The sequence below is a fragment of the Cryptosporangium sp. NPDC048952 genome (assembly GCF_043197895.1).
Classification (GTDB): Bacteria; Actinomycetota; Actinomycetes; order Mycobacteriales; family Cryptosporangiaceae; genus Cryptosporangium.
Window position 1 is genome coordinate 394153 of record NZ_JBICTY010000005.1, and the last position, 57235, is coordinate 451387.

Annotated in this window: 50 protein-coding genes (1 of these 50 cut by a window edge); 23 read left to right on the forward strand and 27 right to left on the reverse strand. The window is 70.1% G+C overall.

Annotated features, from left to right (window positions below):
- Nucleotides 1–70 precede the first annotated feature (70 nt).
- Both ACGFY5_RS28515 and ACGFY5_RS28520 read right to left on the reverse strand, forming a co-directional pair.
- Nucleotides 71–1387, reverse strand: coding sequence for a DUF1996 domain-containing protein (locus ACGFY5_RS28515; protein ID WP_392724514.1), 1317 nt, complete (start codon nt 1385–1387; stop codon nt 71–73).
- Between the two features lie 627 nt (nt 1388–2014).
- Nucleotides 2015–2893: a DUF4142 domain-containing protein gene (locus tag ACGFY5_RS28520; RefSeq protein ID WP_392724516.1), complete on the reverse strand. Its 879-nt coding sequence runs from the start codon at nt 2891–2893 to the stop codon at nt 2015–2017.
- A gap of 368 nt (nt 2894–3261) precedes the next feature.
- On the opposite strand from ACGFY5_RS28520, the gene ACGFY5_RS28525 reads away from it, so the two are divergent.
- From ACGFY5_RS28525 to ACGFY5_RS28545, 5 genes are all read left to right on the forward strand, one after another.
- Complete coding sequence (locus tag ACGFY5_RS28525) at nt 3262–3975, forward strand: hypothetical protein (RefSeq protein ID WP_392724518.1); 714 nt, start codon at nt 3262–3264, stop codon at nt 3973–3975.
- 190 nt (nt 3976–4165) lie between these two features.
- Nucleotides 4166–5527: a CAP domain-containing protein gene (locus tag ACGFY5_RS28530; RefSeq protein WP_392724520.1), complete on the forward strand. Its 1362-nt coding sequence runs from the start codon at nt 4166–4168 to the stop codon at nt 5525–5527.
- 399 nt (nt 5528–5926) lie between these two features.
- Nucleotides 5927–6418, forward strand: a complete 492-nt coding sequence (locus ACGFY5_RS28535; protein WP_392725056.1) for a sigma-70 family RNA polymerase sigma factor — start codon at nt 5927–5929, stop codon at nt 6416–6418.
- Nucleotides 6415–7299: an anti-sigma factor family protein gene (locus tag ACGFY5_RS28540; protein ID WP_392724522.1), complete on the forward strand. Its 885-nt coding sequence runs from the start codon at nt 6415–6417 to the stop codon at nt 7297–7299. Before ACGFY5_RS28535 ends, ACGFY5_RS28540 begins: the two co-directional genes overlap by 4 nt.
- Nucleotides 7300–7455: 156 nt before the next feature.
- Entirely contained in the window at nt 7456–8004 is a 549-nt protein-coding gene (locus ACGFY5_RS28545) for a hypothetical protein (RefSeq protein WP_392724524.1), read from the forward strand.
- Nucleotides 8005–8171: 167 nt separating this feature from the next.
- On the opposite strand, the gene ACGFY5_RS28550 is transcribed toward ACGFY5_RS28545, so the two are convergent.
- Complete coding sequence (locus ACGFY5_RS28550) at nt 8172–9128, reverse strand: cation-transporting P-type ATPase (RefSeq protein WP_392724526.1); 957 nt, start codon at nt 9126–9128, stop codon at nt 8172–8174.
- Nucleotides 9129–9369: 241 nt separating this feature from the next.
- Between ACGFY5_RS28550 and ACGFY5_RS28555 the strand changes: the two genes are divergently transcribed.
- Nucleotides 9370–11886: a DEAD/DEAH box helicase gene (locus ACGFY5_RS28555; protein ID WP_392724527.1), complete on the forward strand. Its 2517-nt coding sequence runs from the start codon at nt 9370–9372 to the stop codon at nt 11884–11886.
- Here the strand turns inward: ACGFY5_RS28555 and ACGFY5_RS28560 are convergent.
- On the reverse strand, nt 11873–12790 hold the full coding sequence (locus tag ACGFY5_RS28560; protein WP_392724529.1) for a hypothetical protein: 918 nt from the start codon (nt 12788–12790) through the stop codon (nt 11873–11875). The two genes, ACGFY5_RS28555 and ACGFY5_RS28560, sit on opposite strands and share 14 nt — an antisense overlap.
- A 283-nt stretch (nt 12791–13073) precedes the next feature.
- Between ACGFY5_RS28560 and ACGFY5_RS28565 the strand changes: the two genes are divergently transcribed.
- Nucleotides 13074–15794, forward strand: coding sequence for a protein kinase (locus ACGFY5_RS28565; protein WP_392724531.1), 2721 nt, complete (start codon nt 13074–13076; stop codon nt 15792–15794).
- On the forward strand, nt 15794–15925 hold the full coding sequence (locus ACGFY5_RS28570) for a hypothetical protein (RefSeq protein ID WP_392724533.1): 132 nt from the start codon (nt 15794–15796) through the stop codon (nt 15923–15925). The genes ACGFY5_RS28565 and ACGFY5_RS28570 overlap by 1 nt, the downstream gene beginning before the upstream one ends.
- Nucleotides 15926–15968: 43 nt before the next feature.
- Here ACGFY5_RS28570 and ACGFY5_RS28575 read toward each other — a convergent pair whose 3' ends face one another.
- Nucleotides 15969–17951, reverse strand: coding sequence for a hypothetical protein (locus ACGFY5_RS28575; protein ID WP_392724534.1), 1983 nt, complete (start codon nt 17949–17951; stop codon nt 15969–15971).
- Nucleotides 17952–18148: 197 nt separating this feature from the next.
- Here ACGFY5_RS28575 and ACGFY5_RS28580 point away from each other — a divergent pair, with 197 nt between their 5' ends.
- From ACGFY5_RS28580 to ACGFY5_RS28590, 3 genes are read left to right on the forward strand one after another with little or no spacing between them, the layout of a single operon-like run.
- Nucleotides 18149–18943: an SAM-dependent methyltransferase gene (locus tag ACGFY5_RS28580; protein WP_392724536.1), complete on the forward strand. Its 795-nt coding sequence runs from the start codon at nt 18149–18151 to the stop codon at nt 18941–18943.
- 21 nt (nt 18944–18964) lie between these two features.
- The gene (locus ACGFY5_RS28585; protein WP_392724538.1) at nt 18965–19207 is read left to right on the forward strand and encodes a DUF397 domain-containing protein; all 243 of its coding nucleotides are present in this window, start codon (nt 18965–18967) and stop codon (nt 19205–19207) included.
- Nucleotides 19207–20049 carry a helix-turn-helix domain-containing protein gene (locus tag ACGFY5_RS28590; RefSeq protein ID WP_392724539.1) on the forward strand — a complete coding sequence of 281 codons (843 nt, stop codon included), beginning with the start codon at nt 19207–19209 and terminating at the stop codon, nt 20047–20049. Before ACGFY5_RS28585 ends, ACGFY5_RS28590 begins: the two co-directional genes overlap by 1 nt.
- 1 nt (nt 20050) lies before the next feature.
- Here ACGFY5_RS28590 and ACGFY5_RS28595 read toward each other — a convergent pair whose 3' ends face one another.
- Complete coding sequence (locus tag ACGFY5_RS28595; RefSeq protein WP_392724541.1) at nt 20051–20863, reverse strand: SAM-dependent methyltransferase; 813 nt, start codon at nt 20861–20863, stop codon at nt 20051–20053.
- 204 nt (nt 20864–21067) lie between these two features.
- A complete protein-coding gene (locus tag ACGFY5_RS28600; protein WP_392725058.1) occupies nt 21068–21283 on the reverse strand; it encodes a DUF397 domain-containing protein in 216 nt (71 codons plus the stop codon).
- 171 nt (nt 21284–21454) lie between these two features.
- Between ACGFY5_RS28600 and ACGFY5_RS28605 the strand changes: the two genes are divergently transcribed.
- Together ACGFY5_RS28605 and ACGFY5_RS28610 are read left to right on the forward strand one after the other, a co-directional pair.
- Nucleotides 21455–22696: an erythromycin esterase family protein gene (locus ACGFY5_RS28605; RefSeq protein ID WP_392724542.1), complete on the forward strand. Its 1242-nt coding sequence runs from the start codon at nt 21455–21457 to the stop codon at nt 22694–22696.
- Nucleotides 22697–22878: 182 nt separating this feature from the next.
- Nucleotides 22879–24516: an ABC-F family ATP-binding cassette domain-containing protein gene (locus ACGFY5_RS28610; protein ID WP_392724544.1), complete on the forward strand. Its 1638-nt coding sequence runs from the start codon at nt 22879–22881 to the stop codon at nt 24514–24516.
- On the opposite strand, the gene ACGFY5_RS28615 is transcribed toward ACGFY5_RS28610, so the two are convergent.
- From ACGFY5_RS28615 to ACGFY5_RS28675, 13 genes are read right to left on the reverse strand one after another with little or no spacing between them, the layout of a single operon-like run.
- On the reverse strand, nt 24513–26042 hold the full coding sequence (locus tag ACGFY5_RS28615; RefSeq protein WP_392724546.1) for a ricin-type beta-trefoil lectin domain protein: 1530 nt from the start codon (nt 26040–26042) through the stop codon (nt 24513–24515). The two genes, ACGFY5_RS28610 and ACGFY5_RS28615, sit on opposite strands and share 4 nt — an antisense overlap.
- Nucleotides 26039–26632, reverse strand: a complete 594-nt coding sequence (locus ACGFY5_RS28620; protein WP_392724547.1) for a type II secretion system protein J — start codon at nt 26630–26632, stop codon at nt 26039–26041. Before ACGFY5_RS28620 ends, ACGFY5_RS28615 begins: the two co-directional genes overlap by 4 nt.
- Nucleotides 26629–28563, reverse strand: coding sequence for a putative Ig domain-containing protein (locus ACGFY5_RS28625; protein ID WP_392724549.1), 1935 nt, complete (start codon nt 28561–28563; stop codon nt 26629–26631). Before ACGFY5_RS28625 ends, ACGFY5_RS28620 begins: the two co-directional genes overlap by 4 nt.
- Entirely contained in the window at nt 28560–29225 is a 666-nt protein-coding gene (gene pilO, locus ACGFY5_RS28630; RefSeq protein ID WP_392724551.1) for a type 4a pilus biogenesis protein PilO, read from the reverse strand. The genes ACGFY5_RS28625 and pilO overlap by 4 nt, the downstream gene beginning before the upstream one ends.
- Before the next feature lie 14 nt (nt 29226–29239).
- Nucleotides 29240–29941 (reverse strand): hypothetical protein, encoded by a 702-nt coding sequence (locus ACGFY5_RS28635; RefSeq protein WP_392724553.1) that lies wholly within the window; start codon nt 29939–29941, stop codon nt 29240–29242.
- Nucleotides 29941–30963, reverse strand: coding sequence for a type IV pilus assembly protein PilM (gene pilM, locus ACGFY5_RS28640; protein WP_392724555.1), 1023 nt, complete (start codon nt 30961–30963; stop codon nt 29941–29943). Before pilM ends, ACGFY5_RS28635 begins: the two co-directional genes overlap by 1 nt.
- Before the next feature lie 10 nt (nt 30964–30973).
- Nucleotides 30974–31747, reverse strand: a complete 774-nt coding sequence (locus ACGFY5_RS28645) for a prepilin peptidase (protein WP_392724556.1) — start codon at nt 31745–31747, stop codon at nt 30974–30976.
- A 7-nt stretch (nt 31748–31754) separates the two neighbouring features.
- Complete coding sequence (locus ACGFY5_RS28650) at nt 31755–32231, reverse strand: prepilin-type N-terminal cleavage/methylation domain-containing protein (protein WP_392724557.1); 477 nt, start codon at nt 32229–32231, stop codon at nt 31755–31757.
- Between the two features lie 10 nt (nt 32232–32241).
- Nucleotides 32242–33522, reverse strand: a complete 1281-nt coding sequence (locus ACGFY5_RS28655) for a type II secretion system F family protein (protein ID WP_392724558.1) — start codon at nt 33520–33522, stop codon at nt 32242–32244.
- A complete protein-coding gene (locus tag ACGFY5_RS28660) occupies nt 33519–34631 on the reverse strand; it encodes a type IV pilus twitching motility protein PilT (RefSeq protein ID WP_392724559.1) in 1113 nt (370 codons plus the stop codon). Before ACGFY5_RS28660 ends, ACGFY5_RS28655 begins: the two co-directional genes overlap by 4 nt.
- Before the next feature lie 42 nt (nt 34632–34673).
- On the reverse strand, nt 34674–36353 hold the full coding sequence (locus tag ACGFY5_RS28665; RefSeq protein WP_392724560.1) for a GspE/PulE family protein: 1680 nt from the start codon (nt 36351–36353) through the stop codon (nt 34674–34676).
- Between the two features lie 6 nt (nt 36354–36359).
- Complete coding sequence (locus tag ACGFY5_RS28670) at nt 36360–36809, reverse strand: tetratricopeptide repeat protein (RefSeq protein ID WP_392724562.1); 450 nt, start codon at nt 36807–36809, stop codon at nt 36360–36362.
- 51 nt (nt 36810–36860) lie between these two features.
- Nucleotides 36861–37622, reverse strand: a complete 762-nt coding sequence (locus ACGFY5_RS28675) for an META domain-containing protein (protein ID WP_392724564.1) — start codon at nt 37620–37622, stop codon at nt 36861–36863.
- 66 nt (nt 37623–37688) lie between these two features.
- Here ACGFY5_RS28675 and ACGFY5_RS28680 point away from each other — a divergent pair, with 66 nt between their 5' ends.
- A complete protein-coding gene (locus tag ACGFY5_RS28680) occupies nt 37689–38885 on the forward strand; it encodes a cytochrome P450 (protein ID WP_392724565.1) in 1197 nt (398 codons plus the stop codon).
- Between the two features lie 3 nt (nt 38886–38888).
- Here ACGFY5_RS28680 and ACGFY5_RS28685 read toward each other — a convergent pair whose 3' ends face one another.
- Nucleotides 38889–39758 (reverse strand): IclR family transcriptional regulator, encoded by an 870-nt coding sequence (locus ACGFY5_RS28685; protein ID WP_392724567.1) that lies wholly within the window; start codon nt 39756–39758, stop codon nt 38889–38891.
- Nucleotides 39759–39848: 90 nt separating this feature from the next.
- On the opposite strand from ACGFY5_RS28685, the gene hutH reads away from it, so the two are divergent.
- The 6 genes from hutH (at nt 39849) to ACGFY5_RS28715 (ending at nt 49374) form a co-directional block, all read left to right on the forward strand.
- On the forward strand, nt 39849–41408 hold the full coding sequence (gene hutH, locus ACGFY5_RS28690; protein WP_392724568.1) for a histidine ammonia-lyase: 1560 nt from the start codon (nt 39849–39851) through the stop codon (nt 41406–41408).
- 79 nt (nt 41409–41487) lie between these two features.
- Nucleotides 41488–43146 (forward strand): urocanate hydratase, encoded by a 1659-nt coding sequence (hutU, locus tag ACGFY5_RS28695; RefSeq protein ID WP_392724570.1) that lies wholly within the window; start codon nt 41488–41490, stop codon nt 43144–43146.
- Nucleotides 43143–44345 (forward strand): allantoate amidohydrolase, encoded by a 1203-nt coding sequence (locus ACGFY5_RS28700; RefSeq protein WP_392724572.1) that lies wholly within the window; start codon nt 43143–43145, stop codon nt 44343–44345. The genes hutU and ACGFY5_RS28700 overlap by 4 nt, the downstream gene beginning before the upstream one ends.
- Complete coding sequence (locus ACGFY5_RS28705; protein WP_392724573.1) at nt 44342–45772, forward strand: formimidoylglutamate deiminase; 1431 nt, start codon at nt 44342–44344, stop codon at nt 45770–45772. The genes ACGFY5_RS28700 and ACGFY5_RS28705 overlap by 4 nt, the downstream gene beginning before the upstream one ends.
- Nucleotides 45769–46917 carry an imidazolonepropionase gene (gene hutI, locus ACGFY5_RS28710; RefSeq protein WP_392724575.1) on the forward strand — a complete coding sequence of 383 codons (1149 nt, stop codon included), beginning with the start codon at nt 45769–45771 and terminating at the stop codon, nt 46915–46917. Before ACGFY5_RS28705 ends, hutI begins: the two co-directional genes overlap by 4 nt.
- Nucleotides 46918–46956: 39 nt before the next feature.
- Nucleotides 46957–49374 (forward strand): penicillin-binding protein, encoded by a 2418-nt coding sequence (locus ACGFY5_RS28715; RefSeq protein ID WP_392724577.1) that lies wholly within the window; start codon nt 46957–46959, stop codon nt 49372–49374.
- Between the two features lie 175 nt (nt 49375–49549).
- On the opposite strand, the gene ACGFY5_RS28720 is transcribed toward ACGFY5_RS28715, so the two are convergent.
- The 4 genes from ACGFY5_RS28720 to ACGFY5_RS28735 form a co-directional block, all read right to left on the reverse strand.
- Nucleotides 49550–50458, reverse strand: a complete 909-nt coding sequence (locus ACGFY5_RS28720) for an ABC transporter substrate-binding protein (protein ID WP_392724579.1) — start codon at nt 50456–50458, stop codon at nt 49550–49552.
- Between the two features lie 73 nt (nt 50459–50531).
- Nucleotides 50532–51209 (reverse strand): ABC transporter permease, encoded by a 678-nt coding sequence (locus tag ACGFY5_RS28725; protein WP_392724581.1) that lies wholly within the window; start codon nt 51207–51209, stop codon nt 50532–50534.
- On the reverse strand, nt 51206–51895 hold the full coding sequence (locus ACGFY5_RS28730; RefSeq protein WP_392724583.1) for an ABC transporter permease: 690 nt from the start codon (nt 51893–51895) through the stop codon (nt 51206–51208). Before ACGFY5_RS28730 ends, ACGFY5_RS28725 begins: the two co-directional genes overlap by 4 nt.
- The gene (locus tag ACGFY5_RS28735; RefSeq protein WP_392724585.1) at nt 51892–52980 is read right to left on the reverse strand and encodes an ABC transporter ATP-binding protein; all 1089 of its coding nucleotides are present in this window, start codon (nt 52978–52980) and stop codon (nt 51892–51894) included. Before ACGFY5_RS28735 ends, ACGFY5_RS28730 begins: the two co-directional genes overlap by 4 nt.
- Nucleotides 52981–53105: 125 nt before the next feature.
- On the opposite strand from ACGFY5_RS28735, the gene ACGFY5_RS28740 reads away from it, so the two are divergent.
- Nucleotides 53106–54623 carry an aromatic amino acid ammonia-lyase gene (locus ACGFY5_RS28740; RefSeq protein WP_392724587.1) on the forward strand — a complete coding sequence of 506 codons (1518 nt, stop codon included), beginning with the start codon at nt 53106–53108 and terminating at the stop codon, nt 54621–54623.
- A 205-nt stretch (nt 54624–54828) separates the two neighbouring features.
- Here the strand turns inward: ACGFY5_RS28740 and ACGFY5_RS28745 are convergent, their stop codons facing one another.
- Both ACGFY5_RS28745 and ACGFY5_RS28750 read right to left on the reverse strand, forming a co-directional pair.
- Nucleotides 54829–55683: a MurR/RpiR family transcriptional regulator gene (locus tag ACGFY5_RS28745; protein ID WP_392724588.1), complete on the reverse strand. Its 855-nt coding sequence runs from the start codon at nt 55681–55683 to the stop codon at nt 54829–54831.
- Nucleotides 55684–55692: 9 nt separating this feature from the next.
- Nucleotides 55693–56643, reverse strand: coding sequence for a LacI family DNA-binding transcriptional regulator (locus ACGFY5_RS28750; RefSeq protein ID WP_392724590.1), 951 nt, complete (start codon nt 56641–56643; stop codon nt 55693–55695).
- 112 nt (nt 56644–56755) lie between these two features.
- Here ACGFY5_RS28750 and ACGFY5_RS28755 point away from each other — a divergent pair, with 112 nt between their 5' ends.
- Entirely contained in the window at nt 56756–57040 is a 285-nt protein-coding gene (locus tag ACGFY5_RS28755; RefSeq protein WP_392724591.1) for a hypothetical protein, read from the forward strand.
- A gap of 97 nt (nt 57041–57137) precedes the next feature.
- A protein-coding gene (locus ACGFY5_RS28760) for an amidohydrolase family protein (protein ID WP_392724593.1) crosses the window boundary here: on the forward strand, nt 57138–57235 show its 5' portion. Its footprint extends 799 nt past the window's final position; the window shows 98 of its 897 coding nt (coding positions 1–98); the start codon lies at nt 57138–57140; its stop codon lies off the right edge, out of view.

The following is a 57235-nucleotide window of genomic DNA, read 5'->3' on the forward strand; positions in this document are numbered from 1 at the left end:
ATCCCCTCGGGATGCGCACCGTCCTATCCGTGTGACGGGTGAGGCGGCGCGCCGGTTCAGAGGTTTTTTCTCAGCAGCGGCGACCCGTGTTGAGGCACTGCACGAGCTGGTTCATGACGTTCTGCGGCATGACGTTCTCGAAGTCGTTGTGGTCCGAGATCGGCTCGTGCGTGGACTCCGGGAAACTGTCCAGTCGGAACGTCGGACCCGGCTTCACGTTGTAGATCATCGTGATGACGAGCTTCGGAACCACGACCGGGTTGCTGGCCGGGCAGTTGCCCTGAGCGTCCGGGTACTTCATGTGGTCACGGTGGTTGGCCGTGTCGGTGTTCTGGCCGTCCCAGCAGCTCGGGAACTCACCGATGCGGGTGAAGCCACGGCCGTTCGGGCAGAGCGTGTACTTGTCCGTCGAGATGCGGTTGGTGAAGCCCTGGCAGGTGAACTGCGCGCGCTGGTTGGCGCCACCGTTGACCGAGGACTTCGCGTCGCCGGCCAGCACCCGCAGGAACTCCGGCATCGCGGTGACCTTGGACTTCGGGTTGCCCTGGAACTGGATGGTGAAGCGCGGCTTCAGCAGAGCACCGGTGTTCAGGTCCTCTTCGAGCTCGCCCGGGAAGCGGGTGGTGGTGTCGGCCGTGACGTCACGGATGACCGGCCAGAAGTACGGCGACTTGTCGCCCTTGTTGCAGGTGGTGCCGGCGGCCGCGAGGCTCTCGTCGGTCGAGTTCGCGTCGGTCGTCGTGTTACCGGTGTAGTCGTGCACGTGGTGCGCGCCGTTACCGATACCCGGAGCCGCGATGTAGTTGTCGGAGTTGTGCCGGTTCTGGAGCGAGCACCGAACGCTGAAGGTTCCGCTCGAACCCGCGCGGCCGATGCGCTGCTGCTGCTTCGGCTGGACCTGTCGGATGTCGATGTAGTCGTTCTCGTCGATTCCGTTGTCCGGGGCTTCGGTCTCCTCGCCGCCGCCCTCGGCGGGGTCCTCGCCCTGGTTGCCGTCGCCCTGGCCGTCGCCCTGGTTACCGTCACCCTGGCCGTTGTCGTCGCCCTGGCCGTCGCCCTGATTGCCGTCGCCCTGGCCCTCGGTGGCGCTGGCGTCGGGGCTGGCAGTGTCGTCCGGGTTCGCCGGGTCGTCGCCCTCTTCGCCCTCGTTGGCCGGGTCAGCGGTCGACGATGCCTCCGGTGCGCCGCTCTGCGTCGGCCGGCCGTGTCCGTGGCCGTACTTCTGTCCGGCCTGCTTCCAGCCTTGGTTCTGTCGGTCGCCGCGGAGGCCCGCCGACGCGGTTCCGACCCCGAGGGCCACCACCATCGTCGTCACGACCGCCATGATGATCAGCGATCGGCGACGGAACTGGTTGGGGGGCCGCTTGTGCCTCTTGGGTCCAGTCATGCGGGTGTTGTCTCCTCGGTTGGGGCGGGCAGGGTCGCTCCGGACTGCCCACTGGGTCGGTTCACAGGCCCCTCATACGTCTCGCCCTCACTACGCTGCGCGGGCGAGTCCGGTTCAACGCGATCGGCGCTGTAGACCAGCCGGAGCGCGCGAGGCGCCCGGTGCCGTCCACTGTCTCCGCTGCTGAGCGGCGTACGGCGGGCGGAATATTCACGTCCGGCAACGGCCGGAGATTCTGGGCTGTCAAAAAAATCATCGGAGAAATCAGCACCGTCCGACCACGCAGCGTCACTTTCTGCCGCGGTTCGGGGCGCCGGGATCACCGCGCCGCGCTCGAGGCGCGCGCTCGGTGGCGGAACGTCTGTTCCGCGGTACGTGGAGGCCTCGGCCTCCACGCGCCGGGACTCGACGGCGAGCATGCTCGCCGCCCAGGCCCGGGCGTCCACGTGGGCCGGAACCGGCCCGTCTTCCAGGCAGGCTTCCTCGACCCAGTCGTCGTGCATCCACGAGTCGTCGGGATGGGCCGCCGCCGTTTGAACGCGGGCGACGCCTACCCAGGCGCCGGATTCGCGGGGAATCCGCGACCGCGTCCGCCAGGCTTCGGGATCTCTGAACTCGTTCAACGGATCACGCTCCTCGCCGGATCCGACGGACGCTGACCAGGCCGATGAGAGCGGCAGCGGCCAGCATCGCGACGATTGCCATGGTTCGCATGCCCGGGGCCGTGCTCTCGGAGGAGCCACCCGAGCCGCTGGTGGACGACGCCTGCGACAGGACCGGCGCCGGAAGTTCGTCGAACTTCACCAGCCCGGTGCTCTCCAGCAGCGTCATGTGTCGCATGACGACGGTGTTCGCGATCTGCGCGTACGCCCGGATGATCGGGTTGCGGGTACCGGTTCGCACCTGCGCGATGATGTTGAAGACCGTGCCGTGCGCCGCCCGGAGACGGTCGGCGAACAGCCGGTCGTACTCCGCGCCGTTCGCCTTGGACAGCTCGGCCATCCAGCCCTGCTGCAGCTCCGAGGGAGTGCTCGGCAGGACGACGTCGAGGTCGGCGGCGAGCTTGCGCACCGAGTCGTCGAGCTTGCGGTGGTCGGCGGCCAGCTGGCGGCCGACGGCTTTCACGATCGGGCTCTCGGCCTTCTGCTGGGCCTGCTCACCCGACGGGATCTCCCACAGACCGGCCTGCCGCACCTTGATCAGCAGCTGCTTGTCGGCCTCGCTGAGCGGGACCGAGCGTGCCGTGGTCAGGTCGGGGTTCGGCGGCGCCGGCTCCGGGCTCGCCGTGGTGACGACCGGGTCGGTCGCCTGGTCCTGGGTCGTGTCGCGCACGCCTGCGGCCGGGCTCTCCTCCGCGACCGGAACGGCGGCGTAGTTGCCTTGGCCGGTCCGCAGCGCGGGATCGTTGATGCCGAGTTCGGCGGCGTGCGCGGGAGAGGCTGAACCGGGCCACCAACCGAGGGAGGTGGCACCCAGCGCGATCGCGCCCGCAGCGATCAGAGCCATGAAAACGGTTAGTGATCGACCGGGCAGGGCATCGGCAACGGTGCGCTGCACCTGCCGGTTACCCGGTGCATTGTCTTTCCGACCGGTCATCGACCGCTCCCGAACGTCGCGAAGTAACAGGGGTCCCAGGGCGCCTCGGGCTTCCCCGAGGACTCGTTCTGCGCGACGAGGGCCGGAGCGTGCCAGTTCAGCCCGGATCGATCGTTAAGCAGGAGATAAAGTTCGGCTGACCTGTGGTTAATGGGACGCTTGTGGTCTGTAACTTTCTCCGTTGTTTATGAACCGCCTGTGGGTGTCGTCCGTGGTTTCGGTCGCGCGACTCAGCCGGTCGCGTTCTCGCCCCCGACGCCATACGGGAGACCAGGACGATGAACTCGAGCATCCGCTCGGTCACCACCCGCTCCGCCCTCGCGGCCGCCGGGCTGCTCACGGCCCTGGCGTTGACCGCGTGCGGCTCGACGTACGACGGCGCCGCGCAGAACACCGCAGCTACCGCGGGCGCTGCACCCGCGACCGCCGATGCCGTTCCGCCGGCGGACGACGTCATCCCGAAGACCACGGAGCCGGAGGCCAGCGAATCCGCGGCCGGCGGCGACGCCGGTGCTTCCTCCGACGACGTCGGGAAGAAGCCGACGACGCTCAAGCGCACGAAGACCAAGAAGATGGGTGAGGTCGTCACCGACGAACGCGGCTGGATCGTCTACCGCTTCGACAACGACAAGGCCAAGCCGCCGACGTCCAACTGCGACGACGACTGCGCAAAGGTGTGGCCGCCGGTCGTCGCCGGGGACCAGAAGCTCGTCGGGCTGGACGCGGCCAAGGTGGGCCAAGTCACCCGCAAGGACGGCGCGAAGCAGGTCACGCTCGGCGGATGGCCGCTCTACTACTACCTCGGCGACAAGAAGCCGGGTGACTGGACCGGTCAGAACGTCGGCAAGGTCTGGTTCGCCGTGTCGCCCGACGGCACGAAGAACATCACGTGCCTCCCGGAGAACCCGCCGGCGCCGCCGAAACCGCCGAAGGACGACGCCGCTGGGACCAATGACGATGCCGATGCGGGAGACGGTGGATATACCTACTGAGGGAAGGGTGGAAAACCACCCCACCACTGTCGGAGTTCGCGCTGGCGGCTCGCACCCGGTGCTAGTGCGGACTCCGGCCTAGCCCACCCGATCGCCGACTCGGATCGCGGTCGGGTGGGCCACTGGCCCGGTGCCGCCACCACCGGACCGGAAGCGATACGGCGGGGGCCGGAAGGGGACAGAGCTTCAAATGGCGCGGAAGAACATGTGGTCGGCCTCCGCTGCGGTGGGCGACGCCGAACTCCGGGGTGGTCCGGAGGGGTACGCGCCGGAGCGTGACGGCACGATCGAGCTCCCGCGCGCGATGCCGGGCCCGTCGTCGGGCGTGTACACGGTCGGACGGCTGGGCGGCGCGCACCGCAAGAGCGACAAGCAGGGCCGGCAGGTCGACCCGACCGCCGGGCGTTCCGGCCGCACCAACAGGGACACGCAGGACACCGGCGAGTGGACGAGCATCTGGCCGGAGGACGACCAGCCGACCGTCCCGCGCCAGGCGCCGCAGCCGAGGCCGCAGGTCGACGACGGCTGGACGACCACGACCCCCATGGGTCGGGCCGGTCACGACACCGGCACGCACGCCTACGACCAGGGGCCCAGCCACGACCGCGGCCCCTCGGGGTACGACCGGGGACCGTCCGGTTACGACGCCGGTCCGTCCGGCTACGACCGGGGCCCGTCGGGGTACGACCGCGGCCCCTCGGGCTACGACCGGGGACCGGCCGGCTACGACGCCGGATACGACCGCGGTCCGGCTGCGCGCGGAGTTCCGACCAGTCCCGCGGGGCGTCCCGCGCCCAGCAGCCGACCCGTTTCCAGCAGCCGTCCGACGTCCGGCTCGCGCGCGGGCCAGCGACGCGCTGGCGGCGAACGGCGTGCCGGTGGCGAGCGCCGTGCGAAGGCCGGCTCGCGCCGGAGACCCTCGCGCCCGATGCGCTACACCGGCGCCCGCCGGAAGTTCTCCAGCTGGGCGCCGCTGGCCGGTGGTGTGCTGATGCTCGTCCTCGTGCTGGGCGCGACGATGCTCGCCGAGCGGGACCGCTACACCGGTAACTCGAGCTCCGCGCTGGGCAGCAGCGCCCCGGCGAGCCAACCGGCAGCCGGGGCGAACCCGTCGGACCAGAAACCGGACGACGCCACCGCGCAGGCCGCTGAGGCCGTCGCCACCGCGATCAACAAGGAACTCGACAACCTCGGCTGCGGCCGGGTCGAGGTCGACCAGACGCTGGTGGCCTACGCCGGCGACCACGTCGACGACATGCTGACCCGCAACTACTTCAACACCAAGACACCCGACGGCGACAGCTCGCTCGATCGCGCGAAGGGTGTCGGCTACGACGGCACGAAAGTCGTCGACTCGGTGGTTGCGGGAGCGGGTAGCCCGGCGGAAGCGGCGCAGGCCGCGTTCCCGGCTCCGGACGCCACCGCGGACCTCCCGGCCACCGTCAAGGTGGTCTCCGGAGGAAAGCTGAGCTGCGGCTGGACCAAGGTGGGGGCGCAGGCACGGATGAACACCAAGAGCGTCGCGTACTGGTCGATCGTGCTCGGGCAATAGTGAGGGGGATGGGTTTGATGCCGGTTCCGGTCCGCACTACGTTGTGGCTCCGGTTGACTGGCTTCTGCCGTTGACCGTCCGCGTCGCCGAGAAAGTCTTCGGTTCGCCCTGAACCGGCTCTCGACGACGCACGTGTGAGAGTTGGGGTTCGTGCGACCCGATAAAGGATCACGGTCGGAGGCGTCAGTGCACATCGCTGTTCCCGCTCCGCGGTTACCCGGAGCGGCAGTACCGCCAAGTGGCCGGATGTTCGGTGGACCCGACGTCCGGCAACGCACTGCGTCAGGACCCAGGGACGGAGTGGCCAGCGTGCCAGGACACGCCCAACCGGTGAACGGCGCCGCGCGCGCCGACCGCGGGCCGTCCGGTCGTCAGCTACCACCTGCTCAGGGTGAGGAGCTGATCCGGCAGATCTACGTGGAGCACGGCCGTGCGCTGTTGGCGTACGCGACCCGGCTCACCGGCGATGCCGCGGCGGCCGAGGACGTCGTCCAGGAGACGCTCGTCCGTGCGTGGAAGCACGGTGAAGCGCTTTCTGACGGATCCCGGTCAGTTCGTGGCTGGTTGCTCACGGTCGCGAGGAACATCGTGACCGACCGGGCACGTGCTCGCCGGGCCCGGCCGACAGAGGTCGCGGAGAACCCCGCGACCCCGCCGATGGAACGGGACCACTCCGACGGAGTGGTCGACACGATGGTGGTTCTCGATGGTCTGGGAACCCTCTCCGCCGAGCATCGGCGGGTACTGATCGAGGTCTATTACCGTGGACGGACGACCGCAGAGGCTGCCGAGGTGCTCGGCGTGCCCGCCGGCACCGTCAAGTCCCGGACGTACTACGCGCTGCGAGCTCTACGCTCCGCGCTCGGGGATGTAGTGGGGGTGACACGATGACCGAGATGCAGTGCCGCGAATTGGTCGGGGCGTACGCGGTAGGGGCTCTCGATCCGCCTGAGGCGGCGCGACTGGCCGACCATCTTCTGTCGTGCACCCGGTGCCGGCACGAGCTCAACGAGGCGGAGGAGACCGCCGCGTTCATGGCGGCGGTGCCGCCCGAGGCGTTCATCGACGAACCCGCCGACCCGAACGACGCCGTGTTCCTGCGGGCGTTGCACGACATCCGCCTGGAGGCGTTCGAGCAGGCCGGGCCGCCCCGTCAGGAAGCGCCGCGGCAGGAGGCCGGACCGCAGCTGCGCTCGGTGCCCGGCGGCCGTCAGGACGAGGGCTTCCCCGGGTACTCCGGGCAGAAGGCCCGCTCGCACCGGCGTCGGCCGCGGGCGGGTAGCGCCAGCCAGCAGCGTCGGCACCTCGCGTTCGCCGGTGCGGCGGCCGCGGCGGTGCTGGTGCTCGGCGGCGGAGTCCTGATCGGATCGGGCCTGGGCGACTCCGACGAGGGAGGCACCCGGACCGCGCCGGTCGCGAAGCAGACCGCGGCGACCGCGAGCCAGACCCCCGCCGAGGGGCTCGGCCCGGCGAACTTCGGTCTCGAGGGCGAAGACGCCACCACGAAGGCGACGCTGGACGTCGAGGTCAACTCGGCCGACAGTGGTTACCTGAGCCTCCGCCTGGACGGCAGCAACCTGCCCGCTGGTCAGGACGTGGAGATCGTCGCGCGGGACGCGGTGGGCAACGACAAGGTCGTCGACACGGTGAAGGTCAACGCGGCCGGCGTGCTGGACGAGACCAAGCCGGTGCAGATGTCGCCGAGCGACCTGGTCACGGTTTCGCTGCGCTCGACGTCGGGTCAGACCCTGGTGACGGCCAAGCGGCCCTGACCTCATGGCCGGGTAGCGGCAACCCTCGGGTTGTGGGGATCGGTGGGCTGTCGCGACCCTTTTCCGGGCCCCGCACCGTTTGAAAAAACGGTGCGGGGCCCGTTTATTTTGTCGAACCAGGTCGAACCACATCGCGCCGGAAACCGTATGGGAAGTATGAGCCGACCGCAGTCGACGTACCCCCACCAACAGGCGTACCCCGCCGACGGCTACCCGGGCTACGGGGCCGATGACCAGGACCCTCCGGGTCGCTACCCGGGCAACGGCGGCGCCTCCCCCAGGGCCCCGAAGTCCTCGAAGCGCACAGCCATCATCGCGACCGTCGCTGCGGCCGTCGTCGGAGGCTCCGTGCTCGGGCTGGGTGGCGCCGAGTGGTGGAGCAGCCGCGACTCCGAGCCGAAGACCGCCCCGGTCCTGTCGATGGACCAGATCGCCGACAAGGTCGGCTGCGAGCCGACCAGCGTCCGCAAGAGCAGCGACTTCTCGCAGGGCGTCTGCATGATCGGGGAGACCCGGACGACGATCCTGACGTTCACGTCGAACCAGAAGATGCTTGGCTGGATCGAGGCGGCCGAGGGCTACGGCGGTGCCTACCTGGTCGGAACGCAGTGGCTGGTGACCTCGACCAAGGCCGAAACGCTGGATCCGCTGGTGAAGAAGCTCGGCGGCGGGCAGATCATGCTCGACTCGCACTACGTGAAGTGAGAGACCCGGTCGGACCACCCGCGTCGCCTTCCCGGCGACGCGGGTCTTTTCTCATGTGCCGGGAACGACCCCGTGAAGCCCGGGAACGACCCCGTAAAACCGAACGCGCGAGCCCCCGATGGGTGCTCGCGTAGCGTCCAGAGTGTGCAGTTGGGTTCGTGCGGACGTCAGCGGCCGCAGGAGCGGGTCCACCGCCGGGCACTGCGGGCGGCACGCGCGGGGCGTGAGCCGAGCACCAACGGGCGGGGACCGATCACCGGGACAGCCGGCAACGTCGGTTCAGGCGCGGTCGTTTCGATCAGCAGCGGCTTCGGCAGCGCTCGGGACGGCGGGGCCGCGGACGGGAGCCAGGGTAAGCCGGCGGGTGCGGCCGACTCGGTGGCTCTGGCAGCGCGGCGGTCTGCCCCCGCGCCCAGGCCACCGCGGCGGCCGAGGCCACCCGGGCGGCGTGCGGTGCGGGCGCGTCCCAGCGCGTTGCGCTGCGAGGACGAGATCCGGTTGAGCGTCGCCCGGCCGATGACCGTGAGCGGGCCGGTGGCCACGACCACGGCGGTTCCCGCGCCGTAGACGATGCGGCTGCCGGCGTGCACCATCGAGCGACGGTCGGCGACCGGGGTCCAGCCGCTGCCCACGGGAGCGACGCAGCGCGAGGAGGCGAGTTCCCCGCCGGTCAGCGGCTCCTCGTCGACCCGCAGTTCGACGACGTCGAGCAGACGCGCGTCGGCGGGGATGAGGTCGCCCTGGGCGAGCAGGACGATGTCGCCGGGCACCAGGTCGACCGCGTGGACGGTCAGCACCCGGTCGGAGCGCAGGACGCGGGCCATGAACTGCTCACGGACCTCGGCGCTCGCCGTCTCGGCCTCGGGCCGACGGCTCAGCAGCGTGTCGACGAAGGCGCGCAGCCGGGGCCAGCGCTCCTGGCTCAGTGCCGGGGCCTCCTCCGTGCCGGGCTCGACGACGTTGGGACCGAGCGCGCCGCGCCGACGGGCCGCCTCCTCCATCGACAACCCGGTCAGCGGGTTGACGTCGAAGCGGCGGAGGACCTCCTCGTGGGGGTAGGCCCACGGGTGGACCGAGACCGGTCCGCGAGTTTCGGCGGGGGCCGGGCTCACAGTTGGGCGCATGGCCGTCTCCTGTCCAGACAATTCGGTTGGGCACCGGGTTGAGGCTGATCAACGACCCTGCGGCGGCTGACCTTAAGTTCGGCTTTGCGTTTCCTGTTTGGGAGGACGGCTCCCTGCGGGGGTTGGTTCAAAGCTCACGGGACTACGTTGACGATGTTTTGGAAGGGGCTGATGTGACTGGTGGGGTTCTGGGTACCCCGGCATGGCCGTCACCGCCGCGACCGGGCACGATAGGGGTGCGATGACGCTCACCGAACTGGTTCCCACCGAGGCCGACCCCGACGAGATCTTCGAGGCTTTCGCCGGGTGGGCGGAGAAACAGGGCCTCACGCTCTACCCGCACCAGGAAGAAGCGCTCATCGAGATCGTCTCGGGCGCGAACGTGATCCTGTCGACGCCCACCGGGTCCGGGAAGAGCATGGTGGCGACCGGGGCGCACTTCGCGGCGCTGGCCACCGGGCAGCGCACGTACTACACGGCGCCGATCAAGGCGCTGGTCTCGGAGAAGTTCTTCGCGCTCTGCGACGTGTTCGGCCCGGCCCAGGTCGGCATGCTGACCGGCGACGCGGCGGTGAACGCGGACGCCCCGATCATCTGCTGCACAGCCGAGATCCTGGCCAACATCGCGCTGCGCGACGGCGCCGCGGCCGACGTCGGCCAAGTCGTGATGGACGAGTTCCACTTCTACGCCGAGCCCGACCGCGGGTGGGCGTGGCAGGTGCCGCTGATCGAACTGCCTCGGGCGCAGTTCCTGCTGATGTCGGCGACGTTGGGCGACGTCACACGGTTCGTCGACGACCTCTCCCGGCGCACCGGGCGGACGACGGCGGTGGTGAGTTCCGCCGAGCGGCCGGTGCCGCTGTTCTACGAGTACGTGACGACGCCGCTTCACGAGACCCTGACAGAGCTGTTGGAAACCCGACAGGCGCCGATCTACGTGGTGCACTTCACCCAGGCGGCGGCGCTCGAGCGGGCGCAGGCGCTGATGAGCATCAACGTCAGCACCCGGGCGGAGAAGGACGCGATCGCGTCGGCGATCGGCAACTTCCGGTTCTCCACGGGCTTCGGCAAGACGCTGTCCAGGCTGGTGAGGCACGGCATCGGCGTGCACCACGCGGGGATGCTCCCGAAGTACCGGCGGTTGGTCGAGACGCTCGCGCAGGCCGGGTTGCTCAAGGTGATCTGCGGTACGGACACGCTGGGCGTCGGGATCAACGTGCCGATCCGGACCGTTTTGTTCACTGGCTTGTCTAAATACGACGGCGTTAAGGTCCGGCTGCTGAAGGCCCGCGAGTTCCACCAGATCGCCGGGCGGGCCGGCCGCGCGGGCTACGACACCGTCGGCACTGTCGTCGTGCAGGCGCCGGAGCACGTGGTCGAGAACGAGCGGGCGCTGGCCAAGGCCGGTGACGACCCGAAGAAGCGGCGCAAGGTCGTGAAGAAGAAGCCGCCGGAAGGTTCGGTCGGCTACGGCAAGCCGACGTACGAACGGCTGATCTCCGCCGACCCGGAGCCGCTGACGTCGTCGTTCACGGTGTCGCACGCGATGCTGCTCAACGTCATCGGTCGGCCGGGCGACGCGTTCGCCGCGATGCGGCACCTGCTCACCGACAACCACGAGGACGCCGCGGCGCAGCGCAAACACATCCGGCGGGCGATCGCGATCTACCGGGCGTTGCTGGCTGGTGGGGTGGTGGAGAAGCTTTCCGAACCCGACCCCGAGGGGCGGACCGTGCGGCTGACCATCGACCTGCAGTCCGACTTCGCGCTCAACCAGCCGCTGTCGCCGCTCGCGCTGGCCGCGATCGAGCTGCTCGACCGGGAGTCCCCGTCGTACGCGCTGGACGTGCTGTCGGTGATCGAGTCGACGTTGGACGATCCGCGTCAGGTGCTCTCGGCGCAGCAGTTCAAGGCGCGCGGTGAGGCCGTCGCGCAGATGAAGGCCGACGGGCTCGAGTACGACCAGCGAATGGACGCGCTGGAAGAGGTGACGTACCCCAAGCCGCTGGTGGAGCTGCTGTCGGCGGCGTACGAGACGTACCGGCGCGGACACCCGTGGGTGGCGGACTTCGAGCTGGCGCCGAAGTCGGTGGTGCGTGACATGTACGAGCGGGCGATGACGTTCACCGAGTACGTGTCGTTCTACTCGCTGGCGCGGTCGGAAGGGCTGGTGCTGCGGTACCTGGCCGACGCGTACCGGGCGATGCGCCAGACCGTGCCGGAGGAAGCGCGCACCGAGGACCTGTCGGACCTGATCGAGTGGCTCGGGGAGCTCGTGCGTCAGGTCGACTCGTCGCTGATCGACGAGTGGGAGCGGTTGACGTCGCCGCCTACCGACGACCTGGGGGACGTCGCGCCGATCGAAGCGGTGCCGGTGGCCGTGACGCGCAACACCCGGGCGTTCCGGGTGCTGGTGCGGAACGCGCTGTTCCGGCGGGTGGAGTTGGCCGCGCTGCGGAACTGGTGGGAGCTGGGAGAGCTGGACTCCGCTTCCGGGTGGGACGCCGAGGCGTGGGAGACGGCGCTCGCGCCGTACTTCGAGGAGTACACGTCGCTGGGTACCGGACCCGATGCGCGGGGGCCGGCGCTGCTGTCGATCTCGGAGGAGCCCGGGCTCTGGGTGGTGCGTCAGACGTTCGACGACCCGGCGGGGGATCGGGACTGGGGTATCTCGGCGACGGTGGATCTGTCGGCGTCGGACGAGGCCGGGGTGGCTGTGGTCGAGGTGACGTCCGTGGGGCCGCTCACCGCGGAATGAGGTATCCGTGCAGGTGGCGGAAGTTGGTCGCGTCGCCGATGCCGCGGCGGACGTCGTCGAGGTGCGTGTCGACCACGCGGGCGTTGGCCGGGTTGTAGACCCGGATCCGCTGGTCGGTTCGGCTGACGGCCAGGAGGTAGTGGGCCGGGTAGAAGTCGCCGACCAGTAGCGGCACCGGGTGGCCGGAGTCGAGGCCGGTTGCGATCGCCGCGCCGGCGGCGGCGATGTCGCGGTCGTCGGTGTCGTCCGCCCAGTGGACGGTGTAGCGCACGGCGAGGTGGGAGAGGCCTCTGCGGACGCCCCAGGGGGTCGTTCCCAGTACTTCCGGCCAGAGCCGGTTGGTCCAGCCGCGCAGGCTCTTCTGTTCGGCTACCAGGCGCCGTTCGTACGCCTCCGGCGACGTGGACGTCGGGTCGTCGGGGCGGTCGCCGGTGGTGAGGCGGAACGCGTAGATCGGATCGGCGAGGAGTCGGGCGGCCATCACGGTGGTGGTGCCGCACGTGGTCTGGTCGGTCTGGGCGAACCGGGCGCCGCGGTAGGTGACAGTGCCAGGGGTGGTGGGATCCAGGAGCGTGAGGTGGGTGCGGAGCCACTCCTCGGGGCGTCCGCGTAGCTTCTCGGCGAACGCGACGACCGCTGGGACGCTGTTGCCGGCGGCCAGCGCTTTGAGCAGGTAGTCGCGCTCGGCGTCGGAGGCCGCGTCGGCGAGGGCGGCGTCGAGCCGTGGGTCGTCGGCATCCGCGCCAACGGTCTCGCCGGCGGCGAGGGTGACGCGCCGGGAGGCACTGCCGGCCGGCTCCGCGTCGCCCGGGGTGGTAGTCCGGGCGGTGCCGAGGAGGCGGGTGGGGAGGGTTTGGAGGCGGCGGATCAGGGTGCCGACGTGGGCGGAGTCCGGGAGGGCCACGATCCGGCGGTACCCACGTGGGTGGCCGGGCTACCTCGCGGGTGGTGAGAGCGTGCCGCCGGTCGCGACACGGGCCGATCAGGGCAGCAGGCAAGCCGACCACGAACCACCGGCCCCGGAATCCGGAAGTCACAGCCGAACAATAAGGAACACCAGCCGCCGAACCCCCAGATCGCGACGGGTGTCGGCAACCCGTCCGGAGCCGATCCGGACACGGCACCGCGCTATACACTCCAGCGGCGGACGAACAGGCGACCGGACCGGAAGGGAAGCGCTGACCACGATGAGCGGCTGGTCGAGCGACCCCGGCGGCGCCACCCCGAGTGACGGACAGGGCGCTTCCACGCTCACCGAGCCCCAGATCGTCGAGGGGCGGTCGATCCGGTTACCCGTCGGCACCGGTCCAGGTGTCCGGGTGCTCCTGCGGGAGCGGATCTCGAAGAACACGGGCCAGGCCACGGTGTTCACCGCTGAGTTGCTCGACCCGTTACCCGAGGCGGGGGAGCCCGGTGACCCGGTCGCGGTCCGGGTCGTACTGGAGCGGCGCGGCCGCCCCGACGTCCTGCAGCGCATGCGCCGCGAGCAGCGCTACGCCACCGCGTTGCGTCACCCGTTCCTGCTGCCGGTGTTCGCGCAGGCGGAGATCAACGAGTTCCGGCGTGAGTTCGACGGCACGTGCCTCGCGTTGGTGCAGGTCATGCCGTTGTGCGGTGAGGACCTGGAGGATCAGGTCGTCAAGTCGAACCCGCCGCGGTTGACCGCTGATCAGATCCTGTTCGACCTGGTCGGTATCGCCGACGCACTGCACCACCTGCACACGCCGACCGGTCAGCGCGGTGTGCTGGTGCACCGCGACGTCAAGCCGGCGAACATCCTGCGGTGGGACCGGCGGAGCGTCCTCGGAGACCTCGGAACCCTCCGCGACCCGCAGACGGGCAACCCGACCGGTGGGGTCGGAACGATCCCGTACATGCCGCCCGACGAGGGCACGAGCCCGACGCCGGCGTGGGACATGTTCAGCTTCGGCGTGGTGCTCGCGGAGTTGCTCACGGCGCGCCGTCCGCACGACGTCGCGGAGAAGACGCCGTTGGCCTATCTGCAGGCGCACCTGCGGCACAGCTTGCGCCCCGATCTCGACGAGTTGATCGCGGCGGAGGTCGGGCCGGAGCGGGGCCGGGTGGTCGCGAGCCTGGTGCGGCGATGCACCGACCCCGAGGTGCGGAACCGGCCGACGGCGGCGGCCGCGCGGGACGAGCTCTTGCCGCTGCTGAGTTCGGACGAGCAGCTGCGGCTGCACGACCTGGTCGCGTTCGACACGGTCGAGGCGCTGGACGTGATCGCGATCAGCGCGTTGCGGATCTACGGTGACCAGCATCCGGCGACGCGGTCGGCGGCCGAACGGTTGGCGGCGACGCTGGTGGCGTCGGCCGCGGGGCTCATGGAGGAGGGGCGCCCCGGGCGGGCGAAGGATTACCTGGAGCGCGCGCGGCGCATTCAGGGCGCCCTCGCCGAGGGCGGCCCGACGCCGGTCGAGGCGTCCACCGACGCGCCCACCCGCCACCAGCACTGGACCCGCACCCGCTCCGGCCAGACCGCCATCGCAGCCCCCATCTCCGGCGCGGCCCCCGTCTCCGGAATCGCCCCGGTCTCGGGTTCAGCTCCCGCGTCGGGGTCGGCTCCCGTGTCCGGAGCGGCTCCCGTGTCCGGAGCGGCTCCCGTGTCCGGAGCGGCGCCGGTCTCGGGCTCGGCCCCGGTCGCGTACCCGGTGTCCGGCAGCCCGGTCTCCGGCTACCCGATGTCCGCGCGCCCCACTTCCGGCTATCCGGTATCCGGGCACCCGGTTTCGGGGCAGCCCGGGCCGGGTGGGACCGCTGTGTACGGAGCCCCGTACGGCTACCCACCCCCCGGCCCCCCGGCCCCGCCGACAAAGAAGAAGCGCACCGCCCCGCTCCTCGCGGGCCTGGCGGTGCTCGTGGTGCTCGCCGTCGTCGGCGCCGGCGTCTACTACCTGAGACCCACCGGCGACGACGACACCACCGCCGGAGCAACTCCCCGCGTCACCGCGACCCCCCTCGCCATCGGCCCCTCCCCGGCGATCCAGAACAAGTTCACCGGCCACACCCAGTGGATCAACGCGGTCGCGTTCAGCCCCGACGGCAAGCACCTCGCCTCCGGCAGTGGCGACAGCACCGTCCGCCTCTGGGACGTCGAGTTCCGCAGCCAGGTGGGCGAGCCGCTCAAGGGCCACACCGGCACCGTCTACCGGGTGGCGTTCAGCAGCAACAATCTGCTCGCCTCGGTCGGCGGCGACGGCGCGGTCCGGCTCTGGAACGCCGACACCGGCACGAAGGTCGGCGTCCTCACCGGGCACGCCGGCGACGCGTACGGCCTCGCGTTCTCTCCGGACGGCCGCACGATCGCCTCGTCCGGCGGCGACAAGACCGTCCGCCTCTGGGACGTCGCGTCCCAGAAGCAGATCGGCCAGCCGCTCACCGGCCACACCGACGAGGTCTACAGCGTCGCGTTCTCGCCGGACGGAAGGACGCTGGCCAGCAGCGGCGCCGACGACACGATCCGGCTCTGGGACCTCGCCACCCGCAAACAGATCGGCAGCCCGCTGAAGGCCACGCCCGGCGACATCGACTCGATCGCGTTCAGCCCCGACGGCAAGTACGTCGCGGGTGGCGGTTCCGACAAGGTCATCCGGATCTGGGACGTCGAGAAGCAGGCCGTGGACCGCGCGTTCCGCGGCCACACCGACAACATCTACGGCCTGGCGTTCAGCCCCGACGGCCGGACGCTGGCCACCGCGAGCATCGACGACACGACCCGCCTCTGGGACGTCGCGACCGGCAAGCAGCTCGGCCAGCCGCTGAAGGCCACCGGCGACGTCGACGCGGTGGCGTTCAGCCCGGACGGCCGGACGCTGGCCGACGGGGGAGACGAGAAGGTCGTCCGTCTCTGGGACCTCGACACCCGTCCCGTCCCCACCCCGAGCAACTGATGCCCCAGCCCACCGGCGGCACCTCCTGGCTGGAGGGCATCAGCGCCTTCCTCGTCCTGGCCTTCTTCGCGGCCACCTGGCTGCGCAGCCGAGGCCGGGCAGCCCGCCGCCGCAAAAACCGCCGCGACTAGCGGCTCCGTTCCGGCGCGCCACGGCGCGCCGGAACGGGACCGCTCAGCGCACCGCCGACAGACCCCACTCCGTGTTCGCCGACGTCGCCTGCGACCCTGCGAACCCCTCACCCGGGTTGAACACGTCCCGGCCGAAGTCGACGTCGTCGTCGTCCGCCGTGCCGCCGATCTGATCGGCTCCCACACCCCACAGGACCGCGAAGTTGCCGCCCTGGTCCATCAGGTCCGCGGTGTCGTCGAATGCCGCGGTGTGCCAGCTACCCAGGAAGTGCCCGATTTCGTGGGACACCGCGTTCCCGACCGCCTGCCCCACGAACCCGACCCGGTTGCTCGCGGGGGTCATGTACGCCAGCAACGACGGGTTCGACGTGTTCCGCGCCCCACCCGGATTCGACATGTCGTCGAGCAGCACGAGCGCCGACTCCTCGGTGTCGAAGTTCCCGGGGTCCACCGACTGCGAGATCCCGACCGTCGTGAGCCCGGCCTCGTCCGAGCTACCACCGATCACCACGCGGCTGACGTTCGGCTCACCCCACGGGTCGCGGTTGTCGCGGCTGTTGAGGATCCGGATCGCCACCCGGTCGCCGAAGTCGTGTTCGAGGTTCTCGCGCACCGACTTGATCACCGCGTCGATCGTGGCGTTCTCCTGGTCGCCGCGCAGGTTCCAGCGGCCCAGGAACGAGCGGAACGGCGACAGTGTCCGCACGCCGGTGCCGCCCCAGATCTTCGTGTTGACCTGCGCGCCGTCGAAGTCGAGGAAGATCGTCTGGACGGTGCTGGCACCGCGCTTCTCCGGCCCCGGCCGGTACACCTGCAGCGTCAGGTCGTAGCGTCCGGCGCCGCTGCTCACGGCGATCGTGTGCGTCCCGCTGGTGTCGGCGACGTGCGCGAGCACCGCGTTCCCGCCGCCCGGGAGCGGGGACGTCGGCGGGTAGATGCCCGACTGGTCCTGCCGCGAGGTGATCCGCAGGTGGTCCTCGGGGTCGCGCACCGACAGTTCGCGCGCCGCACCGCTCACTGCCGCGCCGAGCACGTCACCCGCGCGCAGGTCGACCTGGTAGAAGTCCACGTCGTCGGCGTCCAGGCCGAACGTGATCGAGTACGCGCCCTCGGAGCCGGTGCCCTTGCCGCTGGCGGAGTCGAACGGGTCCTCGGGAACCGGTGCGTCGTACGCCCCGACCGACACGAAGTACTCGCCGTCGGTCGGGATGTTGATCGCCAGGCGGCTGTCGAGCGTCTCGCCGTCGTCGTCGTTGAGCGCGATGGCCTTGCCGGCCTTGTTCCACAGCACGACGACCGAGTCCAGCTTCGGCTGCGTCGCGTCGTTGGTGTTCGGCGTATCGAGGTCGACCAGCAGCCGCTGACCGGCCTTGGCCGTGGTGATCTTGTAGAAGTCGAAGTCGCCCTTCTTGTCACCCTCGGAGCCGTGCGGTCCGTCGCCGATCTTGCCGGTGGTCGTCCGCCGCGTCTGCGAGCCGGGCAGCACGACGTTCGACGCCACCCGGATCGACCCGTTGTCCTCCTTCGGCGGGTCGAACTGTACGGCGGCCGGCCCGTCGGCAAGCGTCCCGACGACCCGCGCGGCCGGCGTCCGCCCGTCGGCCGACCCGAAGCGGGGCAGGTTCTCCGCCGTACCGATCTTGTCGTTGCCGCCGAGCGTCCGGGACGGTTCCTCCTCGTCGACGAACACCGGTTCGACATCCCGGGACGCCAGCCCGCGCGGGTCGGCCGCCCGCACCTTCGACGAAGCCACCGCGCGCTGGTGACCGTCCGTCGCGAGCTTCTTCCGCCAGTAGCCCCAGTCGACCTTGTTCGGCTCCGGCACCAACCCCAGGTACGGGTTCACGGCGTCCGCCTGTACTGCTTTCTTTTTGTCGACGTCCGGCAAGCCCAGCGCTCGGGCGGCGTCGAGTTCGACGGACCGGGAACCAGGGTCCGGGGCCGCCGCCGTCGGACCACCGAAGAGAAGGAGCCCGGCGACCGCACCCGCGGCGCCGAGAGCGGTCAGTATCGGACGATGTCTCATGTCCCGGTCCCCCCGTATCAGACGAAAAGAACATAACGCATTAATCATCTCTAAAACCGCTTACCCCAAGGCATCGGCGGTTGGAACACCAAACGGGTTGCGATTCCTCGGCGTATGACGGAGGGGTAATGTGACCCGCCACACTCGGATGGCAGACTGCTGCGGGACGGCCATCGATCTGTCCAGTGGAGACGCCGATGAACGATCGTCCGAATGCGGCCGGAATTTACGACTACATCCTGGGTGGCACCACGAACACGGCCACCGACCGGGAAGCTGCCGACCGAGCATTGAAGGCGTTACCGGAACTGGGGGAGTCGGCCTGGGCGAACCGCGGCTTCCTTCAGCGGGCGGTCGCGCGGATGGCCGACGAGTGGGGTGTGCGTCAGTTCCTCGACCTGGGCTCCGGATTACCGACTCAGCGCAGCACCCACGAGGTCCTCGCCGAGCACTGCCCGGACGGCCGCGTCGTCTACGTCGATCGGGATCCGTTCACGGTGGAGCAGAACGAGGTCCTGCTGCGCGACGTCGCCGGCGCCGCCACGCTTCGGGCCGACATCCGGGACGTCGACGAGGTGCTGTCCGCCGCACGCACGCGCGAGCTGATCGACCTGGAGCTCCCGGTCGGAATTCTGCTGGTCGCCGTCACCCAGTTCCTGCCCGACGAGGACGACCCGTGGGGCCTGGTGCGCCGCTACGTCGCCGCCGTCCCGTCCGGTTCGTACGTCGCGATCTCCGCGCCCACCGGTGACATGCAGTCCGACCGGGTCGTCGGCAACCTGCGGTCGGAGATGGCACGGGCGGGTGCCCGCGCCGTGTCACGGTCGCGGGAGGAATTCACCCGCTTCTTCGACGGTCTCGACGTCGTGCCGCCGTACCCGGGCGCCGATCCGGTGGTCGTCCACGTCGGTCAGTGGGGAGCCGAGGATCCCGAGGCCGCGGACGACGACGGCTCCCGGTGGTTCTACGCCGCCGTTGCACGGAAGCCATGAGGAGAGCGCTAACGTTGTTCCATGGCCCCGCCGCGGAAACCGACGCTGGATGACCTGCGTATCGACGTCGATACGCAGAGTTGGCAGCGTTCGGGCGTCGGGCCCGGGGCGATCGAGATCGCCTTCGTCGATGCGCTCGACGAGCGTTGGGTGTTGATGCGGGTCGCCGGTGACCCCGACGGTCGAGTGCTGGTCTACAGCCGGTTCGAGTGGGAGTGCTTCGTCGACGGCGTCCGCAAGGGCGAGTTCGACGACGCCGTCTGATGCACACCTCGTACGGCGCGACCGTCGCGAAAAGACGGTTGGCCCGCCGGCTGGTCGAGCTGCGGTTGGCGAACGGTTACACGGCCAACCAGGTGTGCGACAAGCTGAACTGGGGCCGGGGCAAGGTCGGGCGGTTCGAAGCCAACGTCTGGAAGCGTCCGGAGATGAGCGACGTCCGCGACCTGCTGCGGATCTACGGCGTCCCGGACGACGAACGCGAAGAACTCGAGTCGCTCGCGATGCGCGCCCGGGGTCGTGCCTGGTGGCGTGAGTACGGCGACGTCTTCGAGGAGGGCGAGTACGCCGGTTTCGAGTCCGACGCCGCACGGATCTCGCTGTACATGCCGCTGATCCTGCCGGGTCTGCTGCAGACGTCCGCCTACACCGAAGCGCACATGAACGTCGGTACGAAGACCGAACAGTGGCGTGCCCGTGCACTGGAAGCGCGTCAGCGACGCCAGGGTGTGCTCGACGAGCCAGACGTGGAGCTGGTCGCGGTGCTCACCGAGGCCTCGCTGCTCTACCACTGGGGAACCCCGGAGGAGCGGCGCGCGCAGATCGCTCACCTCGTCGCGATGAGCCTGCGCCAGAACGTCGAAATCCGGCTGTTGCGGTTTTCCGACGGCCCGCACCCGGGCATGAGCAGCCTGATCAGCATTTTTGACTTCCCGGGCGACGAGCCCGGCATCGTGTTCCTGGAGAACGACGCCGCGGTGCAGCAGTTCGACTCCCGCGCCGAGGTCGAGACCTACAAGCGGATCTTCGCCGACATCCGTGATGCCGCGCTGGAGCCAATGGCCACCACTGTGGCCTTGAAGCAGCTCGCGGACACGCTGCCCTGACTCAGCGGCGCGCTACCCCGCCGAGCAGCGGGAGCGCGGACGAGTCACGATGCGACGCCCGCCAGTCGCTGACGGGTACGATGCCCGGCTCGACGAGTTCCAGGTCGCTGACTGCGGCGTGCAGCGTTTCGGCCGAGCGCGGCACCAGCGGCGTCAGCGTGCAGTCGTAGACCAGGCGGGTGATCCGCTGGGTCTCGGTCGGCGCCTCGACCGCCTCCACGTGGGAGAACGCGAACAGGCTGCCGGGTGCCGCCGCGCGGCACAGCGGACCGAGGACCCGGCCCAGCTCGCCGGGCACGAAGTGCAGCACCGCGAGGCAGAGGATCGCGACCGGCCGGTCGAAGTCGATCAGCCGCTTGGTGACCGGGTGTTCGAGCACGCCGACCACGTCACGCAGATCGGCGTGGATGGCCCCGACCCGCCCGGACACCCCCGTGGCCCGGGCGGTCGAGCCGACCTGGGCGGTGACACCCGGGTCGATGTCCACCGCGACGACCCGGCTCGTGGCGTCGCACTCGGACGCCACCTCCGGTACCCCGCCGGGGGACGTGAAGCCGGAACCGAGGTCGAGGAACTGGGTGACACCGTCCTGGACGGCGTGTTCGACGACCCTCCGCAGGAAAGCGCGGTTCTCCCTGGCCGCAAGGGCGACCTCGGGTACCGCGTCGAGCAGCGCGTCCGCTGCCTCCCGGTCGGCCGCCAGATGGTTGCGGCCGCCGAGGTAGTAGTCGTACATCCGCGCAGCACTGGGCCGGAAGCTGTCGACCTCCACCGGCGTGCGGGGCCGAGGTTCACGGAGCAGGGAATTAGGCATGATGGTCCGCCCCCTTCGACACGCGCTTCCGGATCTGTGAAACACAGATTATGAAGGTGCGGCGAGCCCGGCAACTCTCTCGTGCATATTGGCGCGATTCTCTGGTACTACGCGTTTCTTGCACCGATCGGTGTCAATGAGAAGAGTCCGGAAATACAGCACGGTGACACCTGGGTCAGGTGTCACCGTGCAAAGGAAGGCGGCTCAGAGGTCGTAACGACCGGCCTTCACATCGCTCAGAAAAGCGGCGAAGGCCTCGCGCGGGACAACGTGCGCGCCGTCGTCGGGCCGCACGCTGTCACGCACGGCGGTCACGACCGGAAAGTTGGCGGCGACCTCCACGCAGCCAGTGTTCGCGCCGGTACTTCTCGTGGCTTTGCGCCACTGCGCGTGGGACAGGTCGGTCGGGGAATCGTTCATGATCGTCACCGGGCCCTCCGTCTTGACAGATAGCGCGCTCCAGCCTACGCCGCTTCAAACTGTGATTCACAAGCTTGACTACGTAAACTGCGTTTACCTGATTCGCGTTCGAAATCCGGCAAAGAAGCAGATCAAAGGCGTTACGGGCTATCTTCGGGGTAACCAGAACGTATGCACGGGGACGACATCCAAGCCCTGGCCGGTCCGCTGCGCGACGCGCACGATCTCGATCCGTTGCTCGATCGGGTGGGTGACGCGCGCGTCGTGATGCTCGGCGAAGCGAGCCACGGCACGCACGACTTCTACTGCTGGCGAGCGGACCTCACCCGACGGCTGATCGAGGAACGCGGCTTCTCGTTCGTCGCGGTGGAAGGCGACTGGCCGGACTGCGACCGGGTCGACCGCGCGGTCCGGGGTAGCGCGAGCCCACGCGAGGCGCTGGCCGCGTTCGAGCGGTGGCCGACGTGGATGTGGGCCAACGAGGAAGTCAGCGACTTCGTGACGTGGCTGCAGTCGGCGAACCTCGCCCGGTCGCAGCCGGTCGGGTTCCACGGGCTGGACGTGTACTCCCTCTGGGAGTCCCTCGACGAGATCTGCACCTATCTCCGGGAGCACGACCCGGAGAACCTGCCGGCGGTGCTTGCCGCAGTGGGCTGTCTCGCACCGTACGGGCAGAACCCGCAGCAGTACGCGTGGGCCACCGTCATGGGGTCCACGTGCGCTCCGCCGCTGGTCGAGCTGCTCACCACGCTGCGGTACCGCACCACCGACCTCGGCATCCTGCAGAACGCCGAGGCCGCGGTCGGTGCGGAGAACTACTACCGCGAGATGGTGAGCAACGGTCCGGAGTCGTGGAACGTGCGCGACGTCCACATGGTCAACACCCTCGACCGCCTGCTGCGTCACTACGGGCCGGAATCGAAGGCCGTGGTCTGGGCCCACAACACCCACATCGGCGACGCCCGCGCCACCGACATGGCCGACGTCGGCATGGTGAACCTCGGCCAGCTGGGGCGGGAGCGGTGGGGCAGCGACGAGGTCGTGCTGGTGGGCTTCGGCAGCCACCGCGGCGAGGTGCTCGCGGGTCCCGCCTGGGGTGATCCGGTCGACGTGATGCCGGTGCCGCCGGCGCGGGCCGGTTCGCTGGAGGCGATCCTCGACGCGTCGGTGCCGGAACCGGCGCTCTTCGTGTTCCCGTCGGGTGACCAGCCCCGCTGGCTCACCGACACCCTCGCGCACCGCGCGATCGGCGTCGTCTACCAGCCCTCCCGCGAGGCGTACGGCAACTACGTGCCCACCCGGCTGGGCGAGCGCTACGACGCCTTCGTCTGGCTGCCGGACACGACCGCGCTCGCGCCGATGCACGCCGTCGCGGTCGGCGGAGAGCTGGAGACGTACCCCGTCGGCGTATGACTCAGGCCGCGCTTCAAAGGCCAGCAGCCCGCCGGGGCCGCGCCCCAGACGACGACCGGCGGCGTTGTCGGCACGTCCGGATACAAAAGCGGTATCCGGACGCACCTCCGCCTTGCCGGATCGCCGCCTGGGACACGCCCCCGGCGGCCTGAACCTTTGAAACACGGCCTAGCCTTGCCCCGGTGAGCGCCACTCTGGTCGTCAAGGGTCTGTCCGCCGGGCACGGTGACCGCACGCTGTTCTCCGGTCTCGACCTGGTCGTCGCTCCCGGCGACATCATCGGCGTCGTGGGCGCCAACGGTGCCGGCAAGTCCACGTTGCTGCGCCTGCTCGCCGGGCTCGACACCCCCCAGCAGGGCACGGTCCGCCGCACGCCGGCCACCGCGACCGTCGGCTACCTCCCGCAGGAGTCCGAGCGACGTCCGGGGGAGAGCGTCCGGGACTTCCTCGGCCGCCGCACCGGCGTCACCGAGGCCCAGCGGGAGCTCGACGAGGCCACCGAGGCGCTCAGCGAAAGCAAGCCGGGCGCCGACGACGCCTACTCCGACGCGTTCGACCGCTGGCTCGCGCTCGGCGGCGCGGACCTCGCCGAACGCGCCGACACCGTCGCCGACGACCTCGGGCTCTCGATCGACCTCGACGCGCCGATGACCGGTCTCTCCGGTGGCCAGGCCGCCCGCGCGGCGCTGGCGTCGCTGCTGCTCAGCCGCTACGACGTCGTCCTGCTCGACGAGCCGACCAACGACCTGGACCTCGACGGGCTGGACCGGCTCGAACGGTTCGTCGGCGAACTGCGTACCGGCACCGTGCTCGTCAGCCACGACCGCGAGTTCCTGGCCCGCACCGTCACGTCGGTCGTGGAACTCGACCTGGCGCAGCAGCAGATCAACACGTACGGCGGTGGGTACAACGCCTACCTCGAGGAGCGCGAGACCGCCCGCCGGCACGCCCGCGAGGCCTACGACGAGTACGCCGACACCCGTTCCGGGCTGATGGACCGGGCCCGCACGCAGCGCTCCTGGATGGAGAAGGGCGTCAAGAACGCCCGCCGCAAGGCGCCCGACAACGACAAGATCGGCCGCAAGTTCCGCACCGAGGCCACCGAGAAGCAGGCGGCCAAGGCCCGGCAGACCGAGCGGCTGATCGAGCGGCTCGACGTCGTCGAGGAGCCCCGCAAGGAGTGGGAGCTGCGGATGACGATCGCCGCCGCGCCCCGCTCCGGTGCGGTGGTCGCCACGCTGCGCGGTGTCGTCGTGCGCCGGGGCGACTTCACGCTGGGCCCGGTCGACGTGCAGCTCGACTGGGCCGACCGGGCGGTGCTCACCGGCGCCAACGGCTCGGGGAAGAGCACGCTGCTGGGCGTCCTCCTGGGAAAGATCGACCCCGACGAAGGGTCGGCAGCCCTCGGGCCGGGAGTGGTCGTCGGGGAGGTCGACCAGGCGCGTGGGCTGTTCGCGGGGGAGGAGACCGTCCTCGGCGTGTTCGGCCGGCTGCTCCCGGATCTGAACCCCGGCGAGGTCAGGACCCTGCTCGCGAAGTTCGGGCTCAAGGCCGACCACGTCCACCGCGCGGCCGGGAGCATGTCACCGGGGGAGCGCACCCGGGCGGGGCTCGCGCTGCTGCAGGCCAGGGGCGTCAACCTGCTCGTGCTCGACGAGCCGACCAACCACCTCGACCTGCCGGCGATCGAGCAGCTCGAGTCGGCGCTGGAGAACTATCCGGGCACCCTGCTGCTCGTCACACACGACCGCCGCATGCTGGAAGCAGTCAGCACGAACCGGCGCTTCCACGCCTCCGAAGGCCGTATCGAAGAGCGCTAGTTCTCCGAGAGGTCCTTGAGCGGCAACGCCGAGAGGATACTCGGCGGCGCGTTCCACTTCTGCAGCGTCGACCCGTCACACGTCGCCACGATGATCTTGGAGATCGACTGGCCGACGCCGTAGAGGTCCGGGTTGGACGCAGTGGGATCGGTGGGGCTCAGGCAGTACCCGGACTTGTCGACGATCGTGTAGCTCGTCATGTATTTGCCGGTGTTGCGGAGCATCTTCCACGTCATGTTCTCCGGCAGCGCGGTCGGGTCGCAGGTCGCGATCACCACGTACTGGCCGCGGGCGGTGGAGCGTGGACTCTTGAGGCAGTAGACGCCGCTCTTGTTCGTCGTGATCGCACCTGTCGTGCCGTCCTCGCTGTCGACCAGCGCGGGCGTCGTCCACTTCTGGTTCCACGTGACGTTGGCCGGGTTGGGCGCCTGCTTGCACTGCCAGGCGATCAGATAGGTCGCGCTGACGTTCTGGCTGGTCACGTCCAGACAACGGCCGAACTGCTTGAAGTTGACGAGCTGGTTGGCGGTCTCGCCGGCCGCGCCGGCACCGGTCGTCTGCTCCGGGAAGAAGTTCTGCACGTTGTTGGTGCCCGACCGGCACTTGCTGCCGGTCGTGTTCGCGAGCACCAGAAAGCTTCCGGCGACGTTCGGGCTCTGGACGTTGAAGCAGAAGCCGTTGAGCGACGAACCGTTCGACGTGCCCTCGAAGTTCGCGCTGTCGTTGTAGCTCCATTGCTGCTGCGGCAACGTCGTGACAGCGCACGGCTGGAGGTACACGATCTTGCCGAGGGCCTGCGGTGTTCCGGCGTCCAGGCACATGCCCAGCGGCATCGTCGGCGTGATCGACGAGACCAGGGTCAGCGTCAGGTTCCGGTTGTACGCCCAGGTCTGGGCGACGCTGCCCGCGCTGCACACCTCCATCGTCACCGCGGTGCCGGCGATCGGGGAGCCCGAGCCCGCGTCGATGCAGAGGTCGGTCGTGCTCGCGGTCTTGTAGATGTGGATCAGGCCGCCGGAGATGTTCCGGTCGTTGGTCTTGAACGTGTAGGTGCCCTGGAGCACGCGGGTGGTCGGCCGGCTCGACGCGTTCGGGGTGTACGTGCCGGTCGAACGCAGCAGCGCGTACCGGGGGGTGCTCAGCACACCGGCGCCGGAGAGGCAGCGAATCGTGTACAGGTCGAGCCACGCGAGCGACCGGTTCTGCGGATCGACCTGGTAGTAGTCGATCTCCACCTTGTACGACGCCTTCGCCGCGGCGGTGACCGCGGCCACGGTTCCGGACAGGTCGATGCACGGCAGCGCGGTCAGCAGACCGTTGCCGAGCTCGTCGGCCGAGGCGCGGATGTGCGCGAGCGCCACGTCCAGGCCGGTCTGGGCGGCGTTGAGCGCGGCGACCCGGCCGATCTGGGCGCGGGTGTTCGTGTTCTGCCCGACGACGGTGTTGACCAGCAACGTCGAGAGCAGGATGCCCACCATCGACACGAGCAGCGCGATCGGGAGGGACCCGCGGTCGTCCTTCGTCACGGAACCGACCGCCCTTCGACGCACGTCGTCGTACTCGCCGTGCTCGCCGATGTATTCAGCGACGTGTTCAGCGCGGTGAACGTCCCGTTGTACTGCCGGGTGAGCGGCGCGGCGGCGCCGCCGAACGTCGCGCTCAGTGAAATCTCGAGCCGCTGAAAGTTGAACTTGTCGGTGGCGTCGTGGAACGTGAACGGCGTGGTGGCGGTGACACCGCCGGCCAGCTGCGTCCACGGGGTCGGCGCGATCGCGCCGGTCGTCTGCTTCCACGTCCGCTGCTGCAGCTGGCCGGTCGACGGCCGCAGGCGCAGCTGGGTACAGACCGGCGAACCGGTGTACGTGGTGACGTACTCGACGACCGGGTCGCCGTTGAGCGTGCCGGGTGCACTGACCCCCGACGCGTAGCGGATCTGGCGGTCCAGGCGGTTGAACGCGACGCCGAGCTGCTGCTGGGCGTCGGCGATGGCCTGGGCGCGGTTCGCCGACGAGTAGAGCGAGAGGATGCTCGTCGTCGTCGCGCCCATGAAGATCGCGGTGATCACCATCGTGACGACGGCCTCCGCGAGCGTGTAGCCGGAATCGTCGTGCCTCATGTCACCGTCCAGACGAACATCCAGCGGGAGAGCGTGCCCGCGCCGTCCTTGGCCGTGATCGCCACGATGTACTGCCCGGCGGTGGTGGGTGCCCCGGTGATCACACCGGTGCCGGTGTTGATCGAGGTCCCGAGCGGAAGGTTGGCCGCCGACCAGGTCTTCGTGCCGGTTCCCCCAGCGGTCGCCGGGGTGATCGTGACGCTCGTGTTCCTCGCCGTGCTCCGCTCGGTGCTCGCCGCGGTGATCCGGAAGCCGGTGGAGGTGGTCACCGTGACCACCAGCGGCGCGGAGTCGGTGTTGTTGGCTTTGTCGGTGACCCGGACCGTCGTGTAGAAGCGCCCGGAGACCGCGAGCTTGCCGTTGAACCGGCCGGTCGACTGCGTCAGCGTGACCCCGTCGGGCAGGTTGTCGACGCTCCACAGATACGGCGCCAACCCGCCGGTCGCCTCGCCGACGACGTCGAACGTCGTGTTCAGACCGCCGGACTGGTCGCTGCGCGGCCACTTGATGTACGGACCGGCCGCCCAGATGAACTGGGCGCTCACCGACTTACCCGCAGCGTCGGTGACCGTCACCTTCACCAGGCACTCGCAGGAGAGCGTCGGTTTGCCGGTGATCACGCCGGTCGCGGTGTTGAGCGTCAGCCCCGGCGGCAGGCCGGGCGTCTGCCAGGTCTGCAGGCCGGTGGGCACGTCGGTCGCCTTGTACGTGTACGGCGCGACACCACCGGACGCCTGGATCTGCAGCGGCGTCGCCTGCTTGCCGACCAGCGTCGCCTGCGTCGTCGGGGTGAGCAGGCTCAGGGCCGGCGTGACCGTCCAGGTGAACGACTCGGCGTCGGTTTTGGTGAACGCGTCGGTGAGGCTGACCGTCACCGCGCTGGTTCCCACGGTGGTGGGGGTGCCGGAGACGACGCCGGTGACCGCGTCGATCGAGAGCCCGGCGGGCAGGTTCGCCGCCGTCCAGGAGAACGGCGACGTGCCGCCGACCAGCACCGGCGTGAACGTGAGCGCGGTGCCCGCGACGCTGGAGATCGGTGCTTGCGGTGCGATCGTCGGCAGCGCGGCCACGATCCAGCTGAACGCCGCCGAGCCGATCAGGCCGAAGCCGTCGGTGGCGGTGACCACGACCGCGTACGTGCCGGGCAGCGTCGGGGTGCCGGTGATGGTGCCGGTGGAGTCCATCGCCAGGCCCGGCGGGAGGCCGGCGGCCATCCAGGTCAGCGGCGCGGCTCCACCGGTCGCGGTCACCAGCAACGACACCGGAACGGTCAGCTCACCGTTCTGCCGGCCCGGGTTGACGACGCGCGGCGGCTGCGCGGTCTCGTTCGCGTTGAACAGCGGATCGGCCGACGCGGTGCTGACCAGCGTCGCCGCGATCTGGGAGCAGCCACCGGTCGGGCACCCGGTGCCGGACCAGGTGACGAGCGTGACGACCCGGTAGAACGGGATGCCGAGCGTGAGCTTGACGGGCGAGCAGTCGCCGCCCAGCAGCGGCTGCCAGCACTGGCCGACGAACCAGCTGCGGGTGAACGTGACGTTGTTGAGCACCACCGTCGACGGCGCTGTCGGCAGGGGAGCGCTCGAACCGGCCGGGTACGCGGCCTTGTCGTCCCAGACCTGCTGCATCGAGGTGAGGTACGGCGAGACGGGGGAGTCCGACGTCACCGCCGACCACTGCCCCTGGACGCTGGCCTGGTCGCGGCCGGTCGTGATGGCCGAGCCCTGCATCGAGCGCACCCGCTCCAGGGCGTCGCTGACGAGCTGCACCGCCGTCTGGATGTTGCTCTGGACGTTGGTGGCCCGGACGGTATTGGTGAAGAACCCGGTGAGCGACGCCATGACGATGCCGATGAGCGTCATCGCGGTCATCAGCTCGATCAGGCTGAAGCCCGCCTCCGGGTCGAGGGCGCCGCGCGGGTTACGCATCATCCCGGAGGTGTCGCGCTGCTGCTCGTCAGGGTGGCGCCGGCGGCACCGGGGGCGATGAACGCCTGCATCCCGAGCGTCAGCAGCACCGAGCCGCGCAGCGACTTGCTGCTCTCGTTGGGGGCCGCGTTCGTGGTGCTCACCAGCACCGCCCGCGGCTGCACCCGCTGCAGCTGGTTGAGGAAACCCTCCAGTTTCGACGCCGAGCCGGTGGCCGTGATCGTGATCGGCATCCCGTAGATCGTCGAATCCGCGCCGACGACCTGGCTGGGCGCCCCCACGACCATGCCCTCGACCGAGACGCCGGCGCGAGTGCCGGAGGACTGGACGTTGCGGAGGAAGTCCGAGAGTGACGCGGTGGTCGGGAGCGCCGCCCGTGCCGCCTGGAACTTGCTGCGGTACTCGGCGAGGCTTTCGTTCTCGGACTTCACCTGCTCCAGCCGCGACCGGAGCGAGTCGGCCTGCGCCTGCGCTGCCGAGGTCTGTTCCTCCAGCTGCGCGGCCCGGTCGTTCTGCGGGCGGATCGCCAGGAACCACCCGACCACCAGCAGCAGGACGACGCCGATCGCACCGCCCGCGAGCCACAGCCGGGAGGCGCTGCCACGCAGAGCCACGGCGCCGAACAGTCCGCTCGATGCGCGTGAACTCAACTGGCTGAGTGCCATGCCCGCCTCCGGGATCAGTCGGTCGCGACTTCGTAGTGGTGGCTGAGCAGCGTCGGGCTCAGATCGGCGCGGAGCGTGAAGTCCGAGCCGTCTTCCTGGTCGGTGACGCCGGCCAGTAGGACGTTGCCGATCCCGGGGACCGCGCCGATCGTGTCGACGTACCCGGCGATCGCGGTCTTCGTCCTGCTGGTGCCGGTGATCGTCAGCGACCCGACCGGTGCGGCGCCGTCCTTGCTCGGGAGCCCCGACGCGGTGGTCACACTGCCGCTGCCCGTGCTGCCCTGCGTCGTCGGGTCGACCAGCGCCACGGAGACGTTGGTCAGGTCCAGGCCGGTCGGCGCGGCGGCGCGCAGTTTCGCGATCAGCGTCGCCCACTGGACGTCGGTCTTGAGCAGCGTCGCCAGTTGGCCGTTGATCTTCGTGGACTGGGTCTGGGTGCCGATCAGCTCGCTGTACTGGCGCTGCTGGGTGCGGAGCGTGATCGCCTCGGTCTCGGTCGACTCGAGCTTGTTCTCCTGGCGGCCGACCTGCCACGACGCGAGCGCGAACCAGGCCGCGAGCAGGACGACGACCGTGCCGAGCACGACGATCACGGCCAGCCGGATCCGGACGACCTGGCGGCGTTCGACGACCTCGGACGGCAGCAGGTCCGCGCGGAGCGAGAGCAGCCGCGCCGGTGGTCCGGCGGGGACGGTCTGCGTGATCACGGTGGCCATCAGGCGGCCCCCAGCGTCAGACCGATCGAGACGGTCGCGGCCAGCGGCAGGATGTCGGCCCCCTCGTGGCGGGACCGGCGGGGGCGCCGGAGCCGGATCAGCGGGTCGGCCTGCTCGACCTGCACGTCGAGCTGGCTCGCGAGAGTGTCGGTCAGGCCCGGCAGCTGGCCGCCGCCGCCGGCCAGCACGAGCCGCGCCACCTGGCTGTGGCGTCCGGACGTGTTGAGGTACGCGAACGAGCCGCGGATCTCGTTGAGCAGCGGGCGGATCGCCTCGCGCACGGTGTCGGCGACCTCGGGGCCGTTCTCCGACCAGAGCCCGACCTGGCACTTCAGCGCCTCGGCCTCCGGGAGCGGCACACCGAGCCGGTTCGCCAGCGCGGTGGTGATCTCGGCGCCACCGCGGGGGATCGTGCGGACGATCAGCGGCACACCGTCGGCGTGCACCACGACGGTCGTGATCTGGGTGCCGACGTCGACGATCGCCTCGACCTGGTCGTCGAGCCGGGCCGCGGCGCGCAGCAGTGCGAGCGAAGCCAGGTCGACCCGGGTGACAGTGAATCCGCCGCGTTCGACGGCGTCGACCGCCGCGAGGATCGGTTCCTTCGGCGCCGCCACCAGCAGCCCGCGGATGTTCTCGGCGCGGCCCGGGTCTTCCAAGGGAAGAAAGTCGAGCACGGACCGCTCCACCGGGAGCGGGAGCAGATCGCGCACCTGGAACGGCAGCGACGCGCGCAGGTCCTTCGGCGGCACGTTCGCCACCGACATCTCCCGCACTACGGCCTGCATGTTCGTGACGCCCAGCACGACCCGCTTGGTCTTGAACGGCGCCGAGACCTTGACCTGCCGGACCGCGGCCGTGACGGCTTTCGCGTCCTGGATGACGCCGCTCTGCACCGCGCCGGGGGGCAGCACGACCTCGGCGTAATTCAGCAGCATCGGACCGTCCTTGCCGCTGCCGGCCTCGACCGCCCGCACCGACGTCGAGCCGATGTCCAGCCCGATCACCGAGGTGGCCCCCATGACAGCTCCTTCAACCGGCCGGGTAGAGGATCGACGTGTACCAGTCCGCGACCGGAGCGGCGGCGAACACCGCCAGCAGGCCCCCGGCCAGCATCGACGGTCCGAACGGGATCGCGGTCTTGCCGGTGGCGCGCCGGGTGAGCAGGAGGGCGACGCCGACCGTCCCGCCGAGCAGGAAGCCGGTGAACGTGCCCACCCACACCGAGCTCCAGCCCAGCCAGCCCAGGTAGAGGCCGAGCAGGCCGGCGAGTTTCACGTCGCCGAAGCCCATGCCGCCGGTGAACGCCAGCACGTAGTACGCGCACCACAGCACCGACATCGCGATCACGGCCCGGACCGCGGACCGCGGGTCGCCGGTGCCCACCGCGGCGGCGAGCAGCAGCACCGCGCCGATCACGTACGACGGCAACACGATCCGGTCCGGCAGCCGCTTCAGGTCGAGGTCGATCAGGGCGAGCGGCACCGCGATCGCGGCCAGGTACAGGTACGCGGGCAGGGCCCACGTGACGCCGAACCGGGCCGTGATCGCGACGAACAGCGCCGCGGTCGCGAGCTCGACCAGCGGATACCGGACGCTGATCCGCGTCCGGCAGTCCGCGCACCGTCCACCGAGGACGAGCCAGCCGACCACCGGCACGTTGTGCCGGTGGCGGACGGGCTCGGCGCACGCGGGGCAGTGCGACCGCGGCCGGAGCAGCGACTCGTTCCGCGGGACGCGGTGCACCACCACGTTGAGGAACGAACCGACGGCCAGCCCGAGCATCGCTGCCAGGACCAGGACCATCGTCGACTCAGGCGCCGGTGGATGCGCAGTCGGCGATCGTGGCCTTCGACGATTTCGCCACCGACTTGCTGGTCGCCGAGTTGTAGAAGTAGACGGTCTTGCCGTCGGAGTTCATCCCGCAGATGACGTAGCTCGTCGAGTTGTTCTTGAATTGCAGCTGGTTGCCGGCCGACACCGTGATCACGCCGGGTGTTCCACCAGTGGCGAGCTTCAGGTCAACATTCTTGCCGTCGGTGCCGCCGCTGTCGGCGTCGGCCGGGTAGACGTTTCCGTTCGCGGTGTAGAACTGCTCGACCGCGCTGATCCCGCCCCGCACGTCGGACGATGCCGACGTGTTGGCCGCGCCCTTTTTGTAGTTCGAGTACAGCGGCACGGCGATCGCGATCAGGACGCCGATGATCACGACGACGACGAGAAGCTCGATGAGCGTGAAGCCGCGGTCGTCCTCCCGCCGGCTTCTGTCCTGAACCAACGGAGCGGTCATTCGGAAGTCCTCACTGGGCGCCTTGGATGTTTTGATAAATCGTGAACATCGGCAAATAGAGGCAGATGATCATTCCGCCGACGACGACGCCCATGACGAGCACCATGATCGGCTCGATGGACGCGGTCAGAGACTCGGCCGCGGTATCCACCTCGCGATCGTAGAAATCGGCGACTTTATCCAGCATCTGACTAATCTGACCGCTTTCTTCGCCGACCTCGATCATCTGGGCGACCATTCTGGGGAACACCGGATGGCGGCTCAATCGGGTCGACATCGGCTGCCCGTCGCGCACCGCGCTCTGCAGGTCGTCCATCGCGTTGCTGATCACCGCGCTGCCCGTGGTGGCACCGACGACGTTGAGCGCCTGCAGCACCGGAACACCGGCGCCGAGCAGCGTCCCGAGGTTGCGGGCGAAGCGGCTGATCGCGATCTTGGCGAACAGGCCGCCGAACACCGGCATGCGCATCTTCGCCTTGTCGAACCACAGCTGGAACGCGGGGCGTCGGTGCAGCTCCCGCCGGGTCACGATGGTGCCGACGACGATGACGGCCAGCGCCAACGGTCCGGCCCAGACGAGCGACTTGCTGATGTTGACGATGATCTGCGTCGGCAGCGGCAACTGGCCGCCCAGCTGCTGGAACATCCGCTCGAACACCGGGACGATGAAGATGAGGACCGCGGCGATCATCAGCGCCGCGAACAGCAGCACGACCACGGGATAGGTCAGCGCGCCCTTGATCTTGCCGCGCAGGTGGTCGTCCTTCTCCATGTTCGCGGCGATGCGCTCCAGTGCGGCGTCCAGGAAACCACCGGTCTCACCGGCTCGGACCATCGCGCACAGCAGCACCGGGAAGACCTTCGGGTGTCGTTCCATCGCCGCGGAGAGCGCGACCCCGCCCTCGACGTCGATCCGGACGTCGGCGATCGCGCGCTTCAGCGTCGACTTGACCGTTTGTTCTTCGAGGACGGCCAGCGACCGCAGCAGCGACATGCCCGAGGCGGTCATCGTCGCGAACTGGCGGGCGAAGACCGCCAGGTCGCGCTGCGAGGTGCGGCCGGAGAGGCCCGGTATCCGGATCTCGCTGTTGAGGCCGGTGCCGGCCGCGGAGACCGAGAGCGGCACGATGCCCTGCTGGCGCAGGATCTGGACCGCGGCGTTCGCGTTTGGCGCGTCGACCTTGCCCCGCGTGCGCTTCCCGTTGGGGTCGACGCTCTGGTAGGTGAACGACTTCGAGCCGGAGACGGCCCGGCCCGTCGAGTGCAGTCCGATGCCGGTATAGGTGGTCATCGGCGGCCCGCCAACCGCGCGTACTCCTCCACCGAGTGGCAGAGCGTGAGCCCGTGTTCGAAGGTGATCACCTGCTGCCGGACGCGTTCGGCCAGGTGCTGGTCGAACGAGAGCATCCCCTCACCGGCGCCGGCCTGCAGGAACGATGCGATCTGGTGGTTCTTGCCCTCGCGGATCAGGTTCCGGATCGCCGGGGTCAGCGACATGATCTCGGTGATGATGACCCGGCCCCGACCGTCGGACCGGGCGGCCAGCGCCTGGCTGACCACGCCCTGCAACGCGGTGGACAGCTGCGCGCGTACCTGCGGCTGCTGGTCGGACGGAAAGATGTCGATGATGCGGTCGATCGTCTGCGTCGCGCTCTGCGTGTGCAGCGTCGCGAGCACCAGGTGACCGGTCTCGGCCGCGGTCAGCGCGGTGGACGTCGTCTCCAGGTCGCGCAGCTCACCGACCAGGATGATGTCCGGGTCCTGCCGCAGCGCCGCCTTCAGCGCGTTCGAAAACGACTTCGTGTCGCCGCCGACCTCGCGCTGGTTCACCAGGCAGCGACGGTGGTGGTGCAGGAACTCGATCGGGTCTTCAATGGTCACGATGTGTGCCGCACGCGTCCGGTTCGCCAGATCGAGCAGCGCCGCGAGTGTCGTCGTCTTACCGGAACCGGTGGGGCCGGTGACCAGCACCAGACCGCGCGGCAGCCCCGCGAAGCGGGACACCGACTCCGGGACGCCGAGCTCCTCCAGCGGCCGGATCACGTGCGGGATCACCCGGAACGCGGCCGCACACGAACCACGCTGGGTGAACAGGTTGACCCGGAAACGCGAGACGCCCTCGACGCTGTACGCGAGGTCGACTTCGCGGACACGTTCGTAGGTCTCCCACTGGGTCGCGTCGGTGGCCGCGCGGGCGAGCGCCGCGGTGTCGGCCGGCGCGAGATCCTCGTAGTCGGGCAGCGGCGTCAGGGCACCGTTGATCCGTCCCATCGGGGGCGCGCCCACCGTGAGGTGCAGGTCGGAACCGCCGGTGCGCACCAGCGCGGCCAGCATCGCGTTGAGCGAGTCACGGTCCCGGTCAGCGGCGCTCGGCGCGTAGTCCCGCCGGAGCGTGTCCATGCCGCCCTGATCGACGTGTTTCCGGACGACCTGAGCGGATTCTCACACCGTGACTCGCAGCACCTCGGAGAGCGACGTCTGGCCGGCCGCGGCCTTGCTGAAACCGTCGACCCGCAGTTCACGCATGCCTTCCGCGGACGCGACCCGGTGGATCTCGCGGGCCGACGCGCGGTTGACGGTGAGGCGTTCGATCTCCTCGGTCACCGGCATGACCTCGTGCACCGCGATCCGGCTGCGGTATCCGGTACCGGCGCAGTTGCGGCACCCGATCGGCTTCCACATGATCTCGGGGGTACCGAGCTCGTCGTGGGGCCAGACCGCGGCGGTCAGCTCCTCCTCGGTCGGTTGGTACGTCTCCTTGCACCAGTCGCAGAGCCGGCGGGCGAGGCGCTGGGCGACCACGCAGTCCACCGAGCTCCCGACCAAGAAAGGCTCGATGCCCATTTCGACGAGACGAGTGACGGCGCTCGGGGCGTCGTTCGTGTGCAGGGTGGACAGCACGAGGTGACCGGTGAGGGCGGCCTCCACGGCCAGCTGGGCGGTCACCCGGTCCCGGATCTCACCGATCAGCACGACGTCGGGGTCGGAACGCAGGATCGCGGGCAGCACCGCGGCGAACGTCAGGCCCGCTTTCAGGTTGACCTGCACCTGGTTGACGCCCGGCAGGCGGTACTCGACCGGGTCCTCCACCGTGATGATGTTGATCGTCGGCTTGCTGATCTCGGCGAGCGTCGCGTAGAGCGTCGTCGACTTGCCGGAACCGGTGGGGCCGGTGACCAGCACCATGCCGTGGGGTTTGCGGAACGCGGTGCCGAACCGGGTCAGGTTGTTGTCGCTGAAGCCGACCGTCGCAAGGTCGAGTTCCATGCCGCCGCCGGTGTCGAGCACCCGGAGAACGACCTTTTCTCCCCAGACCGTGGGCAGCGTCGCCGTGCGCAGGTCGACCGCACGGTTGTTGATCTCGACCGTGATGCGGCCGTTCTGGGGCACCCGCTTTTCGGTGATGTCGACGCCGGACATGATCTTCAGGCGGGACACGAGCGCGGCCTGGACGTTCTGGGGCACGGTGTCGATCTCGTGCAGCACGCCGTCGATGCGGAAACGGATGCGCAGGTCGTTCTCGCTGGGCTCGAGGTGCAGGTCGGAGGCGCGGCTCTGGATCGCCTGCCCGATCATCGAGTTGACGTAGCGGACGATCGGCGCGTCCTGGTCACTCGTCGCCAGGCTCGAGACGCTGGCCGGTGTCGGCGCTTCCGTACGCAGGCTCTCGGCGACCTCGCCGAGGTCGGTCTCCTCGCGCTGCAGGCGGGAGATGATCTTGCGCAGCTCGGTGCGGGCCACCATGACCGGCTTGACCAGCATGCCGGTGGCGGCACGGACGTCGTCGAGCGCGACGATGTCGCTCGGGTCGGTGATGCCGACCGTGATCTCGTTGCCGTCGAGCGAGAGGCCCAGCACACGGTGCCGGACGACCAGGCCGATCGGGATCTTCGCCATCGCGACGGGGTCGATCGGGTAGCTGACCAGGTCGACGCTGTTCATCCCGTAGACGTCGGCGGCCGCGGCGGTCAGCTCGGTCTCGGTGACGACACCGTCGTTGATCAGGACGCCGCGGAGGGAGCGACCGGACCGTTCCGCCTCTTCCGCCGCTCGATCCAGTGCCGCGGGGTCGGCACCGCGCCCCTTCAGCGATTCGAGCAGGGGACGGAAGGTCTGGTACACGTACGCCTATCGACAGGCTGTCGCGTTTCCTGAGAGCTCGTTCAACAGTTCGAGGACTTCGGGGTGGATGCCGCCGAGGATCGACCGCTTGATCCACATCGCGAGCTGCAGCCGCTCCCGGCTGAGCGCCGGTTCGGTGTCGGCGTGCAGGCGGGCCAGGCCGTGCAGGCACACGGCGGCGTCGTACTGCAGTTCGTACCGCCGGTAGACGGTGAGCGCCCGCTGGTAGAGCGCGTTGGCCTCGGCGCGGGCGTCGCTCTCGGCGAGGATCTCGGCGAGCATCCTGGCGTCGGCCGCGATCCGGGGCGTGTCTTCTTTCGTGGTGCGCTCACGGAGCTTCAGCGCGGTGCGCGCGGCCCGCTCGGCCTCGTCGAGGTCTCCGTTGACGAGCGCGAGGACGGCCACGCCGTACTCCCGGTCGGCGTCGGCGATGTAGTGCTTACGTGTTCCCCACATGCTGATCATCGTGGGCGCGGCGGGACGGCGGTACCACGTAGAAATGCACACTCAGGCCTTCTGGAACTGGAGGCCTTTCTCGCCGACGACGAGGTTCAGCAGGCGATCCTCGATTTCCATCGCCACGGTGCCGGAGTTGAGCAGGGCCAGGACCTCTTTCTCGACGGCGTCGCGCGCGCCGCCGCAGGCCATCTTCGTGCTGACGATCTGGTCGAACTCGATGGTGTTCGCTGTGAGGACGGCCTGGCCGCTGATGCGGTTGCAGCCGGCGTTGCCGGTGACCCGCTCGCCGTCGAACTCGAGGTAGGCCTCGACGCCGGGGGTGATTCCGGTGGTGCCGCTGTCCTGGATGAGGCCGAGGAGGTTCCAGCGGACCCCGGTGATCTCGTCGGCGGAGATCGTGCTCGTGAGGCGGATCTCGGCGCTGTCGGTCGTCAGCGTGAGCTCGTCGTCGTTTTTGTCCCAGGTGGGCCCGGTCCCGAGGAACTGCGAGAGCCAGGAGTCCTGGTCCATCTTCGGTTGGGCGCAGCCCATGTCGGTGGTCATGACTTCGCCGAGTTCCAGGGTGCCGTTGGCGATCGTGAACGGAGCCTCGAGGCGGTTGCAGCCGGCGCGGACGAGCAGGTGTTTGCCGTCGGGACTGAACCAGAGGTGGATGCGGGTGCCGTCGACGAGCGGGCGGTCCTTGCCGTTCTCGGTGACCTTCGTCGATCGGAAGATTCTGTCCTCCTTCGTGGTCGTGGCGCTGCTTTCCTCGGTGCCGCAGGCGGCGAGCATCAGGGCGGTGACGACAACCAGCGCGAATCTGATCATGATCCTTGGACGCTCCGGAAGCGGCGATGGATCCCTCGGGTTTACCCCGACTTGTACCGTGGATGAATGGAGCAACTGCGGCTCGGCCCCGAATTCTTCTCCGATCCGCACGCCGACTACGCGACGCTCCGCGAGGAGCGCCCCACCTCCCGAGTGATCACTCCGATGGGGAGCGAGGTCTGGCTGGTCACCCGGTACGCCGACGTCCGCGCCGCGCTCGCCGACCCCGCGCTCCACAAGGACAACGCGGAGTTCCGCGCGCTGATGGAGGCCCGCTACGGACCGACCCGGCGCTCGCTCCAGGACGCGATCAACGAGCACATGCTCGCCGCCGACCCGCCCGACCACACGCGGCTGCGGAAACTGGTCGGGAAGGCGTTCACGGGCCGGGCGATCGCGGCGATGCGGCCGCGGATCGAGGAGATCGCGGCCGAACTGCTGGACGAGATGGAAGCCGGGCCCGACCGCGTCGACCTGCTCGACGCCTACGCGTTCCCGCTGCCGATCACGGTGATCTGCGAACTGCTCGGCGTCTCGATGAACGACCGGGACGACTTCCGGAAGTGGTCGAACACGCTGTTGCAGTCCGCAGACCTCGAAGGGCAGGCCGCGGCGGCGCGCTCGCTCGCGATCTATCTGACGTCGCTGGTGGACGAGCGGCGGGCGCACCCGACCGACGACATGCTCGGCGCGATCGTGGCGGCGTCGGTGGACAGCGACAAGCTGTCGCGCACCGAGGCGATCTCGATGGCGTTCCTGCTGCTGATCGCCGGGCACGAGACGACGGTGAATCTGATCGGGACGGGGACGTACGGGCTGTTGCAGAATCCCCTGCAGCTTTCCGCGCTGCGGGCCGATCCCTCGTTGGTGCCCGGTGCGGTGGAGGAGTTCTTGCGCTGGGACGGGCCGGTGCACCTGGCGACGGTGCGGTTCACGGCGTCGCCGACGGTGATCGGCGGGGTGTCGATCCCGGCGGGGGAGATCGTGCTCGTGTCGCTGACGTCGGCGAACCGGGATCCGTCGCGGTGGCCGGACGCCGATCGGCTCGACGTGCGACGTCAGCCCACCGGGCACCTGGCGTTCGGGCACGGCATCCACCACTGCCTCGGGGCGCCGCTGGCGCGCCTGGAGGGGGAGGTGGCGTTCCGGGGGCTGTTGTCGCGGTTCCCGGGGTTGGCGTTGGACACCGACCCGTCGCTGCTGACGTGGCGGCCGTCGAACCTCATCCGCGCGCTGGACCGCCTGCCGGTGCGCCTGCGCTGAGACTCAGCGGCGGCCGATGCGGCGGCTGATCTCCGCCGCCGTGGCGAGCACCTGCGGCGGCAAGTCCGGCACGGCCTCGTCGGCCGGGTACGTCACCGCGACCGCGGCCACGGGGTGGCCGGCGTGATCCCGCACCGCGGCCGCCACGGACGCGAACCCGGGCGTCACCTCGCCGTCCTCGGTGGCGTGACCGGTCTTCGTGACGGCGGTCAGCAGGCGCCGGAGCTCGGCGTAGTTCGTCGGGCCGAGTTCGTGACGCTTCACGAACGCGCTCGCATCGGGGAACAACGCCCGCACCGCCGCTTTCGGAAGCGCGGCGAGCATCGCCCGCCCACTCGCCGTGAGCTGTGCCGGCAACCGCACGCCGACGTCCGTGACCAGGGGCGGGCGACCCGGCGCGCGCTCCTCGATCACGTAGATCACCTCGCGGCCGTGGAGCACGGCCAGGTGCGCGCTCTGCCCGACCCGGTCGACGAGCGTCGCGAGCGGTACCCGCGCCAGCCGCTGGAGCGGCGCCTGCCGCGTGTAACCGCTGCCGAGCTCGTACGCGCTCACCCCGAGCGCGTACCGCCGCTCTTCCGGCAGGTGCACCACGAACCCGGCATCGATCAACGTCGCCAACAGGTGATAGGTCGTCGACCGCGGAAGCGCGAGGTCCCGGCTCAGAGCCGCCGCTGCTACGGGCCCCGCCTGCCGAGCGAAGTACCGCAGGATCGCGAGCACCTGCGCCGCCGCAGGCACCTGCGCCGCGCCAGCGCTGAGCGCCGCTGCCGCCGCCCCGCCGCGCCCAGCCTCCGGCCCCGGCCCCGCGGGCGGGGGCGGCGCGGGCGGAGGCGGGGCCGCGACGCGGGCCGGTCGGTGGGCTGAGGGCATGCGCGCAGCCTAGCGGGGTGTCTGGGATACCAGACGGCGGCGTCCGCGCGGCGCTGTCGTCCCGCTACCTGGGTGGTGTCCCATGGACGCATGGGTGACGCGGTACTGGTGGAAGCGGTTCTGTTGGGGGCACGGCCTCTCGACCCGGACGACGTGGTGGCGGTGGCCAGGGACGACGTCCCGGTGGCCCTCGCCCCCGAGGCGGAACAGGCGATCGAGGCGAGCAGTCGCGTGATCGAGGCGCTCGCCGGGGACGACACCCCGCACTACGGCGTCTCCACCGGCTTCGGCGCGCTCGCCACCAAACACATCCCGGTCGACCGCCGGGTAGCCCTCCAACACAGCCTGATTCGCTCGCACGCAGCGGGCTCCGGCCCTTCGGTGGAGCGCGAGGTCGTGCGCGCACTGATGCTGCTGCGCCTGGCGACCCTCGCCACCGGCCGCACCGGCGTCCGCCTCACCACCGCCCAGGCCTACGTGGGCATGCTGAACGCCGGCATCACGCCGATCGTCCACGAGTACGGCTCGCTGGGCTGCTCCGGCGACCTCGCCCCGCTCGCGCACTGCGCGCTCGCCCTCACCGGCGAGGGGGAGGTGGTCGACGCGCTCGGCAACCGACGCCCCGCCGCCGAGGCGCTCGACGACGCCGGGCTCACCCCGATCGCCCTCCGCGAAAAGGAGGGGCTGGCGCTGATCAACGGCACCGACGGCATGCTCGGCCAGCTGCTCCTGGCCGCCGCCGACCTCCGCCGCCTGCTGCGCACGGCGGACCTCAGCGCGGCGATGAGCGTCGAGGCGCTGCTCGGCACCGACGCGGTGTTCGCGGCTGACCTCCAGGCACTGCGCCCGCACCCGGGCCAGGCGGCGAGCGCGTCCAACCTGCGGGCGGTGCTCACGTCGTCCGGGGTGATGGCGAGCCACCGCGACCCGCACGCCTGCACGCGCGTGCAGGACGCGTACTCGCTGCGGTGTGCGCCGCAGGTGCACGGGGCCGCGCGGGACACGTTGACGCACGCGTCGGCGGTGGCGTCGCGGGAGCTGGCCAGCGCTGTCGACAACCCCGTGGTGACCGTCGACGGCCGGGTCGAGAGCAACGGGAACTTCCACGGCGCGCCGGTGGGGTACGTGCTCGACTTCCTCGCGATCGCGGTCGCGGATGTCGCGTCGATGGCCGAGCGACGTACCGACCGGATGCTCGACGTGTCGCGCAGCCACGGCCTGCCGCCGTTCCTGTCGCACGACGCCGGCGTCGACAGCGGGTACATGATCGCGCAGTACACGCAGGCCGCGGTGGTGTCGGAGCTCAAGCGGCTCGCCGCGCCGGCGAGCGTCGACTCGATTCCGTCGTCGGCGATGCAGGAGGACCACGTGTCGATGGGGTGGTCGGCCGCGCGCAAGCTCCGCCGCTCGATCGACGGCCTCACCCGCGTGATCGCGATCGAGCTCCTCACCGCCGCCCGGGCTCTGGACCTGCGCGCCCCGCTGACGCCCGCCCCCGCGACCGGGGCGGTGATCGCGGAACTCCGCGAATCAGCCCCACCCCCCGGCCCCGACCGCTACCTGGCCCCCGAAATCGAAGCGGCGGTCCAACTGGTCGCGACCGGCGCGGCGCTTCGCGCCGCCGAATCCGTCACCGGCGCCTTCGCCTGACCGTCCCGACCCGAGGCGTGAACGGTTCGGGGGGCTATGGGCCACCGAAGTGTTCACGCCTGAACGAAAGGAGCGCCTGATGGAGGGCGCACGACCCGTCCGCGCCGCGCGCGGCACCTCGCTCACTGCCGGAAGCTGGCAGACCGAAGCCCCGCTGCGCATGCTGATGAACAACCTCGACCCCGAGGTGGCCGAGCGCCCGGACGACCTCGTCGTCTACGGCGGCACCGGCCGCGCCGCCCGCAACTGGGCGAGCTTCGACGCGATGGTGCGCACGCTCACCACGCTCAAGGACGACGAGACGATGCTCGTCCAGTCCGGTAAGCCGGTCGGCGTCATGCGCACCCACGAGTGGGCACCGCGCGTCCTCCTCGCGAACTCCAACCTCGTCGGCGACTGGGCCACCTGGCTCGAGTTCCGCCGCCTCGAGCAGCTCGGCCTCACGATGTACGGCCAGATGACCGCTGGTTCCTGGATCTACATCGGCACCCAGGGCATCCTCCAGGGCACCTACGAGACCTTCGCCGCGGTAGCCGCGAAAAAGTTCGACGGCACGCTCGGCGGAACCCTCACCGTCACCGGCGGCTGCGGGGGAATGGGCGGCGCCCAGCCCCTCGCCGTGACGCTCAACGGCGGCGTCGCCCTCGTCATCGACGTCGACCCGGCCCGCCTGCACCGCCGCGTCGAGCAGCGCTACCTCGACGAGGTGGCCCCGGACCTCGACACGGCCATCGCGCGGGCCGAAGAGGCCAAGAAGGACCGCCGCGCGCTGAGCATCGGCGTCGAGGGCAACTGCGCCACCGTCCTCCCCGAGCTCCTCCGCCGCGGCGTCGCGGTCGACGTCGTCACCGACCAGACCAGCGCCCACGACCCCCTTTCCTACCTCCCCGAGGACATCGCGCTCGAGGATTGGCAGGCCCGGGCCGAGAAGGACCCCGTCGACTTCACCGCGCGGGCCCGTGCGTCGATGGCCAAGCACGTCGAGGCGATGGTCGGTTTCCTGGACGCCGGCGCCGAGGTGTTCGACTACGGCAACTCGATCCGCGACGAGGCCCGCCAGGGCGGCTACGACCGCGCGTTCGCGTTCCCGGGGTTCGTCCCGGCGTACATCCGCCCGCTGTTCAGTGAAGGCAAGGGCCCGTTCCGCTGGGCCGCGCTGAGCGGCGACCCCCGTGACATCCATGCCACGGACGAAGCGGTGCTCCGCCTGTTCCCCGACAACGACCACCTGCACCGCTGGATCCGCGCCGCGCAGGACAAGGTGGCGTTCCAGGGTCTGCCGGCCCGGATCTGCTGGCTCGGTTACGGCGAACGCGACAAGGCCGGCGTCCGCTTCAACGAGATGGTGGGCCGCGGGGAGATCTCGGCGCCGCTGGTGATCGGACGTGACCACCTGGACTGCGGCAGCGTGGCGTCGCCCTATCGGGAGACGGAGGCGATGGCCGACGGATCCGACGCGATCGCCGACTGGCCGTTGTTGAACGCGCTGGTCAACACCGCGTCGGGCGCGTCGTGGGTGTCGATCCACCACGGCGGGGGCGTCGGCATCGGACGGTCGATCCACGCCGGGCAGGTGACGGTCGCCGATGGCACCGCGCTGGCCGGTCAGAAAATCGAGCGGGTGCTCACGAACGACCCGGGCATGGGCGTGATCCGGCACGTCGACGCGGGGTACGACGATGCGACCGAGGTCGCCGCCGAGCGTGGGGTGCGGATCCCGATGCAGGAGAATGCGTGACTTCCTTCGAAGAGCTCTGGCGAGGGTTGCTGCCGGTGGGTCGGTCCGCCGACTCCGGTGGTTACCAGCGCTTTTCGTGGACGCCCAGCGACGCGTCGTGCCGGGAGTGGTTCGTGTCCGAGGCTCGTTCCGGGGGCCTCACCGTGGAGGCGGACCGGAACGGGAACCAGTGGGCGTGGTGGGGTGCGTCCGGTCCTGACGCGGTGGTGACCGGGTCGCACCTGGACTCCGTGCCCGACGGGGGAGCGTTCGACGGTCCGCTCGGGGTGGTGTCGTCGTTGGCGGCAGTTCGCCTGTTGAAGGCGCGGGGGTTCGTGCCGCGGCGGCCGCTCGCGGTGGTGAATTTCGTCGAGGAGGAGGGGGCGCGGTTCGGTATGCCGTGCCTGGGATCCCGGCTGATGAGCGGAGCCGTCTCTCCCGGGCACGCTCGGGAACTGCGGGATCCCTCCGGTGTCACGTGGGCGGCGGCGATGGATTCCGCCGGGCTGGACGCGTCGGGCATCGGGGCGGATCCTTCGCGCCTGGGGATGATCGGCACGTTCGTCGAGCTGCACGTCGAGCAGGGGCGGGGGCTGGTGGAGTCGGGGTCCGCGGTGGGGGTCGCGAGTGCGATCTGGCCGCACGGGCGCTGGCGGTTCGAGTTCGCCGGTGAGGCGAACCACGCCGGGACGACCCGGCTGGTCGACCGGCGGGACCCGATGCTGACGTTCGCCGCGACAGTGCTGGGGGCGCGCGAGCAGGCCGCGCTCGCCGGGGCGTTGGCGACGTTCGGGCGGGTGTCGGTGGAGCCGAACGGCACGAACGCGATCGCGTCGTTCGTGCGCGCGTGGCTCGATTCGCGGGCGCCGGACGCGTCGTCGCTGGCCACCGTGGTGGAGGCGGTGACGTCACTCGCCGCCGAGCGCGGGGATCGGGACGGGGTGAAGGTGACGGTCACCGCTGAGTCGACCACCCCGGTCGTCGAGTTCAACGCCTCCCTCCGCGACGAACTCGCCGCGCTGCTCGGCGCGGCGCCGATCCTGCCGACGGGGGCCGGGCACGACGCGGGGGTGCTGTCGGCGCACGTGCCGACCGCGATGCTGTTCGTGCGCAACCCGACGGGCGTCTCGCACGCGCCGGGCGAGTTCGCCACGACCGACGACTGCCTCGCCGGCGTCGAAGCCCTCGCCGACGTCCTCCAACACCTGGCCACCCGGTGACGCGAACCGACCCGGCCGAGCCCGACGCGGGGTGGCGCCCGGAGCAGGTCTACTGGGCGGAGTACGCGTGGTTGTCGAGCGGGGTAGCGGCGGGGGTGGTCGTCGAGGTCGCCGGGGGGCGGATCGTGGGCGTCACGCCCGGGGCCGAGCCGCCCCCCGGGGCCACCCGGCTGGCGGGACTCACGCTGCCGGGCCTGGCCAACGCGCACTCGCACGCCTTCCACCGCGGCCTGCGCGGCCGCACCCAGGCCGACCGCGGCACGTTCTGGACCTGGCGCGAGCAGATGTACGCGCTGGCCACGACACTCACTCCCGACAGCTACCACGCGCTGGCCCGCGCGGTGTACGCCGAGATGGCGCTCGCCGGCATCACGTGCGTCGGCGAGTTCCACTACGTCCACCACGCCCCCGGCGGCACCCCGTACGCCGACCCGAACGCGATGGGCGAGGCCCTGATCGCGGCCGCCGCCGACGCGGGTATCCGCATCACCCTGCTGGACACCTGCTACCTCTCCGGCGGCATCGGAAGCCCCCTGTCGGGCCCTCAACGACGCTTCGGCGACACCGCCGCTGACGGCTGGGCAACCCGAACCTCCGCGTTGGCCGCGCGCTATCCCGGCCCGCCGAACGATGCGGCGCCGGGCTCGCCGTCACGAGCCCCCCGCCCCAGCGTCGGCGGCAGCCACGTGCGGATCGGGGCGGCTCTGCACTCGGTGCGGGGCGTGCCGCGGGATCAGATCGCGCCGGTCGTGGAGTGGGCGGCGGCGCATGAAGCGCCGCTCCACGTCCACCTCTCCGAGCAACCCGCCGAAAACGAGGCCTGCCTCGCCGCGTACGGCGTCACCCCGACCCGGCTCCTCGCCGACTCCGGAGCTCTCGGCCCCCGCACGACAGCGGTACACGCCACCCACCTCACCCCCGACGACATCGCGCTGATCGGCGGCACCCGAACCGTCACCTGCGCGTGCCCCACCACCGAACGCGACCTCGCCGACGGCATCGGCCCCCTCCGCACCCTGTTCGAGGCCGGCTCCCCGCTCTCGCTCGGCAGCGACAGCCACGCCGTGATCGACCTCTTCGAGGAGGCCCGCGCAGTGGAACTCGACGAACGCCTCCGCACCCGCGAACGGGGCCACTGGGGCGCCCAGGAACTCCTCGCGACCGCGTTCGCGCACGACACCCTCGGCTGGCCCGACGCGGGCACCCTCCAGGTCGGAGCGCGCGCCGACCTCGTCACGCTCGCGACCGACACCGTCCGCACCGCCGGCTTCACACCCGGCACCGCTGCCGAAACCGCCGTCTTCGCCGCCGGAGCGGCTGACGTCCGCTCCGTCGTCGTCGACGGCGTCGAAAAAGTGCACAACGGCAAACACACCACTATCGACGCCGGTCAAGCCCTGACCGAAGCGCTGCGAGCCCTCACATGAGCAGCACCGTCATCCGGAACATCGGAACGCTGGTGACCCATGACCCCGAGCTCGGCACCCTCCACGACGCCGCCCTCGTGTTCGAACACGGCCGCGTCGTCTGGGTCGGCCCTTCGGACGAGGCCCCCGCCGCCGACACCGGAGTCGACGCCGGGACCCGGGCGGTGATCCCGGGCTTCGTCGACAGCCACAACCACCTCGTCTTCGCCGGCGACCGCTCCCAGGAGTTCGCCGCCCGCATGGCCGGCACCCCGTACGCCGCCGGCGGCATCCGCACCACTGTCGCCGCCACCCGCGCCGCGTCCGACGACGAACTGCGCCAACGGCTGCGAACCCTCGTCACCCAGGCCCGCCGCCAGGGCAGCACCACGCTCGAGATCAAGTCCGGCTACGGCCTGTCCGTCCACGACGAGGCCCGCTCCCTGCGCCTGGCGCGCGAAGTCACCGACGAGACCACCTACCTCGGCGCCCACGTCGTCGCCCCCGACACCGACCCCGCCGACTACCTGGCGCTGGTCACCGGCGAGATGCTCGAGGCGAGCGCCCCCCACGCGAAGTGGGTCGACGTCTTCTGCGAACGCGGCGCGTTCGACGGCGACGCCGCCCGCGCCGTGCTCGCGGCCGGCGTCAGGAGAGGGCTGGTCCCGCGCGTCCACGCCAACCAGCTGGGTCACGGCCCCGGCGTCCAGATCGCCGTCGAGTTCGACGCCGCCTCCGCCGACCACTGCACCCACCTGTCCGACGCCGACGTCGACGCGCTCGCCGGCTCGAACACCGTCGCCACGCTGCTGCCCGGCGTCGAGTTCTCGACCCGCTCGCCGTACCCCGACGCCCGGCGCCTGCTCGACGCGAACGTCACCGTCGCGGTGGCCACCGACTGCAACCCCGGTTCGTGCTTCACGTCGAGCATTCCGTTCTGCCTCGCGCTCGCCGTCCGCGAGATGCACCTGACGCCGGCGGAAGCGCTGTGGGCGGTGACCGTCGGTGGCGCCGCCGCACTGCGTCGCACGGACATCGGCCACCTGGGAATCGGTGCCCGGGCCGATGCGATTCTGCTGGATGCTCCGGATCCGGTCTATCTCGCCTATCGTCCGGGCGTCCCCTTGATCGCTGCAGTCTGGAAGGACGGCCTAAACCTGCATTAACCAGCACCGACTCGTGCGTGGCGTCCATACAGTGACGCTGTGGAGTCCAGGCGCGAGCGCAAGTTGGCCAATGTCCTCACGCTGATCGTGTGTGGGGTGCTGGCCGGTGTCGTGTTGGCGGCTGTCGCATTTCCGTTCGTCGGAGCTTCCGGCTGGACCGCGAAGTCCGCTGCGGACTCGTTCCGCGATCTGCCGACGGACATCCGCATCCCGCCCCTCCCGTCGACCTCGACGTTGCTGGCCAGCGACGGGAAGACCATCCTTGCCCAGTTCTTCGACGAGAACCGCAAAATCGTCGAGTTCGACGACGTGGCGCCGGTGATGCGCCAAGCCATTGTCGCCGCCGAGGACATTCGCTTTTACGAGCACAACGGAGTCGACGGCCGGGGAATCGTCCGTGCGCTCGTCCGGAACCAGACCGCCGGCGAGTTAGCCCAGGGCGCGTCCACGCTCACGCAGCAATATGTCCGATCGGTGTTGAAATACAGCGCCTCAAATCCGGCTGAATTGCGCGCCGCCACGGAGGACACCGCGGCGCGGAAACTGCGCGAGATCCGTTACGCGGTCGCGCTGGAAAAACAGCTCTCCAAGAATCAGATCCTGGCGAACTATTTGAACATCACGTACTTCGGCAATGGCGGCTTCGGCATCAATACGGCGTCGGCGCTGTACTTCAGCAAGGCGCCGTCGCAACTGACGCTGGCGGAAGCCGCGTTGATCGCCGGCCTGGCGCAGAACCCGACCCAGTACAACCCGGTCGGGAAGGACGAGGCGGGCACCCGGCCGGCGCTCGCGCGTCGCACGTACGTACTGCGTCAGATGGTGAAGATGCGTTACATCACCCAGGCGGAGGCCGACGCCGCGAACAAGACGCCGATCGGGTTGCGTCCGAAAGAGAACGTGCAGTCCTGCGAGTACAGCAAGGCGAGCTTCGGGTTCTTCTGCGGCTGGTTCCTCGACTGGTGGCAGGCCAACCCGACGTTCGGCAAGTCCACGACCGAGCGGCTGACCGCGCTGCGCCGGGGTGGGTACCGGATCGTCTCCTCGATCGACGTGAAGATGCAGGGTGCGGCCCAGAAGCAGGTCGACCGGGCGCTCAGCTCCCACAGCCGGTTCGCCACCGGTGTCGTGATGGTCCAGCCGGGGACCGGCCGGGTGCAGGCGATGTCGATCAACCGCAAGTACGGCGTGACGAAGAACCCCGGCGCGCGGACGTACCCCTACACGGAGAACCCGTTGCTCAGCGGCTCGACGATCTCTCCGGGGTACCAGGCCGGCTCGACGTTCAAGATGTTCACGATGCTGGCCGCGCTCCAGCAGGGCATCCCGCTGAGCCACACGCTCTACGCGCCGCGGCAGTTCGTGTCGCAGTACGTCGGGGGATGCCGGACCGGTCGTTACTACTGCCCGAAGAACGCGGACGGTCGGATGACCGGTGTGCACACGCTGTCGAGCGGGTTCGGCGAGTCGGCGAACACGTACTTCGTGCAGTTGCAGCAGGAAGTAACGGTGAAGGCAGCTGTCGAAGCCGCCCAGGCGGCGGGCGTGGTGTTCCGGGGCTCCAAGGACCAGAAGAACATCAAGTGGGCCCGGAGCAGCAACCAGGCGTGGGGGTCGTTCACGCTCGGCACGGCGCAGGTGACCCCGCTGGACATGGCGACCGCGTACGCGACGGTGGCCGCGCGGGGGAAGTACTGCAAGCCGACGCCGGTGCGGTCGATCACCGACCGGAGCGGCCGGTCGATGCTGCTGTCGAACACGTCATGCAAGCAGGCGTTCAGTCCGGCGGTGGCCGATGCGGCGAACGATGCCGCGCGGTGCCCGGTGGGGGACGGGTCGCAGTCGGGGATCTCGTGCACGCACCCCGGGGGTGGGCCTACGGCGGCGAGTGTCGGTGGGGCGATCGACCGGCCGGTTGCCGGGAAGACCGGCACGACCGACGACAACAACGCGGGGTGGTTCGTCGGATACACGCCTAATCTCGCGGCGGCGTCGTTCATCGCTAATCCGGACAAGTATTTCGACACGGTTCCGGACAGTCATCTGCCGGTGCAGATCGTGCGTAACACGTTCTCGAACGTGTTACGCATGCTGCCGGCCAAGCAGTTCGTGCCGGCGCCGAGACGCTTGTCGTGGGGCACGATGCTGCTGGTGCCCGACGTGAAGGGGGAGACCCCCGACGGGGCGATCTACCGGTTGCGCGCGGCCGGTTTCAACGTCTCGATCAACTACGAGGCCGAGGACTCCGACCAGCCCGCCGGCCGGGTCGCCGGCACCGACCCGCCGGGCGGCAGCTACGCCAGCAAGCGCAGCAGCATCCGCATCAACGTGAGCAACGGCAAGAAGTCCAAGCGCGATCCCCGCGTGGACGAGATTTGCACGAAGGACCCCAAGCTCCCCCTCTGCAAAATCAAACCGGGAGAGCCAGGCTTCCCGGCCGCCCCCAACCAGCCCTGACCGCTCCGAGCGGCCCCGTTCGCGCCTGCCAGAGCGCGCCGTAACGGGACCGCTTCGAGCGGTCCCCTGTGGGCGAGCCCTAGCCCGCCGGAAAGGGACCGCTCGAGCGGGCCCGCCGCGGCACACGACGAGGGCCGCCCGCGCGTCAACGCGGGCGGCCCTCGGGGCTAACGAACTACGCCAGGCCGGCGGAGGTGAGCCACTCCTTGGCCACCGTGTCCGCGTCCTTCTTGTCGGCGACGACCTCCTTCACCAGCTGAGCCAGCGTGGTGGTGTCGAGCTTGGCCGACACCGCGTTCAGCGCCGACTTCGTCTTGTCGTCGACGCCGGACTTGTACACCAGCGGCGTGACGTTCTGCGCACTGAACAGCCCCTTCGGGTCGTCCAGCACGACGAAGCCGTTCGCCGGCACCGCCGGGTCGGTGGTGAACAGGTTCGCGGCCTGCACGTCACCCTTCTTCAGCGCCGAGACCGTGATCGGGCCCGCCACGTCGAGCGACTTGAACTCCTTGAACTCGACGCCGTACTTGTCCTTCAGGCCGACGATGCCCTGGGCGCGCGTCTTGAACTCCGGCGGACCACCGATGACCAGGTCCTTCGCCACCGGACCCAGGTCCTCCAGGGACTTGAGCTTGTACTTGTCGGCGGTGGCCTTCGTGACCGCGACGGAGTCCTTGTCCTCGGCCTCGGCCGGGTTCAGCAGTTCCAGGCCGGACGGCAGCTTCGTCTTGAGCGCCGCGTCGACCTCCTCGCTGGTGGTCGCGGTAGCGGCCTTGTCGAGGTACGCGAGCAACGCGCCGTTGTACTCCGGCAGGACGGTGAGCGTGCCCTTCTCGATCTGCGAGTAGATGACCTCCCGCGCACCGATGTTGAGCTGACGCTTGACCTTGACGTCCTTGGCCTCGAGCGCCTGCGCGTAGATCTCGCCCAGCAGCACGTTCTCCGGGAAGTTCGCGGAGCCGACCACGACCTCGCTGCTGCTCGCGGGCTGGTTCAGCGGGTCACTACCGGAGTCGCTGTCGTCCCCGCCGCCGCAGGCGGTGAGCGCCAGCAGCGCGGCGGCACTACCGACTGCGAACAACATGCGAACTTGCTTTCTCATGGTTTCCCTTCCAGCGGGGTGTGGCGGTTGATGGTAGGTCCAGGGTCCGACAGTCTCACTTCACCAGCGCCCGCTGGCGGACCCCGGGCGACACGATGAGCCGCTGGATACCGACGAACAGCGCCTCGGTACCGAGCGCGAGCAGCACCGAGAGCACGGCGCCGCCGATCATGACCTCGTACTCGCGGCGGGCCAGGCCGTCGAAGATGTAGCGGCCGAGGCCGCCCAGCCCGACGTACGCGGCGATCGTCGCGGTCGACACGATCTGCACCGCAGCAGTGCGCAGGCCCAGGACGATCAACGGCAGGGCCACCGGCAGTTCCACCTGGAACAGCACCTGGGAGCCCGTCATCCCCATGCCGTTCGCGGCGTCCCGCAGTTGCCGGTCGACTTGTCGGACACCGGCGTACGTGTTCACCAGGATCGGCGGGATCGCCAGCGCGACCAGCGGCAGCAGCGTCGGCGTCAGACCGATGCCGAACACGACGACGGTGAGTCCGACCAGACCGACGGTCGGCAGCGCACGGGCCGCGCCGGCCGAGTTCACGGCGAGGAACGCGCCGCGACCGGTGTGCCCGACGTAAAGGCCGAGCGGCAGCGCGATCAGGGCCGCGATCAAAAGCGACAGCCCGGAGTAGTAGAGGTGCTCGCCGACGCGGTTCGGGATCCCGTCCACCCCGGACCACTGCGACGACTCCCCGAACCAGTGGATCGCCCGCGACACGATGTTCATACGGCAGCCCCCGCCGGATCGGAAGAAACCGGTTTCGTCGACCCGCCCGTGCGCGTCCACGGCGTCAACAGCCACTGCAGGCCGACGAGAATCGCGTCGGCGAGCACGGCCAGCACCACCGTCAGCACGATGCCGACGATGATCGGCGTGATGAAGCTGCGCTGGATACCGTCCACGAACAGCTGGCCGAGCCCGCTGATACCGATCAGCGAGCCGACGCTCACCAGGCTGATGTTCGAAACCGTGGCCACCCGCAGACCGGCCACCACCACCGGGATCGCGATCGGCAGGTCCACCTCGAGCAGGCGGCGCAGACCGCTGAAGCCCATCGCGGTGGCTGCCTGGCTGACGTGCTCGGGCACCGACCGGAGCCCGTCGACGACGTTGCGCACCAGCACCGAGAGCGTGTAGATCGTCAGCGGCACGATCACGGTCCAACCGGTGAAGCCGGTGTAGTCGATCAGGACGACGAAGAGCGCCAGCGACGGCAGCGCGTAGAAGAAGCTGGTGAGTGCCAGCACCGGTGCGTACAGCCGGGGCATCTGGACGCATAGGATGCCGAGCGGCAGCGCGATGAGCAGGCCGAGCACCACCGGCACGACCGACAGCCACAGGTGCTGACCGAGCAGGTCACCGAGCAGGCCGAAGTGGGACGTGACCCAGTCCCAGCGCCAGTCCCAGGTCATTTGACCAGCCCGATTTCGCTGGCCTCCGGGACACCCGGCGACGGCTGCCCGCGCAGCGCGCCCATGATCTGCTCCTGGCTCGCCAGCCCGACGACCTTCCCGTCGCCGTCCACCGCGATGGCGTCGCCGGAAGGATTGAGAACGGCGCTGTCGAGCGCGGCGCGCAGCGACTCACGTCCCACGGTGAACGCGCGGCCGACGGGCAGCGGGTCACCCGCCGACCCGGGGGCGAGCCATCCCGACGCCTTGCCGGAAGAATCCACCAGCAGCCGCCAGGAGTCGGCCGATCCGGCCGACGTCACGACCCGCGAGGTGTCCAGCGACAGACCGTCCGAGCCGACGAACGACAGCCGACGCACGCCCCGGTCGTCACCGAGGAACTCCTCGACGAAGTTGTCCGACGGCGAGGCCAGCAGGCGCTCCGGGGTGTCGAACTGACCGATCCGGCCGCCGACCTCCAGCACGCAGACCATGTCGCCGAGCTTCACCGCCTCGTCGATGTCGTGCGTGACCAGCACGATCGTCTTGTGCAGCTCGGTCTGCAGGCGGAGGAACTCCTCCTGCAGCTGCTTGCGGACGACCGGGTCGACGGCGCTGAACGGCTCGTCCATCAGCATCACCGGCGGGTCTGCGGCGAGCGCGCGGGCCACCCCGACGCGCTGCTGCTGACCACCGGAGAGCTGGTGCGGGTACCGCTTGGCGAACGACGTCGGCAGTCCGACGCGCTCCAGCAGTTCCATGGCCTTGGAGCGGGCCTCTTTCTTGTCCTGACCGAGCAGGAACGGCACCGTCGCGATGTTGTCGACGATCGTGCGGTGGGGGAGCAGCCCACCCGCCTGGATCACGTAGCCGATTCGGCGTCGGAGCGTCGGGGGGTCCACGCTCAGCACGTCCTGGCCGTCCACGGTGATCTTCCCCGACGTGGCGTCGATCATCCGGTTGATCATCCGGAGCGTCGTCGTCTTGCCGCAGCCGGAGGGTCCGACCAGCACGGTGATTTTCCCGGCCGGAATCTCGAGGCTGAGGTCGTCGACGGCGACGGTGCCGTCGGGGAACTGTTTGGTAACGCCCTCGAAGGTGATCACCCGATACTCAGCGCTCCCGCCCAGTTGTGAATGAAGTTCTTCATGCTTCTGTTGCGTGAAGATAGTGTCAAGGTAGGTTCCGCGTAGCCGCTGTTAAATCCGTATTCAGCGTTGAAGGGACATCGATGTCGGAGGTGCTTCTCGACGGTGCCGCACTGACCGCCGAGCAAGTGCGCAGCGTGGCGCGGGACGGCGCCCGGGTGCTGGTGCACGAGGACGGCCTGACCCGGGCGAGTGCGGCCCACGAGGCGATCCGGGCGCTCACCGCCGCCCGGCCGGTCTACGGCCGGACGACGGGTGTCGGTGCGAACCGGCTCGTCGCGGTCGAGTACGAGAGTTCGGCCGGACCCGTCGTGCTGGGCCCGGAGGGCAGCGTGGTCCCCGGCGACGCTCCGCCGGAGCCGCCGGTGCGTCACGACCCCCACGGCCTGCGTCTGCTGCGCAGCCACGCGGGCGGCGCCGGTCCGCTGCTGGATCCGGTGAGCGTGCGGGCGATGCTCACCGTGCGGGTGAACCAGCTGGCCGCCGGCGGTTCCGGCGTCGCGCCGAACCTGCTCACGGCCCTCGCCGAGGCGCTCAACCGCAACCTGACCCCGCCGGTGCACGCGTTCGGCGGCATTGGCACCGGTGACCTCCCGGCGCTCGCCGTCACCGCGCTCTGCCTGCTGGGCGAGGTGCCGTGGCGCGGCGGCGGAATGGACCCGGTGCCGTTCGATCCGGCGGACGCGCTGTCGTTCATCAGCTCCAACGCGGGCTCCCTGGGGGAGGCCGCGCTCGCCTGCGCCGACCTGTCCGAGCTGCTGCGCGCCAGCACCGTCATCACGGCGCTGGCGTTCCTGGCCTGCGACGGCAACAGCGAGGCGTACGAGGCCGTGGTCCACCTGGCCCGGCCGCACCCCGGTCAGCAGACCGTCGCGGCCCGGCTGCGTGACCTGCTCGCCGGCCAGTCGGTGAAGGCGGCGCGGATCCAGGACCCGTACAGCTACCGCGCGGTGCCGCAGGTGCACGGTCCCGCGCTCGACGCGGTCGTCGCGCTGGAACGGACGATGAGCATCGAGCTCAACGCCGCGTCGGAGAACCCGCTGGTCGACTCCGTCGGTAGCCGGGTGCTGCACAACGCGAACTTCCACACCGCGTACCTGGGCCTGGCCCTCGACGCGATGCGCAACGCGCTCTACCAGACCGCGGCGCTGTCGGTCGCCCGGCTGAGCCTCCTGCTGGAACCCGCGTTCACCGGGCTCGCCCCGTTCCTCGCGGCGGGGCCGCCCGGGTCGTCGGGACTGATGATCCTGGAGTACGTGGCGCACTCCGCGCTCGGTGCGCTGCGCCTCAACGCGACGCCGACGTCGCTGGCCACGGCCGTCGTCAGCCGGGGGGTCGAGGAGCACGCGCCGTTCTCCTCGCAGGCCGCCCGGAACTCGCTCGACGCGGTGGGCAGCTACCGGATCGTGCTCGCCGCGGAACTCGTCGCGGCCGTCCGGGCCCTGCGGATGCGCGGTACGCCGCCGGTCGACGGTCCGCTGGCCGACGCCTACGCGTACGCGGCGGAGCGGCTGCCGGCGCGGCTCGACGACCGCCCGCTCGACCAGGACGTCGAGGACGCGGCGGGCCTGCTGCCCGCACTGGCGGGCTTCGAGGGCTGAGAAGTGGGTGTTCCGGGCCGTACGAGGGGTCGCGACGCCGGGGGCACGGGCCCGACCGGAGCGAGCGCGTGCGGATGCTCGCGCATCCACGCGCTGTCTTTCGCTTCCGTCCACGGGCCCCATCCTCTGTCGCTCGGCGCACGGCGCGCATCTTTTGACGTCGAATCGTGACCCACTCAACCCATCAACACGCAGGGGAATGAACCTACCGGTCGGTGAAGAACCCGGCTCGCTCGGCCATGCCCTCGTACGCCTCGAGCCGTGCCTGCGTCCGGGCGGGCTCGGCGTCGGCCATGGCCTGGAGAACCACCGCGGCGAGGGCCACCGGACCCGCGTACGAGTCGAAGACGAGGCGGGTGCCGACGCCCGCGGACAGCAGCACGTCGACCTCGTCGGCGAACGGAGCGATCGGTGCATCGGTGATCACCGCACTCCGAAAACCGAGCTCACGCGCGAAGCGCAGCGCCGCGATCGTCTCCTCCGCGTAGCGGGGGAGCGCGAACGCGAACACCCAGGTGCCGCCGGCCTCCCGCGACTGCAGCAACGCGTCGTGCACCGCGCTGCCACCCGAGGTCGTCACCCGCACGTCCGGGTGGATGCGCTTCGCCGCGTAGCCGAAGTAGTCGGCGAGCGGCGCCGAGATCCGGGCGCCGAGCACGGTCAGCGGCGTGGAAGCGGCGAGGTCGCGGCCCAGCGCGACCACCCGGGACGGGTCGACCAGGCTCTGCCGCAGCCCCTCCAGGTTGCGGATCTCCGCGTCGACAGCCGCCTGTAGTTCGTTGCGCCGCACCGTGTCGGGATCGGGCCGGTCGGCCACCGCGCTCATCGCGATCGGCCGCAGCGCCTTCTGCAGGTCGGGATAGCCGTTGAACCCGAGCGCGACAGCGAACCGCGTCACCGACGGCTGGCTGACGCCGACCCGGCTCGCCAGATCGACGCTGGAGAGGAACGCGGCCTCGGCGAGATTGTCGAGCAGGTGCTGCGCGATCCGCCGCTGCGTGGGGGAGAGACGGTGGGGCTCGAACAGCGCGAGCAGCCGCTCAGTCGGAGTTCGTCCCACGGGAAGACCTTAAGCTGCCGTCGATTCGCGCACCCAAAGGCGGGGGGATCGGACGAATCGGCGATGCTCGACCCGCCCCTCGACGGCCAGGCTCGCCGCCTGCCGCACGATTCCTTCCAGATCCCAGTCGACGGTGGTCAGCGCGGGGCTGAGCAGCGCGGACATCGGGTGCGAGTCGTAGCCCATCACCGACACGTCGCCCGGGATGTCGAGCCCGAGCTGCCGCGCCGCCGCGTAGACGCCGTAGGCGATGGAGTCGGCGAAGCAGAACACGGCGCTGGGTCGTTCTTCCTCGGAGAGCACTGCGGTCGCGCAGGCGGTGGCACCGGCCAGAGCGTGCGGTGACGTCACCAGCCGCACGTCGAGCCCGAGCCGCGCGGCCTCGACCCCGACGTGCACCTCGGCGGGCCGGTCGGGAGTGCTCGGGCGGTTGGGTGTCAGCACGGCGATGCGTCGGTGGCCGAGCCCGGCCAGGTGCTCCAGCGCGACGGTGACGCCCGTGCGGTTGTCGAAAAGCACTTCCCCGCCGTCGACGCCACGCAGCGGGTCGCCGATCGAGACGATCGGCAGCGAGGTGGCCAGCGCGGCCCAGTCCGGCGCCGACGGATCGATCGGCTGCACGACCAGCGCGTCCACCCGCTGGTCACGGAGCTGGCGGGCGAGGATCGCCTCGCGCGCCGGGTCGCCGGCAGCGTCCAGGATGAGCGCGTACCGGTCCTGGCCGAGCAGCTCACGGCCCATCGCGACCGCCAGCGACTGCTGCCAGAGGTCCTCCAGCGAACCGCAGAGCAGGCCCACCGTGCCGGTGCGGCCGCTGGCCAGCGCCCGGGCGATCGGGTCGGCCTCGTAACCGAGCTCCGCGGCGGCCTCACGCACCCGCCGCTGGGTCTCCTCGGAGGTCTGCAGGCCGCGCAACGCGTAGGAGACCGCGGCGGTGGACAGCCCGGTCGCCTCGGCCACGTGTCGGATCGTGGCTCGTTTCCGTTGTTGCGGCACGGTTTCCAGGGTAGTGACGCGGGACTTACGGCGTGGCGTGTCGGGCGTTGCTCCTTTCCGCGGCTTTTCTGAAGATATGACCGAACCAGAGAAGACCCCGCGCATCGTCCGCGTGATCACGCCCGACGACCTGCACGCGTCCGAGACCGCGCACGCCCGCAGCGCGAGCCCGGCCGAACTGCTGGCCGGACGGGTTAGTGACGGTGGCTCCGAACAGCTCGAAGTCGTCGTCGAGTACTGCGAGGGACCGACCGGGACGCGAGAGTTCACCGTCGACATCGGCGCGGGCGCACCGCTCACGATTCCGGCCGAGCCTCCGGTGGAGGAGTTCCTGCTCGGGCGGGGCGTCGCCTGGAAGTAACGACTCCACCGGCTCTTGACGAGGAGTGGAGTTAACCGGTTAACTTCCTCCTAGTTAAGCGGTTAACCCTTTAAGTCGGTAGGAATACCATCCACGCATGCGCATCGACGTTCACCAGCATCTGTGGCCCCCGTCGCTGATCGACGCCCTCCGGGCACGCGTCGAGCCGCCCCGGCTCGACGGCTGGACGCTGCA

Coding starts and splice junctions, on each gene's coding strand:
- ACGFY5_RS28515 (WP_392724514.1), bottom strand. CDS start 1,387: ATGACTGGACCCAAGAGGCACAAGCGGCCCCCCAACCAGTTCCGTCGC.
- ACGFY5_RS28520 (WP_392724516.1), bottom strand. CDS start 2,893: ATGGCTCTGATCGCTGCGGGCGCGATCGCGCTGGGTGCCACCTCCCTC.
- ACGFY5_RS28525 (WP_392724518.1), top strand. CDS start 3,262: ATGAACTCGAGCATCCGCTCGGTCACCACCCGCTCCGCCCTCGCGGCC.
- ACGFY5_RS28530 (WP_392724520.1), top strand. CDS start 4,166: ATGGCGCGGAAGAACATGTGGTCGGCCTCCGCTGCGGTGGGCGACGCC.
- ACGFY5_RS28540 (WP_392724522.1), top strand. CDS start 6,415: ATGACCGAGATGCAGTGCCGCGAATTGGTCGGGGCGTACGCGGTAGGG.
- ACGFY5_RS28545 (WP_392724524.1), top strand. CDS start 7,456: ATGAGCCGACCGCAGTCGACGTACCCCCACCAACAGGCGTACCCCGCC.
- ACGFY5_RS28550 (WP_392724526.1), bottom strand. CDS start 9,128: ATGCGCCCAACTGTGAGCCCGGCCCCCGCCGAAACTCGCGGACCGGTC.
- ACGFY5_RS28555 (WP_392724527.1), top strand. CDS start 9,370: ATGACGCTCACCGAACTGGTTCCCACCGAGGCCGACCCCGACGAGATC.
- ACGFY5_RS28565 (WP_392724531.1), top strand. CDS start 13,074: ATGAGCGGCTGGTCGAGCGACCCCGGCGGCGCCACCCCGAGTGACGGA.
- ACGFY5_RS28570 (WP_392724533.1), top strand. CDS start 15,794: ATGCCCCAGCCCACCGGCGGCACCTCCTGGCTGGAGGGCATCAGCGCC.
- ACGFY5_RS28575 (WP_392724534.1), bottom strand. CDS start 17,951: ATGAGACATCGTCCGATACTGACCGCTCTCGGCGCCGCGGGTGCGGTC.
- ACGFY5_RS28580 (WP_392724536.1), top strand. CDS start 18,149: ATGAACGATCGTCCGAATGCGGCCGGAATTTACGACTACATCCTGGGT.
- ACGFY5_RS28585 (WP_392724538.1), top strand. CDS start 18,965: ATGGCCCCGCCGCGGAAACCGACGCTGGATGACCTGCGTATCGACGTC.
- ACGFY5_RS28590 (WP_392724539.1), top strand. CDS start 19,207: ATGCACACCTCGTACGGCGCGACCGTCGCGAAAAGACGGTTGGCCCGC.
- ACGFY5_RS28595 (WP_392724541.1), bottom strand. CDS start 20,863: ATGCCTAATTCCCTGCTCCGTGAACCTCGGCCCCGCACGCCGGTGGAG.
- ACGFY5_RS28600 (WP_392725058.1), bottom strand. CDS start 21,283: ATGAACGATTCCCCGACCGACCTGTCCCACGCGCAGTGGCGCAAAGCC.
- ACGFY5_RS28605 (WP_392724542.1), top strand. CDS start 21,455: ATGCACGGGGACGACATCCAAGCCCTGGCCGGTCCGCTGCGCGACGCG.
- ACGFY5_RS28620 (WP_392724547.1), bottom strand. CDS start 26,632: ATGAGGCACGACGATTCCGGCTACACGCTCGCGGAGGCCGTCGTCACG.
- ACGFY5_RS28625 (WP_392724549.1), bottom strand. CDS start 28,563: ATGATGCGTAACCCGCGCGGCGCCCTCGACCCGGAGGCGGGCTTCAGC.
- pilO (WP_392724551.1), bottom strand. CDS start 29,225: ATGGCACTCAGCCAGTTGAGTTCACGCGCATCGAGCGGACTGTTCGGC.
- ACGFY5_RS28635 (WP_392724553.1), bottom strand. CDS start 29,941: ATGGCCACCGTGATCACGCAGACCGTCCCCGCCGGACCACCGGCGCGG.
- pilM (WP_392724555.1), bottom strand. CDS start 30,963: ATGGGGGCCACCTCGGTGATCGGGCTGGACATCGGCTCGACGTCGGTG.
- ACGFY5_RS28645 (WP_392724556.1), bottom strand. CDS start 31,747: ATGGTCCTGGTCCTGGCAGCGATGCTCGGGCTGGCCGTCGGTTCGTTC.
- ACGFY5_RS28650 (WP_392724557.1), bottom strand. CDS start 32,231: ATGACCGCTCCGTTGGTTCAGGACAGAAGCCGGCGGGAGGACGACCGC.
- ACGFY5_RS28655 (WP_392724558.1), bottom strand. CDS start 33,522: ATGACCACCTATACCGGCATCGGACTGCACTCGACGGGCCGGGCCGTC.
- ACGFY5_RS28660 (WP_392724559.1), bottom strand. CDS start 34,631: ATGGACACGCTCCGGCGGGACTACGCGCCGAGCGCCGCTGACCGGGAC.
- ACGFY5_RS28670 (WP_392724562.1), bottom strand. CDS start 36,809: ATGTGGGGAACACGTAAGCACTACATCGCCGACGCCGACCGGGAGTAC.
- ACGFY5_RS28675 (WP_392724564.1), bottom strand. CDS start 37,622: ATGATCAGATTCGCGCTGGTTGTCGTCACCGCCCTGATGCTCGCCGCC.
- ACGFY5_RS28680 (WP_392724565.1), top strand. CDS start 37,689: ATGGAGCAACTGCGGCTCGGCCCCGAATTCTTCTCCGATCCGCACGCC.
- ACGFY5_RS28685 (WP_392724567.1), bottom strand. CDS start 39,758: ATGCCCTCAGCCCACCGACCGGCCCGCGTCGCGGCCCCGCCTCCGCCC.
- hutH (WP_392724568.1), top strand. CDS start 39,849: ATGGGTGACGCGGTACTGGTGGAAGCGGTTCTGTTGGGGGCACGGCCT.
- hutU (WP_392724570.1), top strand. CDS start 41,488: ATGGAGGGCGCACGACCCGTCCGCGCCGCGCGCGGCACCTCGCTCACT.
- hutI (WP_392724575.1), top strand. CDS start 45,769: ATGAGCAGCACCGTCATCCGGAACATCGGAACGCTGGTGACCCATGAC.
- ACGFY5_RS28720 (WP_392724579.1), bottom strand. CDS start 50,458: ATGTTGTTCGCAGTCGGTAGTGCCGCCGCGCTGCTGGCGCTCACCGCC.
- ACGFY5_RS28725 (WP_392724581.1), bottom strand. CDS start 51,209: ATGAACATCGTGTCGCGGGCGATCCACTGGTTCGGGGAGTCGTCGCAG.
- ACGFY5_RS28730 (WP_392724583.1), bottom strand. CDS start 51,895: ATGACCTGGGACTGGCGCTGGGACTGGGTCACGTCCCACTTCGGCCTG.
- ACGFY5_RS28740 (WP_392724587.1), top strand. CDS start 53,106: ATGTCGGAGGTGCTTCTCGACGGTGCCGCACTGACCGCCGAGCAAGTG.
- ACGFY5_RS28755 (WP_392724591.1), top strand. CDS start 56,756: ATGACCGAACCAGAGAAGACCCCGCGCATCGTCCGCGTGATCACGCCC.